This window comes from Sodalis sp. dw_96, assembly GCF_018449575.1.
Classification (GTDB): domain Bacteria; phylum Pseudomonadota; class Gammaproteobacteria; order Enterobacterales; family Enterobacteriaceae; genus Acerihabitans.
In genome coordinates this window covers 1-57,671 of sequence record NZ_JAAVUT010000015.1, presented here as the reverse complement: position 1 = coordinate 57,671, position 57,671 = coordinate 1, and the positions used below count along the sequence as shown (strand labels likewise).

Below are 57,671 nucleotides of genomic sequence, written 5' to 3'. Positions count from 1 at the left end.
TTTTCATCTGTTCAACGGTGGTGTTCTGGCTCTCATCCAGGATGATGAAAGCATCGTTAAGGGTCCGCCCGCGCATATAGGCCAGCGGAGCGACTTCAATGACGTTGCGTTCGATGAGCTTTTCCACACGTTCGAAACCGAGCATTTCAAACAGCGCGTCATACAGCGGGCGCAGGTAAGGATCCACCTTCTGGGCGAGATCGCCGGGCAGGAAACCGAGCTTTTCCCCCGCCTCCACCGCAGGGCGGGTCAGCATGATACGGCGTATCTCCTGCCGTTCCAGCGCATCCACCGCCGCCGCCACCGCCAGGTAGGTTTTACCGGTACCGGCCGGGCCGACGCCGAAGGTGATATCATGATCAAGGATATTGGCGATATATTGCGCCTGGTTGGGCGTCCGGGGTTTGATAACTCCCCGTTTGGTCTGAATGTTCACCGCTTTGCCATAGTCCGGCACGCTTTCGGCGGTCTGTTCCAACACCCGGCTTTCCTTGATGGCCAGATGTATTTTTTCAGGCTCGATATCGGCGATCAGGCCGCGCACCGGCGCGGTATCCACATAAAGCGTTCGCAGGATATTAGCCGCCGCCTCGACGCAAAGCGGCTTGCCCACGAGTTTAAAAACGTTGTCACGACGATTGATTTCAATGCCCAACCGGCGTTCAAGATGTTTGATATTGTCATCAAACGGCCCGCAGAGGCTCATTAGGCGGTTATTATCCGCCGGCTCCAGTACGATTTCTTTAGTGTCAACGTTCAAACTTTTCCTCTTGGCCGTAAAGACCATGTTAGAGAGTGTCAAGGGTATCAAAACCAACCTACCCGCAACTTGCAGTATGACGGGTATAGGACTCAATAAATGAAGTAAACACCCGCCGGCGTCAAGGGTGCAAGCTTTCAGAAGGATATTGGGGCACGAATCGCGAAAAGCAACCGGCAGGACCGCCTGGCAAAGAAGGGCGGCGGGAAACCGCACGCCCAGGGTGGATCGGGGAGGGATCACGGCTGATGGATACCTACGCCGATATCATTCTCTTTGCGGGTGCGGGCGATGACCGACGCCGGACTTTCACTGACCCTGAGGCCCATTTCGTCCTCGGTTCGCACCACGACGCCGCGCAGCGAGTTGGGATAGACATCAACAATCTCGACGTCCACGAATTTGCCGATCATATCCGGCCGGCCTTCAAAGTTCACCACACGGTTATTTTCGGTGCGGCCCGAGAGTTCCATCAGGCTTTTGCGGGAGGTGCCTTCCACCAGGATACGCTGCACCGTGTCCTTCATCCGGCGGCTGTACTGCATGGCCTGCTGGCTGATGCGTTCCTGCAGCAGATGAAGCCGCTGTTTTTTCTCGTCTTCGCCGACATCGTCTACCATATCGGCGGCCGGGGTGCCGGGACGGGCGGAGTAGATGAAACTGTAGCTCATATCGAAATTCACATCGGCGATAAGCTGCATGGTCTGTTCGAAATCGGACTGGGTTTCACCGGGGAAACCGATGATGAAATCGGAGCTTATCTGGATACCGGGGCGGGCCTTGCGCAATTTACGGATGATGGATTTGTACTCCAGCGCGGTATGGGCGCGTTTCATCATGGTCAGGATACGATCCGAACCGCTTTGCACCGGCAGATGCACAAAGCTCACCAGTTCGGGGGTATCAAGGTAGACCTCGATGATATCGTCGCTGAATTCAATGGGGTGGCTGGTGGTGAATCGGACCCGGTCGATACCGTCTATGGCCGCCACCAGGCGCAGCAGCTCGGCGAAAGTGCAGATATCACCGTCATAGCTGGCGCCGCGATAGGCGTTGACGTTCTGGCCCAGCAGGTTGACTTCCCGCACGCCCTGCGCCGCCAGTTGCGCTATTTCAAACAGAATATCGTCGCAGGGACGGCTGACTTCCTCGCCCCGTGTATAGGGCACGACGCAGAAACTGCAATATTTGTTACAACCTTCCATAATTGAGACAAAGGCGGTGGGTCCGTCGGCGCGCGGTTCCGGCAGGCGATCGAATTTTTCGATTTCCGGGAAGCTGATATCCACCACCGGACTGCGGGTGCCTCGGACGTGATTGATCATTTCCGGCAGCCGGTGCAGGGTCTGCGGCCCAAAAATAATGTCCACATAATGGGCACGTTCGCGGATATGCGCACCTTCTTGCGACGCAACGCAGCCGCCGACCCCGATAATCAAATCAGGGTTGGCTAATTTCAATTCCCGCCAGCGGCCCAGCTGATGGAATACCTTTTCCTGGGCTTTCTCGCGAATGGAGCAGGTATTGAGCAGCAATACATCCGCTTCCTCGGGGTTATCCGTCAACTGGTAGCCGTGGGTGCTGTCCAGTAAGTCGGCCATCTTGGACGAATCGTATTCGTTCATCTGACAGCCCCAGGTTTTGATATGCAGTTTTTTCGTCATCGGCTAGCCGTTTACTCAGTGCAGGTAAAAAGCATAAAGGCTTATGCTGGGCGCGTATTGTAATACGTTGGCCTGATGGTGACCAGTCCGCCGAGCCACAAGGTAACCGGGATAATGAAAAATTGCGTTATACCCTTCATCTTTAAAGTCGCCGCTGTGTTGGCTGCACTCGTTCACCCGAATCACTTACTTGAGTAAGCTCATCGGGATTCTCTCGCTTGCCGCCTTGCTGCAACTCGAAAGCTATTGGGTATACACTATGCACTATGCAAATCCTCATAAACGACCTGAGTGTAACCGACATGACAAACAATACATCCTATGATGTGGTGGTGGCGGGGGGCGGTATGGTGGGCGCCGCGGCGGCGCTGGCCTTGGCACAGGCCGGTTTCAGCGTGCTGGTGCTGGACCATGCTCTTCCCGTGGCGCCGGGGGTGGATGCCCCGCCGGATTTGCGGGTTTCCGCCATCAGTTGCGCCTCGGTTGAGCTATTGCGCAGGTTAGGGGCCTGGGAACGCATCGACGATGAATATCGGGTGCCTTACCGGCGTCTTGAAACCTGGGAGTGGGACGCGTCCCGGGTCACGTTTGACGCCGCGGCGCTGCATTTGCCGGAGCTGGGATTCATGGTGGAGAACTACAGGGTGCAACAGGGATTGTGGCAGGCGTTCGAGACCTGCGACACCCTGCGGCTGCTTTGTCCCGCCAGCCTGGCGACAATGAATTATGACGGCGGCAGGTGGCATCTGACGCTGGATAATGGCGAGACGGTCACCACCCGGCTGCTGATTGGCGCCGACGGCGCGCAATCACGGGTCCGCCGGCAAGCGGGCATCGGCGTGAGCGGCTGGCAGTACCGCCAATCCTGCCTGTTAATTACCGTGGCCTGTCCCTACGGCCAGCAGGATATCACCTGGCAGGAGTTCTCTCCCGACGGTCCCAGGGCCTTTTTACCGCTGTATAACCACTGGGCCACATTGGTGTGGTATGACAGCGCGGCCCGCATCAAACAGTTAAAGGCATTATCATTACCGGCGCTGGAACAGGAAGTGCTGCGGGTTTTCCCCAAACGTCTGGGGGCTGTCAAGGTACATGCCGCCGGCGCTTTCCCCTTGACGCGCTGCCATGCCCGCCGCTATGTCAATCCCGGACTGGCCCTTATCGGCGATGCGGCACATACCATCAATCCCTTGGCGGGTCAGGGGGTAAATTTGGGCTTTCGAGATGTGGAGGCCTTGGCCGATGTGGTTATCGGTGCCCGCGATCACGGCGAGCCCTGGGATGAGCTGCGGATCTTAAAACGCTACCAGCACCGTCGCTACGCCGATAACCTTTTGATGCAAAGCGGTATGGATCTGTTTTACACCGCCTTCAGCAATACCTTGCCGCCGGTGAGGCTGGTGCGTAATCTCGGCCTGATGCTGGCCCAGCGGGCAGGGGTACTGAAAACGCGGGCGCTGAAATACGCCCTCGGATTATAAGGTTGTTCTCTCGGGCGGCAGTAAAGGCCGCCGGATTACATTGCCAGGATGCGGGCTTTTTGCGTGCTGAACTCTTCGTCGCTCAATATGCCCCGCTCTTTCAAGGAAGCCAGCTTTTCCAACTGGATTATCATCTCCATCGGCGCCGGCTCAACGGGGTATTCCCTTGATGCCGCCAAACCGCCGTCGGCGTCGCTAAGCCTTTCACGGGCGCTGTTCACCAGGTTGGTGAAGGGAATCACCGCGCCTTTCATCACATTCTCGATGGTATAGTCTTGGCCGGCGGTGCTCAGGGTGATGCTGCCGGTCATCATCCGGGTCCTGCAGTCCACTGAAACGATATCCGCCAGATCGATGGTGACCTGCTTGAGGCCGAACACCATGCCCTTATCTAGGAATAACACCCGCCGGTCGGTCAGGGTGATGAGCCAGGTGTTGCTGCCCATCAGGCCGGAAGCAACGGCCAATGGGGTTTCGTCGTTTTCCAGGATGGCGGGCAGATGGTAAAACTCTTTGCGGGTGCCTAGCGGCATATCGCCCGCCTGCTTGGATAGGCGTTTGAATTCGATTTTTAATTCTTCAAGCGTTGCGGTTTTATAATTAATCATCGTTGATTCTCAATCAATAATTTACAATTTCAGCTTTATCCATCCTGGATGCGGTGCAGTTTGCACGATAAGCCGCGCCCAAAACCTTGATCTGGATTTACTTGCGCTGCTTTAGTGGTGAAAATGAGCCACCGGCTGCCATTGTGCCTCTCTCTTTCTTCAGAGTATAAAAACCCACCAAGAGTTCATTACGCAACGATGAATGGAAGGCGGGGTGGGAAGATTCGCCCCATAAACGCGCCCTAGGGAAAATAGGCAGAGGTTTATGGCGGGGAATAGTACTTAAGGAACGACAAACTGACGGCGGGCGCGGCCACTCCGGGTCGTCTCGCGGCGGAACAGCCGGCCGCATGGATGCGGTACTTGTGGGAACGACCGATTATTGGCGTGCGGTTCCGCAGAAGAAGCACTGGTCACGTGATGGAGACGGCATAAAAAAACGGAGCGTTGTCAATGACAATCGCTCCGTTCTCAACAACCCGCTGATTACAGCTGGCTGTTTGACTGCTTACGCAGTCTTGTATGGCTGGGGTACCAGGATTCGAACCTGGGGTGGCGGAATCAGAATCCGCTGCCTTACCGCTTGGCGATACCCCAAAAATGTGGTGGCTACGACGGGAATCGAACCTGTGACCCCAGCATTATGAGTGCTGTGCTCTAACCAGCTGAGCTACGTAGCCAAATTATACTTAAATATTCGTGGCTTACAATACTTTTTGCCAATTTATTTTGGCTGGGATACCAGGATTCGAACCTGGGGGTGGCGGGATCAAAACCCGCTGCCTTACCGCTTGGCTATATCCCAAAGCAACCGCAACCACAAAATTCTTGCCTCGCAAACTAAACGAAGCTATTGGCTGGGGTACCAGGATTCGAACCTGGGCGTGGCGGGATCAAAACCCGCTGCCTTACCGCTTGGCTATACCCCATCCGCTGCGTAACCGAAATATGGTGCGGGAGGCGAGACTTGAACTCGCACACCTTGCGGCGCCAGAACCTAAATCTGGTGCGTCTACCAATTTCGCCACTCCCGCAAAGTATGGTGGCTACGACGGGAATCGAACCTGTGACCCCAGCATTATGAGTGCTGTGCTCTAACCAGCTGAGCTACGTAGCCTTCCTTCCGCGTGACCATCATTCGGCGTTGCGGGGCGCATTATGCGTAGTTGCAGAAATTCAGTCAACACCTTTTTTTGGGAATCGGCCTTTGCGCATGCTGTTTGTCCGGCTTATGACCAACCTGATGATAAAAACCGCATAAGGGGTGATTTTAGCACTTTTTGCAGGGTAAAAACGGGCCAAAACGGCCCGGAGATGAGAGTAGCAGCGCTGGCATCGGGCTTAAGGCCGACGGGATTACCGCGCTGTGGGCGCTATCCCCTTGACACGTTCGTTGCACGTTCGGTGACAGCGGGCTTACCGCGTCGTGGGGCGCTCGGGCAGGCGGAAAAACCACGCCTGCTTCGACCCCATCGACACGGTCTCCCTTTATCACGTACGTTGCACGTTCGGTGATCGCGGGCCTACCGCGTCGTGGGGCACTCGGGCAGGCGGAAAAAACCACGCCTGCTTCGACCCCATCGACACGGTCTCCCTTTAACACGTTCGTTGCACGTTCGGTGATCGCGGGCCTACCGCGTCGTGGGGCACTCGGGCAGGCGGAAAAACCACGCCTGCTTCGACCCCATCGACACGGTCTCCCTTTAACACGTTCGTTGCACGTTCGGTGATCGCGGGCCTACCGCGTCGTGGGGCGCTCGGGCAGGCGGAAAAACCACGCCTGCTTCGACCCCATCGACACGGTCTCCCTTTAACACGCTCGTTGCACGTTCGGTGGACGCGGGGCTGGCCGCGACGTCAATACGCCGACTGATGCACGCCCACGGCGCGTCCCGACGGATCGTCCATGTTTTTGAACGACTCATCCCATTCGATGGCTTTAGCCGATGAGCAGGCCACCGACGGACCGCCGGGAACACATTCGGCGGCGCTGGGCAACGGGAACAGCTCTTCAAAGATTTCGCGGTAAAAATACGCCTCTTTGGAGGTGGGGGTGTTATAGGGAAAACGGAAATGCGCATTGGCCAATTGCTGATCGGTAATTTGCGCGGCGGCCACTTCTTTGAGGGTATCGATCCAGCTATACCCCACGCCGTCGGAGAATTGTTCTTTCTGGCGCCAGGCGATACTTTCCGGCAGGTAAGACGCGAAACATTCACGCAGCACGTGCTTCTCGATTTTACCGTGGCCGCACATCTTGTCCTGCGGGTTGAGTCGCATAGCCACATCAAGGAAGTTCTTGTCCAGGAAAGGCACGCGGGCTTCCACGCCCCAGGCGGACATGGCTTTGTTGGCCCTTGCGCAATCGTACATATGCAGCGCCTGCAGTTTGCGCACCAGTTCCTCATGGAACTCTTTGGCGTTCGGCGCCTTATGGAAATAGAGATACCCGCCGAACACTTCGTCGGCGCCTTCGCCGGACAGCACCATCTTGATGCCCATGGCCTTGATTTTGCGCGACATCAGATACATCGGCGTCGAGGCGCGGATAGTGGTCACATCATAAGTTTCGATGTGATAGATCACGTCGCGGATGGCGTCCAATCCTTCCTGAACCGTAAAGTGGATTTCATGATGCACGGTGCCCAGATGGGTAGCCACCTCTTTGGCGGCGCGCAAATCCGGTGAACCTTCCAGGCCCACGGCAAATGAGTGCAGCTGCGGCCACCAGGCTTCAGTGCGTGCCTCGTCTTCAACCCGGCGCGCGGCGTATTTTTTGGTAATGGCGGAGATAACGGAAGAATCGAGTCCGCCGGACAGCAACACACCGTAAGGCACATCGGACATCAAATGGCTTTTTACCGATTCTTCTAGGGCGTCGCGCAGGGCGGCCTTATCGGTCAGGTTGTCTTTGACATTGTCGTAAGAGAACCAATCGCGGCTATAGTATTCACGAATTTCACCATCCGGGCTCCACAGATAACTTCCGGGAGGAAACTCTTTGATACTGCGGCAAATAGGCACCAGCGCCTTCATTTCCGACGCCACGAACAGCGTGCCGTTTTCATCATAGCCCATATAAAGCGGAATGATGCCCATGTGGTCGCGGCCGATGAGGTAAGCGTCTTTCTCGGTGTCATAAAGGATAAAGGCGAACATACCGCGTAAATCGTCGAGGAATGCCGGTCCCTTTTCCTGATACAACGCCAATATCACCTCGCAATCGGAGCCGGTTTGGAACGCGTAGCGATCGCCAAGTTCCTGACGCAGGGCCTGGTGATTGTAAATTTCGCCGTTCACCGCCAGTACATGGGTATGGGCGGCATTGTACAGCGGTTGCGCGCCGGTATTGACGTCGACGATGGAGAGCCGTTCATGGGCGAGAATCGCTTTGTCGCTGGCGAACACTCCCGACCAGTCCGGGCCGCGATGGCGCATCAGGCGCGACATTTCCAGCGCTGTCTTGCGCAGTTCCGTGGGATCCGATTTCAGATCCAGGGCACCAAAGATTGAACACATAATTTTTCCTTGCTTCTTTTATGGTCGTGTATGACGTCTCAATAACATCGATTTAGCATCAAAATGCCACATCTATTCAAGATCTATCAATGAAAAAAGCCAGGCTGCTGAAGATAACTTAATTTTTACGGCTAAAAAATGAGGATTCACTATTAAAGTCGGCCATAAGGCCTTGAGATTTGTTCAACCGTTAATGGCTGATATCGCGGTAACCATTGAAAAAACGGTAATCACGCGATCTCAGCAAACATCCATTCACAGCAAGTATCTATCCACAGCAAACATCCCTTCACAGCAAGCATCTATCCACAGCAAACATCCATTCACAACAAGCCTCCATCCACGGCAATCGCCCAACCAGACACGCGACAATCAAACTACTCACTGCCCTCTCCGGAAACAGGGTATTCGTTGTTTAGGCGACGGCAGCCGTCTTGACTGTATCAAAGACCCGGATCGCCTGAATCATGTACGTTGTGTTATCCGGTTCAGCTGCTTTCCAGCAGGCGTTGCAGCAATACACCGTTGAGCATGGCCCGTTTCACCAGGGCAAAGGCGCCGATGGCCGATCCGTGGTTCAAGGCGGAAATCACCACCGGCAGGTTTTGCCGGAAACCGCTGAGGGTCTGGTTGTCAATACAGCGCTGCACCGCCGGCAGCAAAACTTTATGCGCTTCGGTAATCTCGCCGGCCAGCACCACTTTTTGCGGATTGAACAGGTTAATGGCGATGGCTATCACCTTGCCCAGATGATGACCCACCTGTTCGATCACCTCGCAGGCCAGAGGGTCGCCGCGGTTGGCGGCTTTGCAAATGGCGTCGATCTGGCAATGGTCAAGACTGAGCTTGCTCGGGTAGCCCTGGGTGAGCAAATGGCGCACCCGCTGCTCGATGGCGCCGTTGGCGGCGATGGTTTCCAGGCAGCCGAAGTTGCCGCAGTAACACCGCTCACCCAGCGGATCCACCTGGATATGGCCGATTTCACCCACATTGCCGTTACTGCCGAGGAAAATTTGTCCGTTTACCAGAATGCCCGCACCGGTACCACGGTGCAAACGAACCAAAATGGAGTCTTCGCAGTCATGGGTTGCACCAAAATAGTGCTCCGCCAGCGCCAAACTGCGGATGTCATGGCCGACGAAGGCGGTTAAGTGGAACCGCTTTTGTAAATTTTCCACCAGCGGCCACTGAGTGACGCTGATATGCGGCATGTAGCGCACCACGCCGGAGTAGGGATCCACCAGGCCGGGTAGTATTACCGAAATGGCTATCAGCTCACGGATTTTGCGCTGATTTTGTTCCAGAAAACGGGCGATAGCGGTAAACAGCGCCTCTTCCAGCGCTTGCTGGGTCCGCTCCGGCAGCGGCATATACTCTTCACTCAGGGATTTGCCGGTGAGATCATAAAGGGTAATGGTGGTGTCGTGACGGCCGAGGCGAATGCCGATGGCCTGAAAGGCACGGGTTTCGGCAACGATGGAAATTGCCCGCCGGCCGCCGGTGGAAGCCTGTTGATCCACTTCGCGGATCAGGCCTCGTTCCAGCAACTGGCGGGTAATCTTGGTGATGCTTGCGGGCGCCAGCTGGCTCTGTTCCGCTATTTGGATTCGCGATATAGGACCCGATTGGTCTATCAGGCGGTAGACCGCCGCGCCATTCAGTTGTTTAACGAGATCAACATTACCTATCGTGGCCTGTCCGCCTGGGGTCATCAGTGCTCTACTCGCTTTTTATTAAACTTCATCACCATTCACAATGGTTTTGATTATCCGGTAATCGCGGGTAAAGGCGGTAAGATTAGCCGCTTTGCCCACCTGCAAAGTGCCTAAGCGATCGCTCACACCTAAAGCCTGCGCGGGGTACAACGTCGCCATCCGCAACGCTTCATCCAATGGAATACCGACATAGTCAACGCTATTGCGTACCGCGTCAATCATCGTTAGGACCGAACCGCTCAGCGTGCCGTGTTCATCCACGCACAGGCCGTCGCGATAGTAGATTGTTTTACCGGCGAAAATAAACCGGTCAATCTGGCTGTCGGCCCCGGCCGGCGCGGTGGCGTCGGTAACCAGCACCAGTTTGTCGCCTTTAATGCGTTTGGCGTTGCGCACGTTGGCGTAATTGACATGCAGGCCGTCGGCGATAATACCGCAATAGATTTCCGGCGCATCGAAGATGGCCCCGATAAGACCCGGTTCACGTCCCACCAGCTGCGGCATGGCGTTGAACAGATGGGTGGCGGAACTGATGCCGGCGGCAAAACCCGCTTTCGCCTGAGCATAAGTGGCGTTTGAATGTCCGGCGGAAACCACGATACCCGCCTGCCGCAGCCGGCGGATAACGGCGGCATCCACTTGTTCCGGCGCCAGGGTGAGTTGGGCGATAACATCGGCATTGGCGCAGAGATGGTCAATCATCGCCGCGCTGGGGACCCGCATCAACGCCGGATCGTGGGTGCCTTTTTTAATCGGGTTCAAATAGGGCCCTTCCAGGTGCAGACCCAGCGCCTGGTTTTTGTGTTGGGCTAAAAACGCGCGCATGACTTCAATGGCGCGGTACATAAATTCGTCGGTGCTGGTGATAAGCGTCGGCAGGAAACTGGTACAGCCCGATTTCTCATTGGCGTGCTGCATAATTTCCAGCGTTTCAACGGATAAAGCCTCAAGGGAGTCGTTGAATTGCACTCCGCCGCAGCCATTGAGCTGCAAATCGATAAAACCCGGCGCCAAAACCGCCCCGGCCAGATCGCGGCGCTCAATTTCGGCCGGCAACGAAGCCGTCGGACAAACTTCATTGATCAACCCGTCGGCTATCACTAGCGCATGGTCGTCAAGTATCTGATAGCCGGTGAAAATCCGGCCATTGGTTAGTGCGTACATCGTTCGCTCCCGGTGAATTTCAAACAGTTTTCAGACTATCCGCTTCCAGTTCACGGAAATATTTCACTGTTTTGACCTTAAGTTCCAAGGTGGAAGGTTCATCGCAAACCATCACCGCTTTAGCATGAAGCTGCAGGCAGCTAATAGTCCACATATGATTTACATTCCCCTCCACGGCGGCCTGCAATGCCTGGGCTTTTTGGTGGCCAATCACCAGAATCATCACCTCTTCCGCATCCAGCAGGGTGCCGACGCCCACGGTCAAGGCGAAACGGGGAACCTTCTCCACATCGTCCTCGAAAAAGCGGGAATTTACCCGGCGGGTTTCCAGGGTCAGGGTTTTGATGCGGGTGCGGGACGCCAGCGAAGAGGCCGGTTCATTAAAGGCAATGTGACCGTCATTACCGACGCCGCCCATAAACAGATGGATCTTGCCGTAGGATTTGATTTTTTCTTCGTAACGGCGGCACTCCTCGTCGATGTCAGGCGCATTGCCGTTGAGAAGGTTGATATTTTCACTGGGGATATCGATATGATCGAAGAAATTATTATGCATGAAAGTATAATAACTTTCAGGATGGGAGGCGGGCAAGCCGACGTATTCATCCATGTTGAAGGTGACCACATGTTTAAAACTGACCTGGCCCGCTTTATGCATTTCAATAAGATGTTTGTAGGCTTCAAGGGGGGTGCTGCCGGTGGGCAGACCCAGGATAAAGGGCCGTTCCGTGGTGGGTTTAAACGCATTGATGCGGCTGACGATATAGGCGGCCGCCCATTTGCCGACTTCGGCGGCGGTTTGTAACGGAATGAGTCTCATTATTGACCTCTTGCAGATTAGGGCATCTTTCCGGCCTGGTATGAAGAGTATAGCGTTGACGCCTTCACCCTGTAACACGAGGGGGCGACTCTTCACGCCACCGGAACAGTTATATGCGGATTTTTCGCTAAGCAAAATAAGTTTGACATATTTATCAGAATAAGTCACAAATTCAACAGCAACAAGGTGACAATAATCACATATTGCGGGTATTTAATTTGCGTTGAAAATTAAACTTCCTACACTGCTGGTGATGGGGTCATTTAACGCGAGATTGGAAGCAGGCAGGGGTAACAGCCCAAAATTTGGGTTGCACAATAGGGTCTAAAGGGGAATCAAGGTGAATATACTCAGTTATCTACAGAAGATTGGCCGCGCGCTGATGGTGCCGGTGGCGACATTGCCCGCCGCCGCCATCCTGATGGGTGTCGGCTACTGGATTGACCCGGTGGGCTGGGGGAGCGACAGTTCGCTGGCCGCTTTCTTCATCACCGCCGGTTCGGCAATCATCAATAATATGTCTTTGCTGTTCGCCGTGGGCGTGGCGTATGGCATGTCCAAGGACAAGGACGGCGCGGCGGCGTTGTCCGGTCTGGTGGGTTTCATGGTGGTCACCACTTTATGCGCTCCGGCGGCGGTGGCGATGATTCAAAAAATTCCGGTGGCCAGCGTTCCCGCGGCGTTCGGCAAGATCAACAACCAGTTCGTCGGCATCCTGGTGGGCATCATTTCCGCCGAGTTGTATAACCGCTTCAGCCAGGTTGAGCTGCCCAAGGCCCTGTCATTCTTCAGCGGGCGGCGTCTGGTACCCATACTGGTTTCCTTTGTGATGATCGTCGTATCGTTCATCCTGATGTACCTCTGGCCGGTGATTTTTAATGCCCTGGTGGGTTTCGGGGTATACATCCAGCATATGGGCGCGCTCGGCGCGGGCATTTACGCCTTCTTTAACCGCCTGCTGATCCCGGTCGGCCTGCACCATGCCCTGAACTCAGTATTCTGGTTCGACGTGGCCGGCATCAACGACATTCCGAAATTCCTCGGCGGCGCGCAATCCATCGCCAACGGTACAGGTATCCCCGGCATAACCGGCCGCTATCAGGCAGGTTTCTTCCCGATCATGATGTTCGGTTTACCCGGCGCCGCACTGGCCATTTATCACTGCGCCCGTCCGGAAAACAGAAGCAAAGTGGCCGGTATCATGTTGGCCGGCGCCTTTGCCGCGTTTTTTACCGGTATCACCGAACCATTGGAATTCTCCTTCATGTTCGTGGCGCCGGTGCTGTATTTCCTCCATGCGCTGCTCACCGGTTTGTCGGTATTTATCGCCGCCAGCATGCACTGGATGGCCGGTTTCGGCTTCAGCGCCGGCCTGGTGGATATGGTGCTGTCGTCCCGCAACCCGCTGGCCGTGCACTGGTATATGCTGATTCCGCAAGGGTTGGTGTTCTTCGTCATCTATTATGTGGTATTCCGTTACACCATCAAACGCTTCAATCTGCTGACCCCGGGACGTGAACTGGCCATGGCCGGTGACGAAGCCGACGGTTACAATGTCGATGTGGATACTACACCGGTAGCCGGCGGCAAGGCCGGCGAAACCGAAGTGCTGGCGCGCCGTTTTATCAGCGCGGTAGGGGGGTCCGATAACCTCACCGGCATCGATGCCTGCATCACCCGTCTGCGTCTGAGCGTGAAAGACTCGGCGATAGTGAATGAATCCCTGGCGAAAAACCTGGGGGCGCAGGGGGTGATTCGTTTAAATAAAGAGAGCGTGCAGGTCATCGTCGGCACCCGTGCCGAAATCATTGCCGATGCCATGCGCAAAGTCCTCACCACCGGTCCGGTGGCGGCGGCCAGGTCGGTTTCCCAAGCCCCCGCGCCCGCGGCGGCGCCGGTAACGCCGGTTAATGCCTCCCAAGCGCAGCGTCCGGTGGTGGTCAGCCTGATTTCACCGCTGACAGGTGAAATCGTGCCGCTGGAACAGGTGCCCGATGAAGGTTTTGCCAGCAAAGCCGTGGGGGAAGGGGTCGCCATTCGTCCCACCGGTAATCTGGTATTGTCGCCCGCCAACGGAACGTTGGTGAAAATGTTCGGTACACACCATGCATTTTGCCTGGAAACCGACACCGGCGCCGAAGTCGTGGTGCATATCGGCATCGATACCGTTAATTTGCAGGGGCAAGGATTCACCTGTCTGGTGGACGAAGGCAGCAAAGTCACTCAGGGACAGCCGATTCTTGAGCTGGATCTGGATTACCTGAACGCCAACGCCCGCTCCCTGATCAGTCCGGTGGTGGTCACCAATATGGACCAGTTCGGTGCGATTTCCGCTACCGCTAGTGGTCTGGTCATCGCCGGCGAGAGCAAATTGCTCGATATCACCGCGAAATAAGTTCTGACCCATTCCGAAGATCGTTGACAAACGTATCGGGGGTCAATAAGGCGGGACGGAATGATAGAAAAGTAAACCGTCCGCGCCAGGGACCAATACGCCGGGAGCGTATTGGAACAACGCCGTAAGGCGTTGGCCCGAAGGGCGGCTACCAGGGAGGGTAGCCGTAATCGCGCGGATCGAGCGTACAGGGATGTATTTACAGCGTGTTTACGATCTAGTATTCCGTCCCGACCGGGCACTTTGTCAGCAAGCCTCGGAACGCTAAACCGTCCCTCCGTTTTTCCGGGCAGGCCCGCTTGCCCGTTATCCCCCGTCCTTTCTCCGCTTATGGTAGAATAACTTCATCCGGCAACGCTCCGTCATTGAACGCCGAGCGGGCATCCAGCCAAGTCCGGCTTGAGATTTTCTGCAACTATTGGTTGTGTCGAAACTTGGCTTGTTGGAACATAAGAGGAATGAATGTCGTGCTTTCGATTAGAGGAACATCAAGATGAGTGAGGCTGAAGCCCGCCCGACTAATTTTATTCGTCAAATTATTGATGAAGATCTGGCCACCGGAAAGCACAGCTCCGTGCATACCCGTTTCCCGCCGGAGCCTAACGGCTATTTGCATATCGGCCATGCCAAATCCATTTGCCTGAACTTCGGCATCGCCAACGATTATCAGGGAAAATGCAACCTGCGCTTCGACGATACCAATCCGGCCAAAGAAGATATCGAATATGTCGATTCCATCAAGCAGGATGTGAAATGGCTGGGGTTCGACTGGAGCGGTGAAATCCATTATTCCTCGGATTACTTCGACCAACTGCATGCCTATGCCATCGAATTGATCAACAAGGGGTTAGCGTATGTGGACGAATTGTCCCCCGACGCCATCCGCGAATACCGCGGCAATTTGACGACGCCCGGCAAAAACAGCCCGTTCCGAGATCGTCCGGTGGAGCAAAACCTGGCGCTGTTCGCCATCATGCGCAGCGGCGGATTTCCGGAAGGCTCCGCCTGCCTGCGGGCCAAAATCGACATGGCCTCGCCTTTTATGGTGATGCGCGACCCGGTGCTTTATCGAATCAAGTTCGCCGAGCATCACCAGACCGGATCAAAGTGGTGCATCTATCCGATGTATGACTTTACCCACTGCATATCCGACGCCCTGGAAGGCATTACCCATTCATTATGCACCCTCGAATTTCAGGATAACCGACGCCTGTATGACTGGGTACTGGATAACATCACCATTCCCTGCCATCCGCGGCAATATGAGTTTTCCCGTCTCAACCTCGAATACGCCATCATGTCCAAGCGCAAGCTGAACCAGCTGGTGGCGGATAAGATTGTCGAGGGCTGGGACGATCCGCGCATGCCCACCATCTCAGGGCTGCGCCGCCGAGGTTACACCGCTTCGTCCATTCGTGAGTTTTGTCGCCGCATCGGGGTGACCAAACAGGAAAACAACGTGGAAATGGCCGCGCTGGAAGCCTGCATCCGCGAGGACTTGAATGAATCCGCTCCCCGCGCCATGGCGGTCATCGACCCGGTAAAAGTCATTATCGAGAATCTGCCGGCGGGTTATGAGGAAGACGTGACCATGCCCAATCATCCCAATAATCCGGAGATGGGCAGCCGACAGGTGGCCTTCAGCCGCGAAATCTATATCGACCGAGCGGATTTCCGCGAAGAGGCCAATAAGCAGTACAAGCGCCTGGTGCTGGGTAAAGAGGTCCGCTTGCGCAATGCCTATGTCGTCAAGGCGGAACGTATCGATAAAGACCCGCAGGGTGACATCACTGCTATTTACTGTTCCTACGATCCCCAGACCCTGAGCAAGGACCCGGCGGATGGGCGCAAGGTGAAAGGGGTGATTCACTGGGTATCCGCCACCCGCAACATCGCGGCGGAGTTCCGTTTATACGATCGCCTGTTCAGCGATGCCAATCCGGCGGCGGCGGAGGATTTCCTCGCCACCATCAATCCGGAATCCCTGGTGATCAAGCAGGGGTTTGCCGAGTGCGGCGTCCTGGCCGCCAAGCCGGAACAACCCTATCAGTTTGAACGGGAAGGCTATTTCTGCGCCGATAGCCGTTATTTTACCCGGCAGCATCCGGTATTCAACCGTACCGTGGGGCTGCGGGATACCTGGGCTAAAAATGCCTTCTGACGGGCATGTCCAACCCCATGCGAGCGGCGCCTATGGCGCCGTTAAACGATGACGACGAGGCCTTGGCAAAGGTCAGCGCCGTAAAGGGCAGGGGTTTGCGGGTAAACACGCCGGTTTGTTCCACCAGCCGGTCATAAGGGAAATCCGCCATGTCCATCACGCCTCCCCCCAGCAATACATATTCGGGATCGAAGAGATTGATTCCGGTTGCAATGGCTTTGGCCCCCAGATCGATAAACTCCATCAGGCTTTTTTCATATCGGCCATGGGTGAATAACTCGGTTAAGGGGTAATCCCGGGGCGCTGCGGCGTACCAGCGGGCCAGAGCCGCGCCGGAGCACAGGGTTTCCAGACAGCCGGGGTTGCCGCAGCCGCAGCGGGCGGCGGGATCCCCCAAGGGGATGTGACCCAGTTCGCCGGCAACGCCGTGTGCGCCGACATAGGGGCCGCCGTTCAGCCAGACCCCGAAGCCGAAACCGGTACCGAGATAGCAGCCCAGGACCAGTTTATCCGCTATCTTTTCCTCGGTGACGTCGTAATACAATTGCATATTCACATCACGTTCAAAGGTCACCGGGCAAAAAAATTCTGCTTCCAGGCAGGGGGCAAGACCGGTGAATTCCCCGGCATCGCAAGGCAGATTGGGCACGGAAATAATGGTTTTTTTATCCCGGCCGATGGACGCGGGAAAGCCTATCATCAATGCGGCGACATCCGCCTCCAGTCCGGCCAAATGCCTTTTGATAAAGGCGGTCAGCCCCTTGGCCAGGCCCTCGGCGATTACCGGCCGGGTTCTTTCTTTATCCGTTATCAATACCTGCCCGTCGCCGGTTAACAGGCAAATTCTGATATGAGTGGCGCCCATATCCACTCCCACCACCACCTTTCGCCGTTTACGCATGGCCGTCGGCCTCGTTTTGAGCCTGCTGGATATTTGCCTGCATGATTTGCCAGGCTTGCCGAATATCGGCGGCATTATTGAATAAACCCGAGGAGCCGACGATAAACACGTCCGCTCCCGCTTTAATCAGGGAGGTAAACGTGCGCGCATTGCACGAGCCGTCAATTTCTATTTCATAACGCAGATTATGCTGCTCGCGATAGCGTTTGAGCTGACTGATTTTATCCAGCATTTCACTGATGAAAGGTTGGCCGGCAAAACCGGGATCGACGGTCAGCACGGTAATTTTATCCGCCAGGTGGATATAATATTTCATAACCTCCACCGCACTTTCCGGACTCAGAATAAAACCCACCTTGAGCCCCAGGGAGGTGATTTTCTCAACAATACGGAACGCCTGGCCAGCAAGAGTTTCGGGATGCAGGGTAATCATGCCGGCACCGCACTTTGCCAAGGTGTCGATATAATCTTCGGGATTGGTGACCATTAAATGACAGTCCAGGGGTTTAGTGGCCAGCCGTTTAACCTGCTCGACAAAAAACGGCGACAGCGTCAGGTTGGGCACAAAATGTCCGTCCATGATATCGATATGCAGGTAATCGGCGTGCTCATCGATAAACTCGATCTGCTCTTTGAAATTGCTTAAATCCATACACATCAGTGAAGGAGAAATTTTCATATCGGGCCCCTATTTACTGATCAGCCGGTCTAATGCCACGGCGGCGATAATTAATCCCCCCATGACCACTAATTGGTAATACGTTTGTACTTGCAGGATATTAAGTCCGTTATTAATCGTGCCAATAATCAAACCGCCAATCACCACCGAGAAAATTCGGCCCTTGCCGCCAAAAAAGCTGGTTCCGCCGATAATCGCGCTGGCGATGGCATAGGTTTCAAAACCGATGCCGACCAGAGGCTCCGCCGCCCCTAAACGCGCGGTTGACACCACGCCGGCCAGCCCGGCGCAAATGCCGGAAATAATAAATACGATAAGAATATGAAACTTGACGTCGATGCCTGAAAAAAAAGCGGAGTTTTTATTGCCACCCAGGGCGTAAATGTTCCGGCCCAGGCGGGTATGGGAAGTGATAAACCAAAGGATGACGGCGATGAACAGGGCAAAGATCACCGGCACCGGGATCCCCAATGGGCTGGCGGCGAAGAAATTAACGAAACCGAATGAGAAACCATAAACCGAATTGGCGTCGGAAATAACCAGCGTGACGCCACGGAAAATCGCATTGGTGCCGAGGGTAATGATAAAAGGGTGCAGGCCGGTCCAATTCACCAGACAGCCGTTGATCGCCCCCAGCAGGCCGCCCACCACGACCCCGCCAATCAGCGCCGCCGACAGGGGATCCAGGCCCGCCAGCATCAGTTTTGCCGTCACCATGCCGGACAGGGCCAATACCGCCCCTACCGACAGGTCGATACCCGCTACCAATATGGCAAAAAATTCCCCCATGCCGATAAGCACGGTGACCGAACTCTGCACCAAAATCTGGGTGATATTATTAGCCTTTAAAAAATATTCACTGGATAATGAACCAAAGATTGCAACAATAATGGCCAGAATAAAAAAGGTGCCATATTGATCCCAAAATTTCTGGAAGTTGAACCTGGACTTATCCATTTTTATTTCCTTTAATTTTGTGGTAGCGCCCATTTCATGATGTCCTCTTCGCTGATACGTTCATTATTATCAAGAATGTTGGCCAGTTTCCCTTCACAGAATATGGCGATGCGATCGCAGACCGATAAAATTTCCGGCAACTCTGAGGAAACCATCAAAATAGTCTTTCCCGTGGCGGCAAGGTTGCGCATCACTTTATACATTTCCGCTTTTGCGCCGACATCAATACCGCGGGTCGGCTCGTCAAAAATAATGACCTCCGGCTCGCAGCACAGCCATTTTGATATCAATACTTTTTGCTGGTTACCGCCGGAAAGCTCGGTAATGTTTTGATCCACCGAGCTGCATTTCAAAGACAATAATTCTTTTTGTTCTTCCGCTAATTCGCGTTCTCGGGCTGGGTTAAACAACCCCATGGCGCCTTTATAACCACCTTCTTTCAGGCTTTTGCTAATGGCAATATTTTGGGCGATGGAAAAGTTCTCAAAAAATCCATTTTCACGTCGGCTCTCCGTAATATACCCCATGCCCTTTTTTAAGGCGTCCAAGGGGGACGAGGGTGTTATATCGACATTATGCAGCTTAACCCGACCGCTGCTGGTGGGTTCCACACCAAATATACAGTTCATGAATTCTGTTCGGCCCGAGCCCACCAGACCGGCGAAACCCATGATTTCACCTCTTTTAACCGTAAAAGAGACGTTTTGCACCCGACGCTTATCTTTGCTGGTGATATTGCAAACTTCAAAAATGGTTTCCGCGTCCTCCACCCCGACGCTCTCCTTCATGGCGCGAAACCGGTTTTGCAGCTCGCGGCCCACCATCATACGAACAATATCGTCGTTGCTCACATCGGTAATCCCGCCCGTTGCCACGCTGCTGCCGTCTTTCATTACCGTGTAACGGTTACAGATTCGCCGGATTTCATTCAGCTTATGGGAGATATAGACGATGGCGGTGCCGTCTTGCCGCAGCTGATTCATTATCAGGAAAAGATAATCCACCTCGTTATAAGTCAATGAAGATGTAGGCTCATCCATAATGATAACCCGTGCATTCAACATTAATGTTTTAGCAATTTCCAGCATTTGCTTTTGGCTGATGGAAAGATTACGAACCTTTTCATCCAGCCTGATTTTTAATCCCACCCGTAATAACATGATGGCCGCTTTGGACCGCATTTCTTGCCAATCAACCCGATTCAGCCCCAGCGTTTTTTTTACCGGTAATCGACCGATAAACAGATTTTCCAATACGGTCAGTTCATCAATGACACTCAGCTCCTGATATATAATACCGATGCCGAGCCTTGCCGCTATTTTATGATCCAACCTGCTGTATTCAGTATTATCAATGGTAATTTTACCCGCCGTCGGTTCGTAAATACCGGAGAGTATTTTCATCAACGTTGATTTTCCGGCGCCATTTTCACCCAATAAGGCATGGATTTCATGGGTGTAAATTTCAAAATCAACGGATTTTAATGCCTGCACGGGACCAAAGCTTTTCGCGATCCCTTCCATTTTAATATATGGCGCGGTCATATCACTCTCCGGCATCAAGACTATGCAGATTTATTCGCTGTTTATGGGGGTTATTTAGTCACCAAAATTGAATCCACGGTGACGATTTTCGGTTGGGCGTTCAGTGCTATGAGCTTACCCGATTTAACCGAGTCCACCAGAATGACCAGGCCGTTGGCGCCGATAACCGCAGGGTTTTGCGCCACGGTAGCGGTCATCAAACCATCGGATACCATTTTACGCGCTTCCGGCACGCCGTCGGTACCCACCACCAGGATATGCCCGGTTTGTCCGGCATTTGCCACCGCCTGCGCCACTCCCATCGCCATGGTATCGTTGGCGCAATAAAACGCTTTTAGCGTGGGATTGCGCTGTAAAACGTTGGTGGCCACATCCAGCGCCTTGATGCGATCCCAATCCGCCGGCTGGCTGGCAACCAATTTGATATTACCGGCGGCCTTAAACGCCTGGGTGGCGCCGACGCGGCGCGATTCACCGGAAGCATTGCCGGCCTTGCCTTCAATAATGGCCACATCGCCGCCGTTCTTGCCCAGTTTGTCGATAATGTATTTGGCCGCGGAGGCGCCTACGGTAACGTTATCGGTGGTAATAAAGGCTTCAACGTTCCCTTTAGCCTTGGTCAGGCTGTCCATATCGATTTTTTCATCGAGATTCACCAGGTGGATGCCCTGCTGATAGGCTTTGGCCACCGGGATGACCAGGTTTACCGACGATAAAGGCGCAAAGGCGATGCCTTTATAATTTTTATTGGTTAAATCCTCGAACAGCTGTAATTGCGATTGAAAATCCCCTTCGGAGGGCGAGGCGAAAATATCGACGGTAACGCCGAGTTCCTTGGCTTTTTGTTCAACGCCTTGCTTCATTTCGACCCAATAGGGATTGGATAAGGTTTTTAATACGACGGCGTAATCGGCCGCCGCCCGGGCCGCCACGGTGGATAACATCAATCCGCAAGCCGCACTGCCGACAAGTTTGATGAATTTATTCATTTTTATCTCCAAGAGAGAATTATTTATAATCACGCTTCAGGTACTGGGTAATCGCACTGGTTTTTTCCAAATTTTTATTCGCTAAATCAATGTCCTGTCTGGCCACCGAAACAAAAAACGCATCCAGCAGCGTCAATTGCAGAATACGGGCCGAGGCGTTCCTGCCTAGCAGCGGCGTTTCCGGCGCCGGTGAACAAATAGTAAAGTCCGCCAGCCGCGCAATGGGCGAATTGCTGCTGTGGGTAATGCAAATGATTTTTGCCCCATTGTCCTTGGCAATCGCCACCACCCGTTTGAGATCGGTGGTGCGCCCTGAATGGGAGACTACCAGCGCCGCATCGCCGGGCTGCAGCAGGGATGCCGACATCATCATCAGATGGGCATCATGGTATGCGCTGCAGCGTATGCCGATTTTCAGAAACTTGTGCTGAACGTCGGTACAAATGGAATTCGAACCGCCGACGCCGTACAGTTCGCGCTGACGGGCAGTGAAAAAACAGCGTGCGGCTTGCTGGATCACCTCCGCATCCACAATGGCCTGGCCTTCGACAATGGTGCGCACCGTAAGGTTGAACACTTTATTGACCAAATCCGCCGGACTGTCATCCGGCGACAGTTCGGCGGTAATATCATGATCCGCATGGTCAAAATATTCGACAATCGCACTACGCAGCTGTCTGAAGCCGCTGAAACCCAGAATTTTAGAGACCTTGACAATCATGGCTTCCGACATGCCGAGGCTTTGCGCCACCTCTTTGATGCCGGAAACATGGCTGAGATTGCCCGGTGTTAAAAACCACTCCACAATTCTGCTTTCATTCTCGGTCATCCCTTCCTGTTTGATCCGGAGATAGGGCGCAATGCCGATTCCTCGCGGTATGGCGCCGTTCAGTTCCGATTCAATCATTTTCAGATCTCTGGTTATCTCTACTGACGGCATCATATCAACATAGGGAGCATAACAAATATGCAGCATACTTCACGTTTTATATAGTTTTATAAAGTTATGCTTTTTTGTGAACACAATGATGAGTTTCCATGATGGTTTTGCAAAAAATCATCAAGGGGTCTATTTTTTATAAATTCCTTTATATACAGCGGATAACATCAATTAATATAAAGGAATCCCTGATTTTTAGGCATTTTTACAGCGTGATCAAGCTGTGAAGGGTATATAGATTTTTTAAAAATTCATAAAATATTTTAACTTGTGAAGTTTTAGGATAAGGCGGGGATATGAAATGAAACGGCAAAAGTTGAAGTACCATCGGTACTTTGACAAATAGCTAAAACCACCCGGTTCAGCAGTGGTTTTCAACATTCAGACGATGACCTATATTAAGCGTCACTCTTTAAGAGTGTGCACTGCTTCGTCAACATCATGATCGTGCAGGGTCTCGTCTTCACGACAATTGCCCACTTCACAATGACCGTAAAGATACAAACTGTGATTAGTGAGTTTAATGTTGTGTTTTTTAGCGATATCCCGTTGACGCGCTTCGATAAACTCATCACGAAACTCAATGACCTTGCCGCAATCGAGGCAAATCAGATGATCGTGATGGTACTGCTGCGTCAGTTCAAAAACGGATTTACCGCCTTCAAAATTATGGCGGGTGACGATCCCGGCGTCATCGAACTGATTCAGTACGCGATAAACGGTGGCTAAACCGATCTCTTCTCCCATATCGATCAGTTTTTTGTAGAGATCCTCCGCACTGACGTGATGGCATTCCGGATCTTGCAGCACTTCCAGAATTTTAAGTCTGGGAAGTGTGACTTTCAGGCCGGCCTTCTTCAATGCAATATTATTGTCAGTCATGCGGGTTTAGTCCTGTTACTTTGATAATCTGATTGTAGGCTAATGTAGCCTATAACAACGGTCGGCCTGAAAAATGTGACGCCGTCTCATTATAGGACTGCCTGTGTAAAATGAAAACCGCGGCTTTTTACAATGATAGCCCGTTTAGGGCGGGGCATGTTTTTATAACATTTCTGTAAAACCGGTATAACCGCCTGGCTATTGTACTGCTTTGTGGATAAAAGTTAAAAACTTGTATCTATCGATTTGAAAGGAATTATATATCAACAGGTTCAACCGGCCGTCAATGCCATCGACGGCGCGGGTTTGATCGGGCGCAACCCAGCCGCCAGTCAATCGAGCTTCAGTTCGGCGCTGATTTGTTTGACCCAGGCGTCGACGCGTTCGTTGGTGAGTTCGGGTTGGCGATCTTCGTCTATGGCCAAACCGATGAAATGTTTGTCGTCCGCCAGACCCTTAGAGGCTTCAAAATGGTAGCCGGCGGTAGGCCAATGGCCCACGATGGCCGCGCCATGGGGTTCGATGATGTCGCGGATGGTGCCCATGGCATCACAAAAATATTCGGCGTAGTCTTCCTGATCGCCGCAACCGAACAACGCCACTTGTTTTCCGGCGAAATCAATATCTTCCAATGTGGGGAAAAAATCGTCCCAGTCACATTGCGCTTCCCCGTAGTACCAGGTGGGGATGCCCAGCAGCAGGATGGAGAACTGCTCCAGGTCTTCTTTGCTGCTTTTGGCAATGTCATGCACTTCGGCAACATCGGCGCCCAGCTGCTTTTGGATCATCTTGGCAATATTTTCGGTATTGCCGGTGTCACTGCCAAAAAAAATGCCTACGCTTGCCATGAATTTGAAAACCTCTTAAATATTAAGGATATGGTTTACCAGACGATCGACCGGCTTTTCGGGAAATAATCGTGCAATAATAGCAGACACTCAACGCGCGAGAAACTCGTTCCACCGGAGTTTTATTGCAAAAGCCGGTCTTTTACGGCCCGGAACGGCGTGCCCGGCCTCAATTTTCCTTGCCGGGGGTGCCCCTATGCCGTTCCAGCTCGGCCAGTAAAATCTGTTCAATCAGCTCGCTGCGGGAAAGGGTGTGCTGAAAGGCCAGTTCATTTAATGCATCCACCGCTTGCGCATTGATTTTTAACTCAACCCGGCGCAGGCCCCGCACCTTGTCCCGGCGTAATTGATTGCGCTTATTGATTCGCAATTGTTCATCGCGGGAAAGCGGGTTGGTTTTCGGTCGCCCCGGACGTTTTTCATCGATAAACAAATCCAGGGTAGTGCGGTCCGTTTGTTCTTTTGCCATAAGTCGTGAAGGGATTGCGCATCCGAAAGCGGGCGGGTAAGTTCTTGCCGGTAAAGCCTTTCATCTTCAGGCGCCGTGCTTGAACATGACTTTTCCGCGCGTTGATGATGCCGGTAAACATAGTGCGCCATCTTACCCCACCGCGACGATAAACGACAATGATTAACACCGGCCGATAAAGAAGGCCGATGAATAAACCGGGCCTGCGCGGTCAGCTCTCCGCCAGTGAATCCGCCAGGAATCGCACAACGGCGCGCAGTACCGCTTCAGGTTTTTGGGCATGCACCCAGTGGCCCGCGCCGGCCACCACATGGGCCCGGGCCCTGGGGAACTGCCGCCGGATGGCCTCGCCGTAGCCGTCGTTCACGTAGGGAGAAAGCCCGCCGCGGATAAATAATACCGGTCCGTTCCAGGGCGGTATCTCATGCCAGCCGATAAGCGCCGGATAGTTTTCCCATAATGCCTTGAGGTTGAAACGCCATTCGCCGCGGGAAAAGGATTTTAACAAGAACTGAACAGTATCCTTATCGTCGATATCCTGTTCCATCAGCTGCGCCGCGTCGGCGCGCTGCGTCACTCCCGCCGCCGCCACCCGCCTGAGCCCGGCGAATACCGCATCGTGATGGCGGGTGGGATAGGCCACTGGCGCGATATCGATAACCACCAGGGCGGCAATGCGATCCGGCATCAGCGCCGTCAGCGCCATGGCCACCTTACCCCCCATGGAGTGGCCGATAAGGATGCATTTTCCCAGTTGCAATTCATCGAGCAAGGCCACCACATCCCCGCTCATGGCCTCATAACCGGCATCGTCGTCATGGGGGGAAAGGCCGTGATTGCGCAGATCGATTTGCAGGGTGGTATGACGCTCTCCCAGAGGGCGCGCCAGTACGCCGAGATTATCCAGACTGCCGAACAGTCCGTGCAGCAATACCACCGGCAGGGTATTTCCCGGTTGCCGGGCCGGTTGTAAACGATAATGTAATTTCATCCCCATCCTCGTGGCGACAGCAAAGACATCTAGCGTATCATGAGATATTGCTGCCCGCGCCGCAAAAGGTGTCCGCCGTCGGGTGAAATTCCGACTTTGTGCCGAAGCCGGATACTAACGCTGTTCGCGGGGCCGGTTTAACTTGTATAATCCTGTTGATTGATTTAAGAGAAGAAAGCCCCCGGATAAAGATGAAAACAATCGAACTCGACGAAGACCTCTACCGTTTTATCGCCAGCCACACCCAGCATATCGGCGAAAGCGCCTCGGACATCCTGCGCCGAATGCTGAAATTCACCCCGTCGGCCAATGAGCCCGCCCGTTCGGCATCCGACACGCCGGTAAAAACCGACGCGCCCGCGCCGGCCCGCGATCGCGTGCGGGCGATGCGTGAATTATTGCTCTCGGACGTCTATGCTGAACAACGCAAGGCGGTAGACCGCTTCACGCTGGTGCTGTCCACCCTTTATTCCTTGTCGCCCACCGATTTCGCCGACGCGGCGGATGTGTTGCGCGGCCGTACCCGGACCTATTTTGCCGGCGATGAGCATACATTATTGCAAAACGGCAGCCATACTAAACCTAAGCAGGTGCCGGGAACGCCCTACTGGGTTATTACCAATACCAACACCGGCCGTAAACGGGGTATGGTAGAACACATTATGCTGGCTATGCAGTTCCCGGTGGAACTGACAGATAAAGTCTGCGGCACCATTTGATAAATGACAGCCAATGGAGAAGCACCGATGGCTAATAGCCCCCGTGCCGGACAACCCGCCCGGCAAAGTGATTTGATTAACGTGGCGCAGTTAACCTCGCAATATTATGTATTGCGCCCCGAGCCAGGTAATGCCGCACATGCGGTGAAATTCGGTACGTCAGGCCATCGCGGCAGCGCGGGACGCCACAGTTTTAATGAAGCCCATATCCTGGCCATCAGCCAGGCGATTGCCGAAGAACGCCGCAAGCAGGGGGTTACCGGGCCTTGTTATGTCGGTAAAGATACCCACGCCCTGTCAGAACCGGCCTTTATTTCCGTGCTGGAAGTACTGAGCGCCAATGGCGTGGACGTGATAGTCCAGCAGGATAACGGTTTTACCCCGACTCCCGCGGTGTCCAACGCCATCCTGGTCCATAATCGCCGCGGCGGTCCGCAGGCGGACGGCATCGTGATTACGCCTTCGCACAATCCGCCGGAAGACGGCGGCATCAAATATAATCCGCCCAACGGCGGTCCGGCCGACACCAATCTGACCAAAGTGATTGAAGAGCGCGCCAATGCGCTGCTGGCGGACGAATTGCGTGGCGTACGGCGTCAATCCCTCGACGCGGCCTGGAACAGCGGTCATGTCCACGGGCAGGACCTGGTGCAGGCTTATGTGGAAGGACTGGCCGAGGTGGTGGATATGGCGGCCATTCAGGGCGCCGGCCTCAAACTGGGCGTCGATCCCCTGGGGGGCTCGGGCATTGCCTACTGGCAGCGTATCGCCGAGTACTATAATCTGGATTTAACGCTGGTAAATGAAGAAATAGACCAGACGTTCCGGTTCATGTACCTGGATCATGACGGCATCATCCGCATGGACTGCTCGTCCCAGTGGGCCATGACAGGTTTACTGTCCCTGCGGGACAAGTTCGATTTGGCGCTGGCCAACGATCCCGATTATGACCGTCACGGCATTGTCACTCCCGCCGGTTTGATGAACCCGAACCATTTCCTGGCGGTATCCATTGATTACCTGTTCCAGCATCGCCCGCAGTGGGGCGCCGAGGTGGCGGTGGGTAAAACGCTGGTATCCAGCGGGATGATCGACCGGGTGGTGGAATCCCTGGGCCGCAAACTGGTGGAAGTGCCGGTGGGCTTCAAGTGGTTTGTGGACGGCCTGTTTGACGGCGGCCTGGGTTTCGGCGGCGAAGAGAGCGCCGGTGCCTCGTTCCTGCGGTTTGACGGCCGCCCGTGGTCCACCGATAAAGACGGTATCATCATGTGCCTGCTGGCGGCGGAAATCACCGCGGTAACCGGCAAGAATCCGCAGCAGCACTATGATGAACTGGCGCAGCGCTTCGGCGCGCCCAGCTACAATCGTATCCAGGCTCCGGCCACCCATGCCCAGAAGGCCATTCTGTCCAAGCTGTCGCCGGATCAAGTCAGCGCCAGCATGCTGGCGGGGGATCCCATCACCGACCGGTTAACCACCGCCCCGGGTAACGGCGCCTCCATCGGCGGCCTGAAAGTGATGACCGCCAACGGCTGGTTTGCCGCCCGTCCTTCCGGTACCGAGGAAGCCTATAAGATTTATTGCGAAAGTTTCCTAGGCCCTAAGCACCGTGAACAAATTGAAAAAGAAGCGGTGGATATCGTCAGCGACGTGCTGGCGGGGGCGAAATAACCCCTAGCCGTTGCCGTGGAGCAAGCCTTCATTGGTGGCTCACGGTGTGTTGGCGAGCGGGTTGTCCCGGCCGGGAACGTTGTCTGAGATGGTTCTGGCGCTGATAATTCAGCGCCTTTTGTGGGAAAATGGCGGGTGCCATCACTACTCTTATTCGATTGCGTCGAGCATGGCACACTCCCTGCCATCTTAAGCGTTTTTGTTCTAACGGTTTTGTGCTGGTAAGTTACTCTCCAATAGGCCAAGCCATGGAGGGAATGAGGTCGATTCATCAGCGCGTCGGAATAGCGAGATCAATTCGCCGAATCCTAGGGGTAAAGAAGTTTTCGCTTCCCAGCCTAATAACTCTTTCGCGCGATGCGGATTTCCAACAAATCTGGAAACGTCGAACGCGCGAGGCGGTGCATCATGGATGCCAATCTTGATTCCGTCGACGGCCAGGGATACCGCGAGGCGGGCCAGCTCATTTAGCGTAACGCCCTGACCCGAGACGAAATGAACGGGAGGCAAAAGCTCTTTCTTCCCCGTTGCTTGTACTAAACGAAAGAGCCCTTCCGCCACATCGGAAACATGGGTAAAGTCAAACGTGTTTTCCCCGCCGTCCACCCTAAGCACTCCGCCGAAAGCTGCGGTTCTGGCAAATGCCTCCGCAACGCGGTCAGCATGATCTGAAATGGCTCCATATACATTGGAAAACCTGCAGATATTGGCCCGGATCCTTGAGGAAACCGCGTCATGGATCAGACGTTCCCCCTGGACTTTCATATTTGCATAGGCATTTAGCGGCAGAAGCGGAGCATCCTCATGGACTGACGATTCAGTTGAATTTCCGTATACTTCTCTGCTGCTGGCAAATATGATCCACGGCTTTTTCTCTTTATCGGCGACCACCTCCAACAATGTCCTTAAGCTAGCGACATTCACCGAATAAGCTAATTCAGGGTGTTTTTCCGCCCATACAACCCGAGAGACCGCGGCTAAGTGCACAATGCCTTCTATACCGTGCAGCGCATGTCGGAGAGCATCGGCACATCTAAAATCCTCCTGTCGATTTCGTCGAATATCAAATTCATGTGTGGTAATACCGGCTTTGCGCAGGTAGCGAAGCAAGCATTGGCCAATGAGACCTTGGGATCCTGTCACGAGTATCATCGTTGTCACCTTCCTTATGGCTTTGAGAAAACATTCAGTGTAGAAAAGGCGCAAGCTATTCATATTGAAAATGGTCTAGAGTTTTTATAATTTAATCTGCATAAAATATCACTCTGTGAAACTGCTAAATGATCTTGCTAATAGCGGATCTCTTAATAGACCTGAAGTGATAAGTACTTTATCAAGTATATCTGTTTACTGCCGTCAGGCAGTATTGATTCATATCAATATTGTCATGAAGATGGTAATACAAAAAAAGATAAGATACACCACTTTTAAAAGATGGATGAGCAGGTTTTATCCTTGAGAGGATATACATAAACAGATAAATTTAATGTCATGCATCAATTATAAATATGAATTGAATCTACCTTACCCTATTTAGAAAATATGCCATTAACATCATTTGTTGACTTAGTTTTTTCTATCCAGTAGCTTTGATATCAATTTTTCGTAAAAAGGAATTAATAATGGGTCGACTAAAGGATATAATTATGCGAGCCAAAAGATCAGTTGAAAGGAGAAATCCCTGTTGGAAAATAGTGAACTTTTCTCTTTATCAATATGCTGAGCGGCGATTGCAAATTATATGTCTAATTGGTACATCTGTTTTATTAACCTGCTCGGAGCTATTAATACCGATTTTTGTCGGGCGTCTGGTTGATACTATATCCAAGGGAGCAAGCCATTTTCATGACACATATTCATTATTAGCGATGATCGTCATGTTGGGTATAATCTCGGTTTTTTACGGGATATTATCTTTCGAGTGATAATATATTTCACCTCAGGGATCATGCGATTATTGACAGTGAATGTCTTCAGCCACATACAGCGATTATCGACGGAATGGCATATCCACAACCTTGCCGGCGCCACCATACGCAAGCTGAGCCGTGGCGTACTCGCCATGGATCTTTTCAACTACCTTATCTTCATAGAGCTTATCCCCAGCGCCTTTGTATTGATTGGGGCTACGATAATTATCGGGGTGCACTGGCCAATTGTGGGAGTCATTGTGGGGACAAGCCTCCTGGCTTTCGTCTGCATCACGCTTTTACTGATTCAAAAGTATATCTATCCGGCCGCAAAAGTTGCCAATGACGCCGATGCCGTGCTGAACGGCTCAATTTCCGATGCCATTTCATGCAATATGCTGGTAAAGAGCTTTGCTTCCGAATCAAAAGAAGAGGCTCGGGTCAGGAGCGAGGCCGCGGCGTGGCGTTCGCATCTGATTTGTTTTTGGCATCGGAGCTCAACGGCGGGAAGTATCCAATACGGAATGCTGGTGGTCTTGAACGGCGTAATGATTGGAACAGGATTGTGGTTATGGCAGCGTGGTTATGCTTCCCCCGGTGATGTGACCTATATCATCACTACCTATGCCATTATCAATGGATATCTTCGCGGTATGGAACACAACATTCGCAGCCTGCAGCCTGCAGCGTTCAGTGAATGAGATGGAAGATTTGGTAACCTTCATGGAAGTGCCTGTAGAAGTCGGAAGGGATGAGGTTGTCACAGCAAAAAGCATTGATGGCGGCTCTATTGTTTTTAAAAATGTTGATTTTCGCTATCCCGGCCAGGAAAAGCTGCTTTATCATAACTTTAACTTGTCTATTGCGGCAGGTGAACGCATTGGTGTGGTAGGGTACTCCGGTGGTGGGAAAACAACGTTTATAAAGCTGCTGCAACGGCTTTACGAAATAGATCGAGGAACTATCAAGATTGACGGCATTAATATCAAAGATGTTAATATTGAATATTTAAGAAATCATATTTCCATAGTGAGTCAAGAGCCATTGCTTTTTCACCGGACCTTATTGGAAAATATCAGCTATGGGAATGAGAATGTTTGTTTAGCCGATATTCATGACGCGGCAAAGCGTGCCAGGATACACGACTTTATTACGAGTTTGCCTGATGGTTATGACACCGTTGTGGGTGAACGCGGCCTCAGATTATCCGGCGGTGAAAAACAGCGTGTGGCGATTGCGCGGATCATGCTGCGCCAAACGCCGATAATCGTCCTTGATGAAGCCACCTCCAATCTGGACAGTATTTCGGAGGCGGAAATCCAGAATGAGATTGAAACAGGCTGGTCAGATCGAACCCTGATTGTTATTGCTCACCGTCTTTCCTCAGTAAGGTATATGGATCGCATTCTGGTGTTCGCCGAGGGGCAAATTGTCGAAGAAGGGGATCACGCGAGCCTCATTCTCAAAAAGCAGGGGAACTACCGGACGCTGATGGATAAGCAGAACAGATATCGCCGCCAGGGTGAGGTTTGACATTGGCAGCCCCGTCAGCCTTGGACAGGGTACGATTTTATCGGAACGCCAGGAGGGGCTGTCCTCCCGATGGGTAAATGCGCTTTTAAAGAGTGAGGCATGAGGTCGCGTCAGGATGCTGCTCTCGGCATTTAGATATATCTTTTCTTGCGTTTCCGATTTGGGTGATCTAACTTAGATATATCTAATTAGTTATATCTAAGAAACAGGAGATACCCTATGTTTTTCCATTTACACCATCACAATACCTGCCGGGACGGCGGAGAAGGGGAGCGGGGCACCGGCAGGCGTCATCGCCATGGAGGCGAGGGTCAGTCCCGTCGGTCAACATCATTTGAGAGTCGGCGAGGCAGCGGCGATTTTTACGGCCGGGGCTTTGGCGATGAGCGCCACGGCGGCGATTTTTACGGCCGGGGCTTTGGCGATGAGCGCCACGGCGGCGATTTTTACGGCCGGGGCTTTGGTGATGAGCGCCACGGCGATGACTTTCACCGCCGGAGCTTTGTCGACGAAGGCCATGGCGGCGATTTCCTAGCTAGGGGCTTTGGCGATGAATGTCATGGCAGCGCGTTTCGCGGCCGGGGCTTTGGCGATGGACGCCGTCGCAACGATTTTGGCGGCCGGGGCTTTGGCGGCGATTTCCATGGCCGCGGCGATGGCGAAGATCGTCCCGGCGGTCATTTCGGACATGGCCGCGACCGCGGAGGGCGTCACGATGGCGGCCCCCGGGGACGTCGTCCGCTGGAGCACGGCGATTTGCGCTTGGTGCTGTTGGCCCTGGTGGCGCGCAAGCCCAGCCACGGTTATGAATTGATCAAGGCTATCGAGCAGGCGTCCTCCGGATTGTATGTGCCCAGCCCCGGCGTGGTATACCCGACCTTAAGTCTGCTGGTGGACCAGGATTTTCTCACGTCCGGCAGTCCGGACGGGCAGAGCCGGAAAAATTACCAAATCACCCCCGAGGGACAGGCGGAACTGGCCAAGCACCAGCCGCTGATAGAGGCGATATTCACCCGGCTGTCGCAAATCGGCAAACGGCGGGAAGGTAGTCTGATTCCCGGCATTAGCGAGAGCCTGGACCGGCTGAGAGTATTGCTGCGGGGTAATATGATGCGCGCCGATCTGACGCCGGAACAAGTGGAACGCATTAATGCCGCATTACTTACCTCGGTAATGAATATTGAAGCGGAATTGAACGCCTCCGCCAACGGAAAGGATGATTAATGCCTGCCGAGAATTCCCGGCCACCTCTCTCGGCAATTAAAAGGTGGTTGCTGCCGGCCGCCTTAAGATATTGGCCATCTTTATAAATGATTAAATCAAGTATTTAAAAATTCAATAATAAAACTGCTGCTGGTAAAGCTAACCCGCAGCGTTTTTTTTAAAATTTCGGTGGTGAGTCTATTCATAAAAGAAATACAAACTGTTATGCTTTTGCCTATCGACGCTTAATTTAAGTCAGATTATTGCCTATTAGATCTATTCATTGATTATAAACCCTATGAGGAAATTTTAATGCCAATAAGCCTGGAGTCGTATAGATCAGCAAATGGAAGGTATGTTCGCTTTCGTGAGAAAAGCAGCCCACAGGCTAAACATATACAGCGAAATCTTGATCATATCGCCCGAGCTCCCAATCCTATGAGGCAAAATAAGGCCGATGCTTTTTTGAATTTATTAATCCTGCTAAGTTCTGTTAATCAGGCTAGTAATGATATATTTAAGCATAATGGATCTAATATAATACTCAGGGATGAGGTGAACACAAAAATGAATTATTTTCCCGACAGATTACCTATAAAATCATTTAAAATATATGACTCGCCTTTAACAAAACGTTCGAGCCAAATCCATTCATTAAATTTTAATGATAAATATAATATATCAGCTTATTATGAAAATAATAGAATAAGCGATGGTCCGCGGACAAAACGCGCATCACTGCATTTGATTCGGCACGCCGAGGAGCAGGCCCAAATAGAGTATTATAATAAGAACTGTGTTTACAGTATCAAAACCCGCAATGGCATCACTATAGGTTATACCTTATTGGTTGCCAGCGAGTATATACGCAATCCGGTAAAAGGCATTGTTGAAAATCTGAACCAGTTTTTTTTCCCCGACCACGGCCTTGATGAAAATCTTGTCATGGTCACCGAGGGGGTCAACCTGGCCAGCGATATTGCCTTAGGATTGCTCACCGGTGGGACATATCCGTTAGCAAAATATTTGATGGCAAAAAGCCTTAAGGTAGCGGGGCATGTCGTCGAGGGCGACGGCGGCTGCGTCAAAAGAGAATTCTCTCCAGAATCACTTGCCAATTTGTTAATACAAACGGACAGTGGTATAACAACAACGAGAGTTGCGGATAAATTGTCCCGAAGGCCTGAGGGCATAATGAATGTGCGCCCTTATGATCCCTCCTCTATGGTTATTCAGGAACAGTTGCCGGCCCATGTTTTTACCGAGGTGCATTTAGAAACGGATATCGACGGTGTGACATTCAGAATAAAGGAAAAATCGCCTGGACAGTATGTTGCTTATCCCGCAAGAAGGGAACATCACCCGGATCTCGAGAGGAAAATCTATTTAGATGCTGATACCCAGCGGTGGCGCTATGAGGTGGCTGGAGCGGATGATATCGGTCTCGATTTTAATCTTATTGCTGGGGAGAAATACATTTCATTATACGGTGAAAACTATAGGGTAGAGTATGATTCCGAAAAAGCGTGTTTTGAAATAGCCGTTAAAACTCCGACACACACGACTACTTATCCGGTATATAAGACAAAAATCAGCAATGCATGGCATTTAAGCACTCAGCAGTCAACTCCGGTATTCGGAGAGTCAGAAATTAATATCATTAAAAAATGCAGAGTGGAATATTCCATCAATAATTCATACCATCCGGTAGATAATAAAAATCCAAATTATTATCTAGAAGGTAAAGTCTATGAAGTCAGGGGTGCGGGTCGAGACATCTCAAATCCATCCATTCTGTCCGTTTTAGAAATAGCCGAAGAATTAGTCGCGGTTAGAATAGTCGAGATACCGGAACATGGTCTGGCCTATGAGATTTACGATATCCATGCAATGGATAACGAAGGTTATCCGGTCAATTTTGACGGCTGGCGTTGGATTCTTGAACCCAAGACATCGATTAATGTTGCCAATGATCTGGAAAAAGCCTGTGGTTTTAATCGATTTACGCAGGCGGCACCGGGAGAAAAATTTTCCTCGCCAGATAGTAATGGCCTCCAATGGGATAAGGATAATGGCCACTATCTTAAGGTGGAGGGAAACTATATAAAAATAAAGAAAGACAATAACGACTATTACCTTATTGATAAGGATACGAAAGATATTCTATATCCAATAAAACTGCAACAGCAAAATCTTGAACCGCAAATCGGTATTAGCATTAATCGCTTAAGCGGAAAAGTTGAAATTATCGATATACCCATATGGGATATCGGTTGGAAGCGTGGCGAGTTAAACCAGCTTAATTTTTTCCAGCTTTCAGGCTTTAATAAACCGCTCTATCGTGTCGATCGTGGCCCGCAAGCCCGTATCCTGACACAAGGTTTCGCGCGTAGTGAAGACTTCACCGCCGTGCCAAAGATGATATCCGACGAGGATGTGCTTATCGTTTCGGAATCCCTGGAGGGAGCGCGACGCTACAATACCCTGATAAAACAAAATTATATCTATAAAATTGAAGGCGCTCAGATTCATGGGGTTTCTTTGAAACAGAACTTTTTATTTAACAAAGATCGACTTGCCGATTTTCTTTCAATAGACAACGAGAATGCGGACGTTTTGGAAGAGTTTAGTGACGGTACCGGTGGCGCTATTTTTTTAGACGAGGTACATATCAGGCTACGGGATATCCGCTTATCGGATATTTCTGTGGTAACGGAGCAAGAACTGGAAACGCTCGCTCCGCTTGCCCCGGGAACGTGGAAAAATTACCTGAAAAAAAAATAGGGCTGCAATGGGCAGTGCATTTTAATGGGGTTATGCGATCGGGCCGGCAACCGTTCGCGGGGTGGACCGATCCGCTCCAGCTAACCCAGCGCCACCATCAGCGCGCCGGCGGTAATCAGCGCTACGCCGGCCCCCGCCAGCAGCGAGACCTTTTCCCCAAACAACAGCACCGCCATCACCACGGCGAAAACCACGCTGAGTTTATCGATGGGGGCGACCTGCGAGACATTGCCGGATTTTATCGCCATAAAATAAAACAGCCAGGACAAGGCGCCGGCCACACCACTTAATACAATAAATGCCAGGGCTTTTTTGTCGCCCAGGATATCGTTCACCAGGCTCATCTTCCCTTGCACCAGCACCACGCCCACCAGGAAGAGCGCCATTACCACGGAGCGGACGGCGGTTGCGCTGTTGGCATCCAGATGCTGCAACCCGATTTTACCAAAAATCGCCACCAGCGAGGCGGTAAGCGCGGAAAGCAGGGCGTAAATCAGCCAGGTACTCATAGACATGTCCATAAAATTGAAAGTACTGATGATACTAGCCTCTAGATAGCGTGGCCAGATTTTGTGAGCAGGTTCACATATTGTCAGGACATAAAGCGGTAGCCAATGCCGGTTTCCGTAAGCAAGTGACGGGGACGCGCCGGATCTTCTTCGAGCTTTTGCCGCAAATGTCCCATGTATATTCGCAGATAATGACTGTGCTCCACCGCGTTGGGACCCCAGACCTCGCGCAGCAGTTGGCGCTGGGTGACCACCTTGCCCTGGTGGGACAGCAGCGTGGCCAGCAGGCGGAATTCAATGGGTGTCAAATGGAGTAATTCGCCGGCCCGCGTCACCTGGCGATTAACCAGATCCACATTGATGGCGGCAAAGGTCACAGTTGCAGGTTTGTCTTCCCCTCGCAGCGGATGCCGCAGGGAGACCCGTACCCGGGCCAGCAGTTCACCGATACCGAAGGGTTTGGTCAGATAATCGTCCGCCCCGGCGTCCAGTGCGTCAATCTTGTCCTGCTCGTCGCTTCGGGCGGACAGCACCATCACCGCAACCGAGCTCCACTGGCGCAAGTCGCGAATAAAATCAACGCCGTTGCCGTCCGGCAAACCCAGATCGAGGATCACCAGGTCCGGCTTGCGAGTGGCCGCCTCAAGCAGGCCGCGGGCCATGTTTTCGGCGTCGAAAACCCGATAGCCCTCCCGTTCGAGGGCTTGGCGGACAAAGCGCCGTATGGCATCCTCATCTTCAACGATCAGAATATTCGCTGTCATGGTGCTCATCATCCCTTCCTTATGACCTTGTCCGGTTTGCAAAACGTTGGCGGTGGAACCTCCAAAAAACCTCACCACGCCGCAACATTATCCACTTAAACAGCAACGCGGTGAATCCCCTTTTGCCCGCGCTCAGAGAATAGCGGACCGGCGGATGATGACGTTTTTCCCCGACAATCCCGGGCAGCGCCGCGGATAAACCGGCGGGACTTTTGTTAAAAGCCGTCCGCCGGGCCCGCTAAAATCGTCTACGCTTTGCTGAACAAACAATAGCCTATTGGGGCCCTGCATGAGCAATAAAATTCCTGTCGGCATCAGTGCCTGCCTGATGGGAGAAGCGGTGCGTTTTGACGGCGGCCACAAACGCCTCTCTTTCGCCATGGATGACCTTGCTCCTTATGTTCGATTTAACCCTGTTTGCCCTGAAATGGCCATTGGTCTGCCGACGCCGCGACCCTCGCTGCGGCTGGTTAAGGATCGGGACGACCGCATCAGCCTGCGTACCGGCAAAAGCGATAATGATCCCGATCTTACGGAGTCCATGAGGCGGTTCGCCCGCGAGCGCAGCCGGCAACTGACGGATTTATGCGGTTTCATTGTCTGCGCCAAATCCCCCAGCTGCGGTATGGAGCGGGTGCGGGTTTACGACCGCGCCGGCTCGAGAAAAAACGGTATAGGCCTGTTTACTGAAATACTGATGGAAGAACTGCCCTGGTTGCCGGTGGAGGAGAGCGGGCGGCTTCACGATCCGCTGCTGCGGGAAAATTTTGTCGCCCGGGTCTACACCCTGTATGAATTTAATCAATTGCTGCGGGAAGGGTTGACGCCCGGCGCGCTGATGGCCTTTCACCGGCGTTACAAGCTGTTGCTGCTGGCCCATTCCCAGCCGGAATATCGCCGCATCGGGCCTTTTGTCGCCGACATGGGCAGGTGGGCGTCACTGGAGGCGTTTGCTATTGAATACCGCCTTCGTGTGATGACGTTGCTGTCCCATAAAGCGACGCGGCCCAACCACACCAACGTGTTAATGCATGTACAAGGGTATTTTCATCGCCATTTGACGCCAAAGCAGCGGGAAGAACTGTCGCTGCTTATCGACAGTTACCGGCGGGGAGTGCAGCCGCTGCTCGCGCCTCTTGCGCTGGTAAAGCATTACATGGCCGAGTATCCCGACCCATGGCTGTCGCAGCAACGTTATTTTGAACCCTATCCCGAAGCGCTGCGGCTACGTTACGGATATTAACAGCAAGGAAGAACATGAAAACCCATATCGTCTGGCTGCGTAACGATTTACGCATCCATGATAATCCTGCTTTATCTGCCGCCTGTTCCCACCCCGACGCCCAGGTGACTGCGCTGTTTATCGCTACTCCCGCGCAGTGGCGCGCCCACGATATGTCGCCGCGCCAGGGGGATTTTCTGTTACGCAATCTCATTGAGCTACGACTTGCCCTGGCGGATCGGGGTATTCCCCTGCATTACCATCAATGTGACGATTATGATGCCGCGGTGGTCTGGCTGACGGATTTTTGCCGTCGGCAGCAAGCGGATGCGCTGTTTTATAACTATCAGTATGAATTCAACGAGCGCAGGCGCGACCGGACGGTGGAGCGGGCGCTCGACGGCCATGTAATCTGTCAGGGGTTTGACGACGGCGTGCTGTTGCCGCCGGGGAGCGTCACCACCGGCGATGGGGATATGTATAAGGTCTATACCCCTTTTCGCAACGCCTTTATCCGGCGGCTAAGGGACGAAAATTCCCAGTGCCTGCCGGCGCCCGAGCGCCGCGTCACAACCCCCTGGGCTCCGGTTGACGAAATTACCCCCTTCGATTACCCGCGCCGGGAGACGGATGACTATCCCGCCGGCGAAGAGGCCGCGTTATCCCGTTTGCATGACTTTTGCCATCATCAGCTGCAGGACTATCGGCGGGGGCGGGACCTGCCGGCGCTGGACGCCACCAGCCGGCTGTCCGCCTACCTCACCCTGGGAATAGTGTCGCCGAAACAGTGCTACAACCGGCTGCGCACCGCCTGCCCGACGGTGTTGGAGCAGGCCGACAGCGCGGCGTTTTGCTGGTTGAACGAATTGATCTGGCGGGATTTTTACCGCCATATCATGGTTTTTTATCCCGGCGTGTGCCGACACCGCCCCTTTATCACCTGGACCCGCCATGTGGCCTGGCGGCGGGATGATACCCTGCTGGACGCCTGGCGACAGGGCCGCACCGGCTTCCCCATCGTGGATGCCGCTATGCGCCAGCTGAATCAGACCGGCTGGATGCATAATCGTTTGCGCATGATCTGCGCCAGTTTTTTGGTAAAGGATTTATTGATCGATTGGCGGGAGGGGGAACGCTATTTTATGCGCCGGTTAATCGATGGCGATCTGGCGTCGAACAACGGCGGCTGGCAATGGGCCGCTTCCACCGGCACCGATGCCGCGCCCTATTTTCGTATTTTCAATCCCACCACTCAGGGACGCCGGTTTGATGAACAGGGCCGGTTTATCCGGCGCTGGCTGCCGGAGCTGGCGTCCGTGCCGGATAAATTTATCCATGAACCCTATTTTTGGCCCCAGGCCGAGCAAACCGGACTGGATTATCCGCGGCCGATCGTTGATCATGGGCAGGCACGTCAAACCGCCCTGGCGGCTTATCAATCCGCCAAAGCACAAGGGCTGGCTCCTCACTCGGGATAGCCGGCGAACGGGGACATCGGGTCATGCTTAATACGGAACTTGAACAACTTATCAATCAGCAGCTGAATGCCGGCGCTTTTGAGGATTACGGCCCCAACGGGCTACAGGTGGAAGGCCGCCCGCAAATCAACCGTATCATCACCGGTGTTACCGCTTCACAGGCGCTGCTGGATGCCGCGGTGGCGCATAATGCCGATGCGGTGCTGGTACATCACGGTTATTTCTGGAAAAATGAATCGCCGGTAGTGACGGGCATGAAACAGCGCCGCCTGAAAACCCTGCTGAACCACGACATCAATTTACTCGCCTGGCATTTGCCCCTTGATGCCCATCCGGTACTGGGGAATAACGCCCAATTGGCGGCGCTGCTGGACATTGAGGCGCAAGGCCTGCTGGAACCGCTGCTGCCCTGGGGAACTTTCACCACGCCGATCAGTCCGCAGGAGCTGCAGCGCCGGCTGGAGATGCGGTTGGAACGGGAAGTGCTGCACTGCGGTGATAACGCACCGGCGCAAATCCGCCGCCTTGCCTGGTGTACCGGCGGCGGACAGGGTTTCATTGAACAAGCCGCCCGCGCCGGGGTGGATGCCTTTATCACCGGCGAGGTCTCGGAGCAGACCATTCACATTGCCCGCGAGACGGGAATACATTTTTATGCGGCAGGCCACCATGCCACCGAACGTGGCGGCATCAAGGCGCTGGGTGAGTGGTTGGCGCGTGAACACCATTTCGACGTGACGTTTATCGATATACCGAACCCGGCCTGACCGGAAAAACTTAGCCTAAATAATTCGAGCTGCAGGAAGGCCAACGCACCTGCCGCTTGAAGTACGACGGGTATAAAACATTCCTTGCAAACGGCTCGCTAGCTGATTTGCGAGTTTTTTACCGGACCATTCTGCCGGTATGCACCAGACGGAACCGCCATGGGTTCCCAGGAGGAGAGGTTGCAACGGGCTCGATGTTACTTATTGGGTGAAAGTGCGGTGGTGCTGGAGCTGGAACCCCCCATAACCCTGGTCAGCCAGCGGCGGATATGGGGACTTGCCGAACGTCTGATGCATCACCAAGACGTGCGCGAGGTGATCCCGGGCATGAATAATCTTACCGTGCTGCTGACCAATCCCCAGCAGCTGGCGCTGGATGCCATTGAGCGCTTGCAGAGCTGGTGGGAGGATAGCGGTGCCGTCATTCCCGAGCCCCGTTGCGTTTCCATTCCGGTGATGTACGGCGGCGGCGACGGTCCCGACCTGGATCGGGTGGCTGAGCTCACCGGCATGACGCCCCGGGACGTGGTGTCTTGCCATGCAGACAGCGCCTACGACGTTTATTTTATCGGTTTTCAGCCCGGTTTTCCTTATCTCGGCGGTTTGCCGGAACGCCTTGCCGTCCCGCGCCGCGCTGAACCCCGTCTGGCGGTGCCCGCCGGTTCGGTGGGTATCGGCGGCAAACAGACAGGAATCTATCCGCTGACCAGCCCCGGCGGCTGGCAAATCATCGGCCGCACGCCGCTCCGGCTGTTCAGTCCGGACGCCAATCCGCCGACGCTGCTGTTGCCCGGCGACAGCGTCCGCTTTGTCCCGCAAAAGGAGGGCATATGCTGAACGTATTGCATGCCGGCATCATGACCTCGATACAAGACGGCGGCCGAACCGGTTACCGTGCCCTGGGCATCAGTCCGGGGGGAGCGCTGGACAAACCGGCCATGAAACTGGCCAACCTGCTGGTGGGTAACCGGCCGGATGACGCCGTGCTGGAAATCACCCTCGGTCAGTTCAGCGCGCAGGTAACCGCTCCCGGCTGGCTGGCGTTAACCGGCGCGGATTGCCATGCCCACCTGGACGGCAGCCCCCTTTGGACCGGATGGCGTTTTCCGGTACGCCCGGGCCAGGTGGTGAAGCTGTCGACGCCGAAACACGGTATGCGCAGTTATCTGGCGGTGAGCGGGGGGTTTAACATCCCGGAGGTTCTCGGCTCCCGCAGCACCGATCTTGGCGCCGGCTTCGGCGGCTGTTCCGGCCGCTTGATCCAGGATGGCGATGTGCTGCCGGCGGGGGAACCGGAAAGGGTGCCTGAACGGCAGATTGGTATCCGTCAGCTGCTGTTCGGTAATCGTGTCCGCGCGCTGCCCGGCCCCGAATACCGTGAGTTCAGCGCCGATTCCCAGGATGCCCTGTGGCGTACAAGCTGGCAGCTCAGTCCGCAAAGCAACCGCATGGGGTATCGCTTGCTGGGCCCGGCGCTCAAGCGCAATACCGAGCGTGAATTATATTCCCATGGCGTATTGCCGGGCGTGGTGCAGGTTCCACACAGCGGCCAGCCGATTGTGCTGCTGGCGGACGCACAGACCACCGGCGGCTATCCGCGCATTGCCTGCGTGATTGAGGCTGATTTGTATCATCTGGCGCAGATTCGCTTGGGGGAACCCATCCATTTCGTGCTTTGCACCCTGGAAGAAGCCCATGACGCCTGGATTGAACAAACCCACTACCTGGAACAGATAGCCTGGCAACTGAAAATTCTGGAGCCGATATGATTGATTTGAATGCCGATTTGGGCGAGGGCAGCCCCAATGATCAGGCCTTGTTGCAACTGGTGAGCTCGGCCAATATCGCTTGCGGCTTTCATGCCGGCGACGCCGACAGCATGCGGCAATCGATCAAATGGGCGTTGCGCTACGGCGTCGCCATCGGCGCGCATCCCAGCTTTCCTGATCGGGAAAATTTCGGCCGCAGCGCCATGGCGTTACCACCGGAAACCGTTTATGCCCAAATCGTTTATCAACTGGGCGCCCTGGCGGCGCTGATCCGGGCGGAAGGGGGCAGGATGGTGCACGTCAAGCCGCACGGCATGCTCTACAACCAGTCGGCGCGGGATTCGCTGCTGGCCGACGCCGTCGCCCGCGGGATAAAAGCGGTGGATCCGGCGCTGCGGCTGATAGGGCTGGCGGACAGCGAACTGACCAAAGCCGGAGAGCGCCAGGGTTTGACGGTCCGGCACGAAGTGTTCGCCGACCGGAATTACCGCCGGGACGGCACGCTGGTACCGCGCGGCGAGACGGACGCGCTGATTGAGGACGAGGAACAGTCCCTGGCTCATACCTTGACCATGGTGCAGAACGGCCAGGTGCAAACCCGTGAAGGGGAGTGGATCACCGTACGGGCGGATACCGTCTGCCTCCATGGCGACGGCGTCCATGCGCTGGCGTTCGCCCGCAGGATCCGCGCCGCCCTGGAGCAGCGGGGCATCGTGATTGCCGCAGGCTGAACGTCAGCTAAACCTTCCACGGCGGTGAGATCGCCAACGGATATCCCCGCCATCCGATTCCCATCATTCGCCAGGGTTTTCTTGTGCCCCGATCCCGATACCCTGCCATAAGTATTCCCTATCTCCCGACCGAATCATTTAGCGATACCTTAGCCCGATACGAGCTTATATAAGCCCAAAGCTGAACTTTTCAAGAGGGTACGCACATGCAACAAGCGGTAAATTTATGGCCGTTATTGGGTATCTTGGCCATCATCTGTGGTTTTTTATTACGCTTAAACGCGGTATTGGTGGTGATCATCGCCGGTGTCATTACCGGGCTGACGGCGCATATGTCCGTCGGGGATATTCTGGACAAACTCGGTTCGGGATTTTTAGCCACCCGTAACCTGGCGTTTATCTTGCTGATACCCTTGGCGACCATCGGCTTGCTGGAACGGCATGGTCTCAAGGAACATGGGCAAAGCTGGATTGCTAAAATCAAAAACGCCACCGCCGGCCGGCTGCTGATCATTTATCTCCTGGCGCGCGAATTGACGGCCGCCATGGGCCTCACCAGCCTGGGAGGGCATCCGCAAATGGTGCGTCCGCTGCTGGCGCCCATGGCCGAAGGCGCGGTTGAAAACCGTCACGGCGATTTGCCGCGGGAGGTGCGGTATCGGCTGCGTGCCATGGCGGCGGCCACCGATAACGTCGGCTTGTTTTTTGGCGAGGATATCTTCGTGGCGTTCGGCGCCATCCTGTTTATGCATAATTTCCTGCTGGAATCCGCCGGTATCCAGACCGAGCCGATGCATATTGCGTTCTACGGTATTCCCACCGCCATCTGTGCTTTCCTGATCCACGCCTATCGCCTGCACCGCCTGGATAAGCAGATGGACGAACTACTGGGCCCGGTAAAACAGGGCACGCTGTCTGCGACGAGGGCGGAAAAATGACCTTTCAACAGGATTACCTCTATTGGCTGGCGGGCGTACTGCTGCTGCTGGTCGGAGTCTTGTCCCTAAGGGACAAGACCAACCCGCGCAGGTGGTTCACCGGAGCGTTCTGGGGACTGTACGGGCTGGTATTTCTTATCGGCGATTGGAGCGTCACTCTCATGGCGCGGATCGCCGGCCCGGGTATGGATCCGCAACAGACGTTGCATAGGCTTATCGGCGGTTTAGTGGTCCTGCTGGCCCTGATTGCCGGTTTTGGCGGAGTAAGGCTGGGCAGCTATCATCAACCCAGCCGACAGCAGCGGGAACAGAGCGCCCAACGTTTGGGCAACCTGCTGTTTGTCCCGGCACTGGCCATACCGGTGGTGACCGTGGCGGGGGTGTTGATACTGAATAATATGCCCTCCTGGCAACAGGCGCTGTTTGGCGCGGGCAACCACTCCACCCTGATTACCCTGTTTTCCATTACCCTGGGCTGTATTATCGGCCTGGTGCTGGCCATAAAATTCACTCGCGACCGACCGTTGCAATCTATCCAGGAATCCCGCCGGCTGCTGGATTCCATCGGCTGGGCCTTTATTCTGCCGCAGATTCTCGCCACCCTCGGCCTGCTATTTACCAGCGCCGGCGTCGGCACGGCCGTTTCGCATCTCACCGAGACCTATCTGGCGGTGGATAATCGCCTTATCGCCGTGGTGGTCTTTTGTGTCGGTATGGCCATCCTGACCATGGTGATGGGCAATGCATTTGCCGCGTTTCCCATTGTGGCCGCCGGTATCGGTATTCCGATTCTGGTGGTGCAGCACGGGGGCAATCCGGCGGTCATGGCCGCTGTCGGCATGTTTTCCGGCTATTGCGGCTCCCTGATGACCCCCATGGCGGCGAATTTTAATTTGGTCCCGGCGGCCTTGCTGGAGCTGCCCGACCGAAACGCGGTAATCAAAGCACAGATTCCCACCGGCCTGGCGCTGCTGCTGGCGAACGTGGCGCTGATGTATTTTATGCTGTGAAATTTCGTGCGCGAGCACGAGCAGGGTCTCGGTAAAGGTGATGGATGAATTGGGTGGGAACGGTCTCGATTAAAGCAATGGGTGAATTGGGTGGTAAGGGTCTCGGTTTAGGCGATGGGTGAATTTGGTGGTTATGGTCTTGCTTCAGGCGATGAGGAACGTTCATGAATAGAGTATTACTTACCGGTTTCGAGCCTTTTGGCGGCGACGGGATAAACCCCTCCTGGGAAGTAGTGAAACAGTTCGAGGGGCGGCGGCTCGGTACGGCTGACGTGGCGGTATGCCAATTGCCCTGCGTTTTCGGCCTCTCAGCCCAGGTCTTGAATGAAGCCATCGATCGTTACCGGCCGTCGCTGGTGCTGGCGGTGGGCCTGGCGGGGGGCCGGCACCGGATCTCCGTCGAGCGGGTGGCCATCAACGTGGATGACGCGCGTATTGCCGACAATAACCACCGGCAGCCCATCGACGTTCCGGTGGTCCCCGGCGGTCCGGCGGCGTATTTCGCCACGGTGCCGATAAAAGCGATGGTAAAATCCCTGCGGGACGCCGGCGTTCCGGCCGGGGTTTCCCAAAGCGCCGGCACCTTTGTCTGCAACCATGTGATGTACGCGCTGCTCCATCGGCTGGCGCAAATGTCCGCACCGGTCAAAGGAGGATTTATTCATCTGCCTTATCTGCCGCAGCAGGCGGCGGCCGTAGCCAATGCTCCCAGCATGGCGCTGGAAACCATGCACGCGGGGCTGGAAATTGCCCTGCAAACCGCTCTCACGGTGGAAAGGGATCTGCCCATCGGCGGCGGGGCGGTTAGTTGAGGTCAAAAGTCGGCTTCTTTACCGGGCTGACAAAATGAAAACGCCGCGTTAAGCGGCGCCAGACTGCAGACAAAAGTATTCGGAGTCAATAAGTCGGGACAGGCTGCCAGAAGAGTAAACCGTCCGCGCCAAGGATGGCGCGGATCGAGCCAACAGGGACGTATTCACGGCGTGTTTACGATCTGGCAGCCTGTCCCGGCCGGACACTTTGCGAACAAGCTCACGCCGCTTTAAGCGGCGTTTGCCACAGCAATCTTATTTGATCTGCGACTTGAATTCCCGTTTATCGTAACCGGTATAAAGCTGGCGCGGACGGGCAATTTTGACGCCGTCGTCGTGCATCTCTTTCCAATGGGCAATCCAGCCCACGGTGCGCGACATGGCGAAAATCACGGTAAACATGGATGCCGGGATGCCCATGGCTTTCAGAATGATGCCGGAATAGAAATCCACATTGGGATAAAGTTTCTTTTCAATGAAGTACGGGTCGTGCAATGCGATATGTTCCAATTCCATCGCTACCGCCAGCAAATTATCGTTCAATTGCAGCTCTTTAAGCACTTCATGGCAAGTTTCACGCATCACGGTGGCGCGTGGATCGTAGTTTTTATATACCCGATGACCGAAGCCCATCAAACGGAAGGAGTCGTTTTTATCCTTGGCGCGTTTAATAAAGGAAGGGATGTTCTCGACGGTGTCGATTTCTTCGAGCATGCGTAGACAGGCTTCATTAGCGCCGCCATGGGCCGGTCCCCATAAAGATGCGATGCCCGCCGCGATACAGGCGAAGGGGTTGGCTCCCGACGAACCCGCGGTACGCACGGTGGACGTGGAGGCATTTTGCTCATGGTCCGCATGCAGGATGAGGATGCGATCCATGGCGCGTTCCAGCACCGGGTTGATTTCATAGTTTTCGCAAGGGGTAGCGAACATCATATGCAGGAAATTACCGGCATAGGAAAGGTCGTTACGGGGATAAATGAACGGCTGGCCGATGGAGTATTTGTAACACATGGCGGCCACGGTGGGCATTTTGGACAGCAGACGGAATGCGGCGATTTCACGGTGGCGCTCGACATTGACATCCAGCGAATCATGATAAAACGCCGCCAGCGCGCCGGTGACACCGCACAGAACCGCCATCGGATGCGAATCGCGGCGAAAGCCGTTAAACAAGCGGGTGATCTGTTCATGCACCATAGTATGACGGGTCACAATGGTGCGGAATTCTTCGTATTGTTCCGGAGTGGGGGTTTCACCGTTCAGCAGGATATAGCAGACTTCGAGAAACGTTGAGTTCAATGCCAGCTGATCGATGGGGTAGCCGCGATGCAGTAAGATACCTTCATCGCCGTCAATATAGGTAATTTTTGATTCACAGGATGCGGTAGAAGTGTATCCGGGATCGTAGGTGAAATAACCCTTGTTGCCCAGGCTACGAATATCGATTTCCTTTTCGCCCAGCGTGCCTTGCAGCACATCCAGTTCGATTGGCGCTTCACCGGGTAGGGTTAACGTCGCTTTATTGTCAGCCATTACATTCTCCTTAGCGCTTATTTGATAAATCTTCCATCATCGGGTACCGGCATGCCTGCGGGGCCTTGCGTTTGTTGTCAGCCCGTAGCTCTGGCTTAACGATGTGCAGGGTACAGAGCTTAAGGATGGTGCAAGTTATTCCCGTTCAGGATGAAAGAACGGCGATCCTCGGATGTTAAAGATTTATTGGTGTTAATTTTAGCTATATAAAGTCATCTTAACCCAAATGATTAGGATGCACTTTACACTGTTGCATAAACTTGGACGAGGCGGAAGTCTCATTGCATTGCATCTGTTACTTATAGCATATTGCGGGGACTATTTGTAATCAAATTGTTGCTTTTTTGTCAATGTAGTTATAGGAATTTGGGGCAAATGTAAAATACGTGATCCAGGTCACTAAATGGCCCAAATGTTACCAAACAAATTGTAGGGTAATTGTAATCATTATGTGAAAGCCCTATACTTCGCTAAGGTCTCCGGAAGTCCCTGTTGTAGGAGCACCCAGCGTTATTTAACGCGTCATTTACGCAAAAGGGATTTGGTTTTGAGCACATGACGTGGCTTTGTCTACCTTAACGCTGTCTGATCCAGCCAGGACCGGAGGAAGGAAAAATAATAATAGCTGTGTGGGCAAAACCGTGAAAAAACAAAGACCTATCAACTTGGATCTGCAAACGATCCGGTTTCCCGTTACTGCAATAGCATCCATTCTTCACCGTGTTACCGGTGTCATAATGTTCGTGGCAGTAGGCATCTTGCTATGGATACTCGGCTTGTCTCTTTCCTCCGCCGACGGGTTCAGCCAGGCGGCCGCCATGATGGATAGCTTTATCGTTAAATTCATTATTTGGGGGATTTTGACCGCGCTGGCTTATCATGCGGTGGGCGGAATCCGGCACATGCTAATGGATTTCGGCTATCTGGATGAGACATTTGCCATGGGTGCGATGACGGCAAATGTTACATTTGTGATCACTGTCGTGCTTTCAATTTTGGCTGGAGTACTCGTATGGTAAGTAATGCTTCGGCACTGGGACGCAACGGAGTCCATGAATGGTTGCTGGTTCGCGCTTCCGCCATAGTCATCTGCCTTTACATCATTTATATGCTGGGTTTTATCCTGTTCGCCAATACCCTGACTTATGATGTCTGGCGCGGTTTCTTCACTTTACCCATGACGAAAGTATTCACCCTGCTTACGCTGTTTTCGGTCTTGGTGCACACCTGGATCGGCATGTGGCAGGTATTAACGGATTACATCAAATTACTGCCGCTGCGCCTGCTGCTGCAATTGGCCATCGTCATTGTATTAATGGTGTATTTACTTTATGGAACAGTCGTGGTGTGGGGTGCGTAAATGAATTTGCCGGTGAGAGAATTTGACGCTGTGGTCGTCGGGGCAGGGGGCGCCGGAATGCGCGCTGCTTTGCAAATTTCCAAAATGGGCCTCTCTTGCGCCCTGGTATCAAAAGTATTTCCCACCCGTTCCCATACCGTCTCAGCGCAGGGGGGGATTACCGTCGCGCTGGGCAATACCCATGAGGACGATTGGCAATGGCATATGTATGACACCGTGAAAGGGTCCGATTACATCGGCGATCAGGATGCCATAGAATATATGTGCAAAACCGGCCCGGAGGCGGTGCTGGAACTTGAACATATGGGTTTACCGTTTTCAAGGCTGGACGACGGCCGCATTTATCAGCGTCCGTTTGGCGGCCAGTCCCGGAATTATGGCGGCGAACAGGCGGCGCGCACCGCCGCCGCCGCCGACCGTACCGGGCATGCGTTATTGCATACGCTGTATCAGCAGAACCTGAAAAACCACACCACCATCTTTTCCGAATGGTATGCGCTGGATCTGGTGAAAAACCAGGACGGCGCTTTTGTCGGCTGCACCGCGCTCTGTATCGAAACCGGCGAGGTGGTCTATTTCAAGGCCAAGGCCACCATATTGGCCACCGGCGGCGCCGGGCGCATTTACCAGTCCACCACCAATGCCCATATCAATACCGGCGACGGTATCGGCATGGCGCTGCGCGCCGGCGTGCCGGTGCAGGACATGGAGATGTGGCAATTCCACCCCACCGGCATCGCCGGCGCGGGGGTGCTGGTGACCGAAGGCTGTCGCGGCGAGGGCGGATACCTGCTGAACAAAGATGGTGAACGCTTCATGGAACGCTATGCGCCGAATGCCAAGGATCTGGCGGGGCGCGATGTGGTCGCCCGCTCCATCATGATCGAGATTCGCGAAGGCCGCGGCTGCGACGGACCCTTGGGCCCCCATGTGAAACTGAAGTTGGATCATCTGGGCAAAGAGGTCCTTGAATCCCGTCTGCCCGGTATCCTCGAGCTTTCCCGTACCTTTGCCCATGTGGATCCCATCAAGGAACCCATCCCGGTTATCCCTACCTGTCATTACATGATGGGAGGGATCCCCACCAAGGTCACCGGCCAGGCCGTGACGGTGGATGCCGAGGGCAAGGACGTGGTCATTCCGGGGCTGTTCGCGGTGGGTGAAATCGCCTGCGTTTCGGTGCACGGCGCCAACCGCCTGGGGGGAAATTCCCTGCTGGATCTGGTGGTGTTCGGCCGTTCGGCGGGTATGCATCTGCAAGAATCCCTCGCCGAGCAGGGGGCGTTTCGCGATGCCGGCCAAGACGACATCGAGGCCTCCCTGGCGCGTTATCACCGTTGGAACGACAATCGCACCGGCGAAGATCCGGTTACCATCCGCAAAGCGCTGCAGGCCTGCATGCAAAATAATTTCTCGGTGTTCCGTGAAGGCGACGCGATGGCCAAGGGCCTGGCGGAGCTCAAAGAGATTCGCGAACGGCTGCACCATGCCCGTCTGGACGACACCTCCACGGAATTCAACACCCAGCGGGTGGAGTGCCTGGAGCTGGATAACCTGATGGAAACCGCATACTCCACCGCGGTCGCGGCCAATTACCGCACGGAAAGCCGCGGCGCGCACAGTCGGTTCGATTTCCCGGACCGCGATGACGCCCACTGGTTGTGCCACAGCCTGTATCTGCCGGAAAGCGACACCATGACCCGGCGTGAGGTGAACATGCAACCGACACTGCGCCCGGCGTTTCCGCCGAAAGTGCGTACCTATTAAGGGCGGAGGATTTTAACTGATGAAAGTCGAATTTTCGGTTTATCGCTATAATCCTGATATGGACGACAAGCCGCGTATGCAGGAGTATCAGTTGGAGCTCGAAGAGGGCCATGACATGATGCTGCTGGACGCGTTAATCCAATTGAAAGAAAAGGATCCGACACTGGCGTTCAGACGTTCCTGCCGCGAAGGGGTTTGCGGTTCCGACGGGGTCAATATGAACGGCAAAAACGGCCTGGCCTGCATCACGCCGGTGTCTGCTTTGCGCAAGGGCAATAACAAAATCGTCATCCGTCCGCTGCCGGGGCTGCCGGTGGTGCGCGATTTGGTGGTGGACATGGGGCAATTCTATGCCCAGTATGAAAAGATAAAGCCTTACTTATTGAATAACGGTAGGAATCCGCCGGCGCGGGAGCATCTGCAAAGCCCGGATGAGCGGGCGAAGCTGGACGGGTTATATGAATGTATCTTGTGCGCCTGTTGCTCCACCGCCTGTCCCTCGTACTGGTGGAATCCGGACAAGTTCATCGGTCCGGCCGGGTTGCTGGCATCCTATCGTTTCCTGATTGACAGCCGCGACACCGAACAGGCCGCGCGGCTGGATGATTTGAACGATGCTTTCAGCGTATTCCGGTGCCACAGCATCATGAATTGTGTCAACGTATGCCCCAAGGGACTCAACCCCACCAAGGCCATCGGACATATAAAGAGCATGCTGGTGCAGTACAGCGCTTGATGGATATGGACCGGCAAAAATGCCGAACATCGGGAGAGCACGCCGTAGGGGTCGTAGCGGCAAAAGCCGCCGAAGCGCCCCTTGGCGGGCTAGGCCCGATGAACTCGGGCAAAAATGCCGAACATCGGGAGATCACGCCGAAGGGGTCGTAGCGGCGAAGGCCGCCGAAGCGCCCCTTGGCGGGCTAGGCCCGATGAACTCGGGCAAAAATGCCGAGCATCGTGAGAGCACGCCAAAGGGGTCGTAGCGGCGAAGGCCGCCGAAGTGCCCCTTGGCCGGCTAGGCCCGATGCCCTCGGGTGAACAGGCAGGAAGCCTTTGAAAACCGGCTACCGGCGTCTTACAACGTCCGCCGCTTTTCAAAGGTTCCTTCGGGTTGGTTATTTACGCCGACTGTGGGTAGGTAATTCACCGCTTGAACCGCTTAAACGTTATCCCAAACATGATAACCACGGCGAAAACTGAAGCTAAACAGCTTAAGGGATCATAATGCAGAACGGCGCAATGAAGGCCTGGCTGGATTCCTCCTACCTGGCGGGGGCGAACCAGTCCTACATAGAGCAGCTCTATGAAGATTTTTTAACGGATCCTGACTCTGTTGACGATAGCTGGAGCAAGATATTCAAACAGCTACCTACCGCGGGGGTCAGTCCTGACCAGCTCCATTCCAAAACCCGGGACTATTTCCGTCGCCTGGCGAAAGATGCCTCGCGCTATACCTCATCGGTAAACGATCCGGACATCGACTCCAAGCAGGTAAAAGTCCTGCAATTGATCAATGCTTTCCGTTTTCGCGGTCACCAGCACGCCAATCTCGATCCGCTGGGGTTGTGGAAACAGGAAACCGTACCGGACCTGAACCCGGCATTCCATAATCTGACCGAAGCCGATTTCCAGCAAACCTTCAACGTAGGTTCCTTTGCCATCGGCAAAGAGACCATGAAGCTGGCGGATCTGTATGAAGCGCTGAAACAAACCTATTGCGGTTCAATCGGCGCCGAATACATGCATATCACCAACACCGAAGAGAAACGCTGGATTCAGCAGCATATCGAATCTGTGGTGGGCCAGCCGAGTTTCACGGTGGAAGAGAAAAAACGCTTCCTCACCGAATTGACGGCGGCGGAAGGCATCGAACGCTATTTAGGGGCCAAATTCCCCGGCGCCAAGCGCTTCTCCCTGGAAGGGGGCGATGCGCTGATACCGATGCTGAAGGAAATGATTCGTTATGCCGGTATCAACGGTACCCGGGAAGTGGTGCTGGGCATGGCCCATCGCGGCCGACTGAACGTCTTGATCAATGTGCTGGGCAAGAAAACCCAGGACTTGTTCGATGAATTCGCCGGTAAGCACAAAGAGCATCTGGGCACCGGCGATGTCAAATACCACCAGGGTTTCTCCTCCGATGTGGAAACCGACGGCGGCATCGTTCATCTGGCGCTGGCGTTCAACCCGTCCCACCTGGAAATCGTCAGTCCGGTGGTGGAGGGTTCGGTACGTGCCCGTATCGACCGGCTCAATGAACAAAGCACCCGGATGGTACTGCCCATCACCCTGCACGGCGATGCGGCCATCAGTGGCCAGGGCGTGGTGCAGGAAACCCTGAACATGTCGAAAGCCCGTGGCTACGACGTCGGCGGCACCGTGCGGGTTGTGGTGAACAACCAAGTGGGCTTCACCACCTCCAATCCCCAGGATGCCCGTTCGACGCAGTACTGTACCGACATCGCCAAAATGGTGCAGGCGCCGATATTTCATGTCAACGCCGACGATCCGGAAGCGGTGGCGTTTGTCACCCGGGTTGCGCTGGATTTCCGCAATACGTTCAAGCGCGACGTCATGATCGATCTGGTCTGTTATCGCCGTCACGGTCATAATGAAGCGGACGAACCCAGCGCCACGCAGCCGATCATGTACAACAAGATTAAAAAACACCCGACACCGCGTAAAATCTATGCCGACCGGCTGGAACACGCGCATATCGCCTCCCTGGAGGACGCCACCGAAATGGTGAATCTCTATCGCGATGCGCTCGATCGCGGCGAGTGCGTGGTGCAGGAGTGGCGGCCGATGAACATGCATTCGTTCACCTGGTCTCCCTACCTGAACCATGAATGGGACGAAGCCTATACCAGCCAGGTGGATGTTAAACGCCTGGGGGAATTGGCCCGGCGCATCAGTGAAGTGCCTGACGGGGTGGAAATGCAGCCCCGGGTGGCGAAGATCTACGGCGATCGCGCCTTGATGGCGGCCGGCAGCAAACCTTTTGACTGGGGCGGCGCCGAAACCCTGGCTTACGCCACGCTGGTGGATGAAGGCGTACCCATTCGGCTATCCGGCGAGGATACCGCCCGCGGGACGTTTTTCCACCGTCAGGCGGTGGTGCATAACCAGAAAAACGGATCCACCTATACGCCCCTGGCGCATGTCCATAACGGCCAGGGTAAATTCCGTGTGTGGGATTCAGTGTTATCGGAAGAAGCGGTGTTGGCGTTTGAATACGGTTATGCCACCGCCGAACCCCGCACTCTGGTCATCTGGGAAGCGCAGTTCGGTGATTTCGCCAACGGCGCCCAGGTGGTTATCGATCAGTTCATCAGCTCCGGGGAACAAAAGTGGGGCCGGATGTGCGGGCTGGTCATGCTGTTGCCCCACGGTTATGAAGGGCAGGGGCCGGAACACTCCTCCGCCAGGCTGGAACGCTATCTGCAGCTCTGCGCCGAGCAGAATATGCAGGTCTGCGTCCCCTCCACCCCGGCTCAGGTTTACCATATGCTGCGGCGTCAGGCGCTGCGCAATATGCGCCGCCCGCTGATTGTCATGTCACCGAAGTCGCTGTTACGCCATCCGATGGCCATTTCTTCCCTGGAAGAGCTGGCGCACGGGAGCTTCCAGCCGGCCATCGGTGAAATCGACCCGCTGGATCCGCAAGGCGTAAAACGCGTCGTGCTGTGCTCCGGTAAAGTTTATTATGATTTGTTGGACCAGCGCCGGAAAAACGGTCAGGAAGACGTGGCTATCGTGCGCATAGAGCAGCTTTATCCGTTCCCGCACCAGGCGGTGCAGGCTGCCCTGAAACCTTTTTCCCATGTGCAGGATTTTGTCTGGTGTCAGGAAGAGCCCCTGAATCAGGGTGCCTGGTACTGTAGCCAGCATCATTTCCGGGAAGTTATTTCTTTTGGCGCATCGCTACGTTACGCGGGACGCCCGGCTTCCGCCTCGCCGGCGGTTGGGTATTTGTCCGTGCACCAGACACAACAAAAAAATCTGGTTAATGACGCGCTGAACGTTAATTAAATATAAGGATTGATAATGAGTAGCGTAGATATTCTGGTTCCTGATCTTCCTGAGTCGGTTGCCGATGCGACCGTTGCCACCTGGCATAAAAAGCCCGGCGACAGCGTCCAGCGTGACGAGGTGCTGGTGGAAATAGAGACCGACAAAGTGGTACTGGAAGTGCCGGCGCCCGAGGCGGGCGTGCTGGATACCCTACTGGAGGACGAAGGCTCCACCGTCACCTCCCGTCAGGTGCTGGGACGTTTACGCCCAGGGGACAGTACCGGCCAGGAAACCTCCGAAAAGGCCCAGAGCAAAGAGTCCACCCCGGCGCAGCGGTACACCGCCGGACTGCAAGATGAAAGCAATGAAGCCATCAGCCCGGCCATCCGGCGCCTGATTGCCGAGCACGACCTGAAAGCCGACCAGATTAAAGGCAGCGGCGTCGGCGGCCGAATTACCCGTGAGGATGTTGAAAAACACCTGGCGCGTAAACCGGAAACCGCCCCGGCCGCTCCGGCACCCGCGCCGGCGGTAACCACCACCGCGACTCCCGCCGCCCTGCCTGCCCTCGGCAGCCGCAGTGAAAAACGCGTGCCGATGACCCGTTTGCGCAAACGGGTGGCCGAACGGTTGCTGGAAGCCAAGAACAGCACGGCCATGTTGACGACGTTTAATGAAGTCAATATGCAACCCATCATGGATCTGCGTAAGCAGTACGGCGACGCCTTTGAAAAACGCCACGGTATCCGCCTTGGGTTTATGTCTTTTTATATCAAAGCGGTGGTGGAAGGGCTCAAGCGTTTCCCGGAAGTGAACGCCTCCATTGACGGCGAGGATGTGGTTTACCATAACTATTTCGATATCAGCATTGCGGTTTCCACCCCTCGCGGCCTGGTGACGCCGGTGTTGCGCGATGTGGATGCCTTAGGCATGGGCGATGTGGAAAAAAGCATCAAGGAACTGGCGGTAAAAGGCCGCGACGGCAAACTGAAGGTGGAAGAGCTTACCGGCGGTAACTTTACCATTACCAATGGCGGCGTATTCGGTTCACTGATGTCCACGCCTATCATCAATCCGCCGCAAAGCGCTATCCTGGGCATGCATGCCATCAAGGATCGCCCGATGGCGGTGAACGGCCAGGTGGTTATCCTTCCCATGATGTATCTCGCCCTGTCTTATGATCACCGGTTGATCGACGGTAAGGAATCCGTCAGCTTCCTGGTGACCATCAAGGAGATGCTGGAGGATCCCACCCGTTTGCTGCTGGACGTATAGTCGATAACGGATACGGCGCCGCCGTATCCGGGTTTCGCCCCGGACAGTACTCTTATCATGGCGCGGTACACTTTAATGGTGGCAGGTTGCACTCCGCCGCCTACATTCCCAGACGAAGATGGATAAACATCATGAATTTACATGAATATCAGGCAAAACAGCTTTTTGCTCGGTATGGTCTGCCTGCCCCCACGGGTTTTGCGTGCACCACGCCACGGGAAGCGGAAGAATCCGCCTCGAAAATCGGTGCCGGTCCCTGGGTGGTAAAATGCCAGGTGCATGCGGGCGGGCGCGGCAAATCCGGCGGCGTAAAAGTCGTCAATAGCAAAGAAGAAATTCGCGCCTTTGCCGAAAACTGGCTGGGTAAACGCCTGGTGACCTATCAAACGGACGCCTTGGGCCAGCCGGTTCATCAGATTCTGGTGGAAGCCGCAACCGATATCGCTAAAGAGCTTTATCTCGGGGCGGTAGTGGATCGCGGCTCCCGTCGCGTGGTGTTCATGGCCTCCACCGAAGGCGGCGTGGAAATTGAAAAGGTCGCCGACGAAACGCCGCATCTGATTCATAAGGTGGCGCTGGACCCTCTTACCGGTCCGCAGCCCTTCCAGGGACGTGAGCTGGCGTTCAAGCTGGGATTGTCCGGCAAGCAGGTCGGGCAGTTCACTAAAATCTTCATGGGTCTCGCCGCGCTGTTTTTGGAGCGGGATCTGGCACTGGTGGAAATCAATCCGCTGGTTATCACCACCGAAGGCAATCTGGTCTGCCTGGACGGTAAGCTGAGCGCCGACGGCAACGCCCTGTTCCGCCAGCCTGAACTGCGCGAAATGCGCGATAAGAGCCAGGAAGACGCCCGCGAGGCGCAGGCGGCGCAGTGGGAGCTGAATTACGTGGCCCTGGACGGCAATATCGGTTGCATGGTTAACGGCGCCGGCCTGGCCATGGGCACCATGGATATCGTCAAGCTGCACGGCGGCTCGCCGGCCAACTTTCTTGACGTCGGCGGCGGCGCCACCAAGGAGCGCGTGACCGAGGCGTTCAAGATCATCCTGTCCGATGAAAACGTCAAAGCGGTGCTGGTGAATATTTTCGGCGGCATCGTGCGCTGTGATCTGATTGCCGAAGGCATCATCGGCGCGGTGGCGGACGTGGGGGTTAACGTGCCGGTGGTGGTGCGCCTTGAGGGCAATAATGCCGAGCTGGGCGCCAAAATTCTGGCGGACAGCGGTCTGAATATCATTGCCGCCACCAGTCTGACCGACGCGGCGCAGCAAGCCGTTGCCGCGGTGGAGGGGAAATAATGTCCATTTTAATCGATAAAAATACCAAAGTGATTTGCCAGGGTTTTACCGGCAGCCAGGGAACGTTTCATTCTGAGCAGGCGTTGGCCTACGGCACCAAGATGGTTGGCGGCGTCACGCCGGGCAAAGGCGGCACTCAGCATCTCGGCCTGCCGGTATTTAATACCGTGCGTGAAGCCGTGGAGAAAACCGGCGCCACCGCCTCGGTTATCTATGTTCCCGCGCCGTTTTGCAAGGATTCCATTCTGGAAGCCGTGGATGCCGGCATTGAGCTGATTATCTGTATCACCGAGGGTATTCCCACTCTGGATATGCTGGTGGTAAAAGCTAAGCTGGAGCAGAGCGGTTCCCGTATGATCGGGCCGAACTGTCCGGGTGTGATCACCCCCGGTGAATGCAAGATCGGCATCATGCCGGGTCATATCCATAAACCTGGCCGGGTGGGAATTGTTTCACGCTCCGGCACGCTGACCTATGAAGCGGTCAAGCAGACCACGGATACCGGGCTGGGCCAATCCAGCTGCGTCGGTATCGGCGGCGACCCGATACCCGGCTCGAGCTTTATCGATATTTTGAAGCTGTTCCAGCAGGATCCGCAGACCGAAGCCATCGTCATGATTGGTGAAATCGGCGGCAGCGCGGAAGAAGAAGCCGCCGCTTATATCAAGGAGCATGTTACCAAACCGGTGGTGGGTTATATCGCCGGGGTTACCGCGCCGAAAGGTAAGCGCATGGGCCATGCCGGCGCGATTATCGCCGGCGGCAAGGGTACCGCGGATGAGAAATTCGCCGCCCTGGAAGCCGCGGGGGTGAAAACCGTCCGCAGCCTGGCGGATATCGGCGGTGCGCTGAAAACCCTGCTGAGCTGAGTTTTGGCCCGTGTGCGGCGGGCCGGCCGCGTTAAGACGTTCGTTGCAGGCTCGGTGATTGCGTGCCTTCACGCTTCAGTGATCGCGGGCCTTCAGGCTTCAGTGATAGCGGGCCTAGCGTGCCATGAGGCACTCCGGCGGGCGGAAAAACCACGCCCGCTTCGACCTCATCGGCGCGCTCTCCCTTTAACAGGTTTGTTGCAGGCTCGGTGATCGCGGGCCTTCAGGCTTCAGTGATAGCGGGC

At 54.5% G+C, this 57,671-nt stretch carries 46 protein-coding genes, 6 tRNA genes and 1 pseudogene (1 of these 53 running past the window's edge); 26 read left to right on the top strand and 27 right to left on the bottom strand.

Annotation, left to right across the window (positions count from 1 at the left end; translation table 11 throughout):
* Together HB631_RS19330 and miaB are read right to left on the bottom strand one after the other, a co-directional pair.
* On the bottom strand, window positions 1–760 hold the 5' portion of the coding sequence (locus HB631_RS19330) for a PhoH family protein (RefSeq protein ID WP_213992816.1). It extends 323 nt beyond the left edge of the window; 760 of the gene's 1,083 nt are visible here — the first part of the coding sequence; its start codon is at window positions 758–760; the stop codon falls past the left edge of the window.
* 239 nt (window positions 761–999) lie between these two features.
* On the bottom strand, window positions 1,000–2,424 hold the full coding sequence (miaB, locus tag HB631_RS19325) for a tRNA (N6-isopentenyl adenosine(37)-C2)-methylthiotransferase MiaB (RefSeq protein ID WP_213992815.1): 1,425 nt from the start codon (window positions 2,422–2,424) through the stop codon (window positions 1,000–1,002).
* Between the two features lie 302 nt (window positions 2,425–2,726).
* On the opposite strand from miaB, the gene ubiF reads away from it, so the two are divergent.
* Window positions 2,727–3,905 (top strand): 3-demethoxyubiquinol 3-hydroxylase, encoded by a 1,179-nt coding sequence (ubiF, locus tag HB631_RS19320; protein ID WP_213992814.1) that lies wholly within the window; start codon window positions 2,727–2,729, stop codon window positions 3,903–3,905.
* 35 nt (window positions 3,906–3,940) lie between these two features.
* Here the strand turns inward: ubiF and HB631_RS19315 are convergent, their stop codons facing one another.
* The 11 genes from HB631_RS19315 to nagB form a co-directional block, all read right to left on the bottom strand.
* Window positions 3,941–4,513 (bottom strand): PH domain-containing protein, encoded by a 573-nt coding sequence (locus tag HB631_RS19315; protein ID WP_213992813.1) that lies wholly within the window; start codon window positions 4,511–4,513, stop codon window positions 3,941–3,943.
* Window positions 4,514–5,036: 523 nt separating this feature from the next.
* Window positions 5,037–5,110 (bottom strand) — tRNA-Gln (locus tag HB631_RS19310).
* A 6-nt stretch (window positions 5,111–5,116) separates the two neighbouring features.
* Window positions 5,117–5,193, bottom strand: a tRNA-Met gene (locus HB631_RS19305).
* 50 nt (window positions 5,194–5,243) lie between these two features.
* A tRNA-Gln gene (locus HB631_RS19300) sits at window positions 5,244–5,318 on the bottom strand.
* Window positions 5,319–5,367: 49 nt separating this feature from the next.
* Window positions 5,368–5,442: transfer RNA gene (locus HB631_RS19295), tRNA-Gln, on the bottom strand.
* A gap of 20 nt (window positions 5,443–5,462) precedes the next feature.
* A tRNA-Leu gene (locus HB631_RS19290) sits at window positions 5,463–5,547 on the bottom strand.
* Between the two features lie 6 nt (window positions 5,548–5,553).
* A tRNA-Met gene (locus tag HB631_RS19285) sits at window positions 5,554–5,630 on the bottom strand.
* Between the two features lie 740 nt (window positions 5,631–6,370).
* Window positions 6,371–8,032: an asparagine synthase B gene (asnB, locus tag HB631_RS19280; RefSeq protein ID WP_213992812.1), complete on the bottom strand. Its 1,662-nt coding sequence runs from the start codon at window positions 8,030–8,032 to the stop codon at window positions 6,371–6,373.
* A 488-nt stretch (window positions 8,033–8,520) separates the two neighbouring features.
* Window positions 8,521–9,744 (bottom strand): ROK family protein, encoded by a 1,224-nt coding sequence (locus HB631_RS19275; RefSeq protein WP_213992811.1) that lies wholly within the window; start codon window positions 9,742–9,744, stop codon window positions 8,521–8,523.
* Between the two features lie 21 nt (window positions 9,745–9,765).
* Window positions 9,766–10,911: an N-acetylglucosamine-6-phosphate deacetylase gene (gene nagA / locus HB631_RS19270; RefSeq protein ID WP_213992810.1), complete on the bottom strand. Its 1,146-nt coding sequence runs from the start codon at window positions 10,909–10,911 to the stop codon at window positions 9,766–9,768.
* Window positions 10,912–10,930: 19 nt separating this feature from the next.
* A complete protein-coding gene (gene nagB, locus HB631_RS19265) occupies window positions 10,931–11,731 on the bottom strand; it encodes a glucosamine-6-phosphate deaminase (protein WP_213992809.1) in 801 nt (266 codons plus the stop codon).
* A gap of 340 nt (window positions 11,732–12,071) precedes the next feature.
* On the opposite strand from nagB, the gene nagE reads away from it, so the two are divergent.
* Window positions 12,072–14,126 carry an N-acetylglucosamine-specific PTS transporter subunit IIBC gene (gene nagE / locus HB631_RS19260; RefSeq protein WP_213992808.1) on the top strand — a complete coding sequence of 685 codons (2,055 nt, stop codon included), beginning with the start codon at window positions 12,072–12,074 and terminating at the stop codon, window positions 14,124–14,126.
* 493 nt (window positions 14,127–14,619) lie between these two features.
* Complete coding sequence (gene glnS, locus HB631_RS19255; RefSeq protein ID WP_213992807.1) at window positions 14,620–16,287, top strand: glutamine--tRNA ligase; 1,668 nt, start codon at window positions 14,620–14,622, stop codon at window positions 16,285–16,287.
* Here the strand turns inward: glnS and alsK are convergent.
* From alsK to HB631_RS19205, 10 genes are all read right to left on the bottom strand, one after another.
* Window positions 16,271–17,188 (bottom strand): allose kinase, encoded by a 918-nt coding sequence (gene alsK / locus HB631_RS19250; RefSeq protein WP_213992806.1) that lies wholly within the window; start codon window positions 17,186–17,188, stop codon window positions 16,271–16,273. The two genes, glnS and alsK, sit on opposite strands and share 17 nt — an antisense overlap.
* Window positions 17,181–17,867 carry a D-allulose 6-phosphate 3-epimerase gene (alsE, locus tag HB631_RS19245; protein WP_213992805.1) on the bottom strand — a complete coding sequence of 229 codons (687 nt, stop codon included), beginning with the start codon at window positions 17,865–17,867 and terminating at the stop codon, window positions 17,181–17,183. The genes alsK and alsE overlap by 8 nt, the downstream gene beginning before the upstream one ends.
* Before the next feature lie 9 nt (window positions 17,868–17,876).
* Complete coding sequence (alsC, locus tag HB631_RS19240; protein WP_213992804.1) at window positions 17,877–18,857, bottom strand: D-allose ABC transporter permease; 981 nt, start codon at window positions 18,855–18,857, stop codon at window positions 17,877–17,879.
* Window positions 18,836–20,368 carry a D-allose ABC transporter ATP-binding protein AlsA gene (alsA, locus tag HB631_RS19235; RefSeq protein WP_213992803.1) on the bottom strand — a complete coding sequence of 511 codons (1,533 nt, stop codon included), beginning with the start codon at window positions 20,366–20,368 and terminating at the stop codon, window positions 18,836–18,838. Before alsA ends, alsC begins: the two co-directional genes overlap by 22 nt.
* A gap of 50 nt (window positions 20,369–20,418) precedes the next feature.
* Window positions 20,419–21,357: a D-allose transporter substrate-binding protein gene (gene alsB / locus HB631_RS19230; RefSeq protein ID WP_213992802.1), complete on the bottom strand. Its 939-nt coding sequence runs from the start codon at window positions 21,355–21,357 to the stop codon at window positions 20,419–20,421.
* A gap of 19 nt (window positions 21,358–21,376) precedes the next feature.
* Window positions 21,377–22,264 carry a transcriptional repressor AlsR gene (locus tag HB631_RS19225; RefSeq protein ID WP_213992801.1) on the bottom strand — a complete coding sequence of 296 codons (888 nt, stop codon included), beginning with the start codon at window positions 22,262–22,264 and terminating at the stop codon, window positions 21,377–21,379.
* A gap of 438 nt (window positions 22,265–22,702) precedes the next feature.
* Complete coding sequence (gene fur / locus HB631_RS19220; protein ID WP_213992800.1) at window positions 22,703–23,179, bottom strand: ferric iron uptake transcriptional regulator; 477 nt, start codon at window positions 23,177–23,179, stop codon at window positions 22,703–22,705.
* 332 nt (window positions 23,180–23,511) lie between these two features.
* Window positions 23,512–24,027, bottom strand: a complete 516-nt coding sequence (gene fldA / locus HB631_RS19215; protein WP_213992799.1) for a flavodoxin FldA — start codon at window positions 24,025–24,027, stop codon at window positions 23,512–23,514.
* Between the two features lie 169 nt (window positions 24,028–24,196).
* Window positions 24,197–24,496 (bottom strand): LexA regulated protein, encoded by a 300-nt coding sequence (ybfE, locus tag HB631_RS19210; protein WP_213992798.1) that lies wholly within the window; start codon window positions 24,494–24,496, stop codon window positions 24,197–24,199.
* Window positions 24,497–24,707: 211 nt separating this feature from the next.
* A complete protein-coding gene (locus HB631_RS19205) occupies window positions 24,708–25,487 on the bottom strand; it encodes an alpha/beta fold hydrolase (RefSeq protein WP_213992797.1) in 780 nt (259 codons plus the stop codon).
* 191 nt (window positions 25,488–25,678) lie between these two features.
* On the opposite strand from HB631_RS19205, the gene seqA reads away from it, so the two are divergent.
* Both seqA and pgm read left to right on the top strand, forming a co-directional pair.
* A complete protein-coding gene (gene seqA / locus HB631_RS19200) occupies window positions 25,679–26,206 on the top strand; it encodes a replication initiation negative regulator SeqA (RefSeq protein WP_213992796.1) in 528 nt (175 codons plus the stop codon).
* A 27-nt stretch (window positions 26,207–26,233) separates the two neighbouring features.
* Window positions 26,234–27,877 carry a phosphoglucomutase (alpha-D-glucose-1,6-bisphosphate-dependent) gene (pgm, locus tag HB631_RS19195; protein ID WP_213992795.1) on the top strand — a complete coding sequence of 548 codons (1,644 nt, stop codon included), beginning with the start codon at window positions 26,234–26,236 and terminating at the stop codon, window positions 27,875–27,877.
* Window positions 27,878–28,081: 204 nt separating this feature from the next.
* Here the strand turns inward: pgm and HB631_RS19190 are convergent, their stop codons facing one another.
* Window positions 28,082–29,029 carry an NAD-dependent epimerase/dehydratase family protein gene (locus HB631_RS19190; RefSeq protein WP_213992794.1) on the bottom strand — a complete coding sequence of 316 codons (948 nt, stop codon included), beginning with the start codon at window positions 29,027–29,029 and terminating at the stop codon, window positions 28,082–28,084.
* A gap of 700 nt (window positions 29,030–29,729) precedes the next feature.
* On the opposite strand from HB631_RS19190, the gene HB631_RS19185 reads away from it, so the two are divergent.
* The 4 genes and pseudogenes from HB631_RS19185 (at window position 29,730) to HB631_RS19170 (ending at window position 35,307) form a co-directional block, all read left to right on the top strand.
* A complete protein-coding gene (locus HB631_RS19185) occupies window positions 29,730–30,488 on the top strand; it encodes an ABC transporter transmembrane domain-containing protein (protein WP_345945725.1) in 759 nt (252 codons plus the stop codon).
* A gap of 1 nt (window position 30,489) precedes the next feature.
* Window positions 30,490–31,320 (top strand): ATP-binding cassette domain-containing protein, encoded by an 831-nt coding sequence (locus tag HB631_RS19180; protein ID WP_213992792.1) that lies wholly within the window; start codon window positions 30,490–30,492, stop codon window positions 31,318–31,320.
* A gap of 744 nt (window positions 31,321–32,064) precedes the next feature.
* Window positions 32,065–32,544, top strand: a pseudogene (locus HB631_RS27110) (PadR family transcriptional regulator); the annotation flags it as partial.
* A 291-nt stretch (window positions 32,545–32,835) separates the two neighbouring features.
* A complete protein-coding gene (locus tag HB631_RS19170; RefSeq protein WP_213992790.1) occupies window positions 32,836–35,307 on the top strand; it encodes a hypothetical protein in 2,472 nt (823 codons plus the stop codon).
* 80 nt (window positions 35,308–35,387) lie between these two features.
* On the opposite strand, the gene HB631_RS19165 is transcribed toward HB631_RS19170, so the two are convergent.
* Both HB631_RS19165 and kdpE read right to left on the bottom strand, forming a co-directional pair.
* Window positions 35,388–35,816: an EamA family transporter gene (locus HB631_RS19165; protein WP_213992789.1), complete on the bottom strand. Its 429-nt coding sequence runs from the start codon at window positions 35,814–35,816 to the stop codon at window positions 35,388–35,390.
* A gap of 83 nt (window positions 35,817–35,899) precedes the next feature.
* Complete coding sequence (gene kdpE / locus HB631_RS19160; RefSeq protein ID WP_213992788.1) at window positions 35,900–36,580, bottom strand: two-component system response regulator KdpE; 681 nt, start codon at window positions 36,578–36,580, stop codon at window positions 35,900–35,902.
* A gap of 289 nt (window positions 36,581–36,869) precedes the next feature.
* On the opposite strand from kdpE, the gene HB631_RS19155 reads away from it, so the two are divergent.
* From HB631_RS19155 to pcp, 9 genes are all read left to right on the top strand, one after another.
* A complete protein-coding gene (locus HB631_RS19155) occupies window positions 36,870–37,823 on the top strand; it encodes a 2-thiouracil desulfurase family protein (RefSeq protein ID WP_213992787.1) in 954 nt (317 codons plus the stop codon).
* A 14-nt stretch (window positions 37,824–37,837) separates the two neighbouring features.
* Complete coding sequence (phrB, locus tag HB631_RS19150) at window positions 37,838–39,280, top strand: deoxyribodipyrimidine photo-lyase (protein ID WP_213992786.1); 1,443 nt, start codon at window positions 37,838–37,840, stop codon at window positions 39,278–39,280.
* Window positions 39,281–39,303: 23 nt separating this feature from the next.
* Window positions 39,304–40,047, top strand: coding sequence for a type 2 GTP cyclohydrolase I (locus tag HB631_RS19145; RefSeq protein WP_213992785.1), 744 nt, complete (start codon window positions 39,304–39,306; stop codon window positions 40,045–40,047).
* Between the two features lie 180 nt (window positions 40,048–40,227).
* A complete protein-coding gene (pxpB, locus tag HB631_RS19140) occupies window positions 40,228–40,884 on the top strand; it encodes a 5-oxoprolinase subunit PxpB (protein WP_213992784.1) in 657 nt (218 codons plus the stop codon).
* Window positions 40,878–41,816: a 5-oxoprolinase subunit PxpC gene (gene pxpC / locus HB631_RS19135; protein ID WP_213992783.1), complete on the top strand. Its 939-nt coding sequence runs from the start codon at window positions 40,878–40,880 to the stop codon at window positions 41,814–41,816. The genes pxpB and pxpC overlap by 7 nt, the downstream gene beginning before the upstream one ends.
* Window positions 41,813–42,547 (top strand): 5-oxoprolinase subunit PxpA, encoded by a 735-nt coding sequence (pxpA, locus tag HB631_RS19130; RefSeq protein WP_213992782.1) that lies wholly within the window; start codon window positions 41,813–41,815, stop codon window positions 42,545–42,547. The genes pxpC and pxpA overlap by 4 nt, the downstream gene beginning before the upstream one ends.
* Window positions 42,548–42,753: 206 nt before the next feature.
* A complete protein-coding gene (locus HB631_RS19125) occupies window positions 42,754–43,485 on the top strand; it encodes a DUF969 domain-containing protein (protein WP_213992781.1) in 732 nt (243 codons plus the stop codon).
* Window positions 43,482–44,495 (top strand): DUF979 domain-containing protein, encoded by a 1,014-nt coding sequence (locus tag HB631_RS19120; protein ID WP_213992780.1) that lies wholly within the window; start codon window positions 43,482–43,484, stop codon window positions 44,493–44,495. The genes HB631_RS19125 and HB631_RS19120 overlap by 4 nt, the downstream gene beginning before the upstream one ends.
* A gap of 164 nt (window positions 44,496–44,659) precedes the next feature.
* The gene (pcp, locus tag HB631_RS19115) at window positions 44,660–45,307 is read left to right on the top strand and encodes a pyroglutamyl-peptidase I (RefSeq protein ID WP_213992779.1); all 648 of its coding nucleotides are present in this window, start codon (window positions 44,660–44,662) and stop codon (window positions 45,305–45,307) included.
* A 255-nt stretch (window positions 45,308–45,562) separates the two neighbouring features.
* On the opposite strand, the gene HB631_RS19110 is transcribed toward pcp, so the two are convergent.
* Entirely contained in the window at window positions 45,563–46,843 is a 1,281-nt protein-coding gene (locus tag HB631_RS19110; protein ID WP_213992778.1) for a citrate synthase, read from the bottom strand.
* Between the two features lie 629 nt (window positions 46,844–47,472).
* Here HB631_RS19110 and sdhC point away from each other — a divergent pair.
* The 8 genes from sdhC (at window position 47,473) to sucD (ending at window position 57,426) form a co-directional block, all read left to right on the top strand.
* Window positions 47,473–47,862, top strand: a complete 390-nt coding sequence (gene sdhC, locus HB631_RS19105; RefSeq protein ID WP_213992875.1) for a succinate dehydrogenase cytochrome b556 subunit — start codon at window positions 47,473–47,475, stop codon at window positions 47,860–47,862.
* A complete protein-coding gene (gene sdhD, locus HB631_RS19100; RefSeq protein ID WP_213992777.1) occupies window positions 47,856–48,203 on the top strand; it encodes a succinate dehydrogenase membrane anchor subunit in 348 nt (115 codons plus the stop codon). The genes sdhC and sdhD overlap by 7 nt, the downstream gene beginning before the upstream one ends.
* Window positions 48,204–49,970, top strand: coding sequence for a succinate dehydrogenase flavoprotein subunit (gene sdhA / locus HB631_RS19095; RefSeq protein ID WP_213992776.1), 1,767 nt, complete (start codon window positions 48,204–48,206; stop codon window positions 49,968–49,970).
* A gap of 19 nt (window positions 49,971–49,989) precedes the next feature.
* Window positions 49,990–50,706 (top strand): succinate dehydrogenase iron-sulfur subunit, encoded by a 717-nt coding sequence (locus HB631_RS19090; RefSeq protein WP_213992775.1) that lies wholly within the window; start codon window positions 49,990–49,992, stop codon window positions 50,704–50,706.
* Window positions 50,707–51,194: 488 nt separating this feature from the next.
* Entirely contained in the window at window positions 51,195–54,002 is a 2,808-nt protein-coding gene (gene sucA, locus HB631_RS19085; protein WP_213992774.1) for a 2-oxoglutarate dehydrogenase E1 component, read from the top strand.
* A 15-nt stretch (window positions 54,003–54,017) separates the two neighbouring features.
* Window positions 54,018–55,259, top strand: coding sequence for a 2-oxoglutarate dehydrogenase complex dihydrolipoyllysine-residue succinyltransferase (gene odhB / locus HB631_RS19080; protein ID WP_213992773.1), 1,242 nt, complete (start codon window positions 54,018–54,020; stop codon window positions 55,257–55,259).
* Between the two features lie 131 nt (window positions 55,260–55,390).
* Window positions 55,391–56,557 (top strand): ADP-forming succinate--CoA ligase subunit beta, encoded by a 1,167-nt coding sequence (gene sucC / locus HB631_RS19075; RefSeq protein ID WP_213992772.1) that lies wholly within the window; start codon window positions 55,391–55,393, stop codon window positions 56,555–56,557.
* Entirely contained in the window at window positions 56,557–57,426 is an 870-nt protein-coding gene (sucD, locus tag HB631_RS19070) for a succinate--CoA ligase subunit alpha (protein ID WP_213992771.1), read from the top strand. The genes sucC and sucD overlap by 1 nt, the downstream gene beginning before the upstream one ends.
* Window positions 57,427–57,671: the final 245 nt, after the last annotated feature.

What these genes read in the sequence shown, in the direction of transcription:
- miaB (WP_213992815.1), bottom strand. Translation starts at nt 2,424, where the DNA reads ATGACGAAAAAACTGCATATCAAAACCTGGGGCTGTCAGATGAACGAA.
- sucC (WP_213992772.1), top strand. Translation starts at nt 55,391, where the DNA reads ATGAATTTACATGAATATCAGGCAAAACAGCTTTTTGCTCGGTATGGT.
- sucA (WP_213992774.1), top strand. Translation starts at nt 51,195, where the DNA reads ATGCAGAACGGCGCAATGAAGGCCTGGCTGGATTCCTCCTACCTGGCG.
- fur (WP_213992800.1), bottom strand. Translation starts at nt 23,179, where the DNA reads ATGACTGACAATAATATTGCATTGAAGAAGGCCGGCCTGAAAGTCACA.
- HB631_RS19165 (WP_213992789.1), bottom strand. Translation starts at nt 35,816, where the DNA reads ATGAGTACCTGGCTGATTTACGCCCTGCTTTCCGCGCTTACCGCCTCG.
- kdpE (WP_213992788.1), bottom strand. Translation starts at nt 36,580, where the DNA reads ATGACAGCGAATATTCTGATCGTTGAAGATGAGGATGCCATACGGCGC.
- sdhD (WP_213992777.1), top strand. Translation starts at nt 47,856, where the DNA reads ATGGTAAGTAATGCTTCGGCACTGGGACGCAACGGAGTCCATGAATGG.
- HB631_RS19090 (WP_213992775.1), top strand. Translation starts at nt 49,990, where the DNA reads ATGAAAGTCGAATTTTCGGTTTATCGCTATAATCCTGATATGGACGAC.
- HB631_RS19155 (WP_213992787.1), top strand. Translation starts at nt 36,870, where the DNA reads ATGAGCAATAAAATTCCTGTCGGCATCAGTGCCTGCCTGATGGGAGAA.
- alsA (WP_213992803.1), bottom strand. Translation starts at nt 20,368, where the DNA reads ATGACCGCGCCATATATTAAAATGGAAGGGATCGCGAAAAGCTTTGGT.
- HB631_RS19205 (WP_213992797.1), bottom strand. Translation starts at nt 25,487, where the DNA reads ATGAAATTACATTATCGTTTACAACCGGCCCGGCAACCGGGAAATACC.
- pxpA (WP_213992782.1), top strand. Translation starts at nt 41,813, where the DNA reads ATGATTGATTTGAATGCCGATTTGGGCGAGGGCAGCCCCAATGATCAG.
- fldA (WP_213992799.1), bottom strand. Translation starts at nt 24,027, where the DNA reads ATGGCAAGCGTAGGCATTTTTTTTGGCAGTGACACCGGCAATACCGAA.
- HB631_RS19275 (WP_213992811.1), bottom strand. Translation starts at nt 9,744, where the DNA reads ATGACCCCAGGCGGACAGGCCACGATAGGTAATGTTGATCTCGTTAAA.
- odhB (WP_213992773.1), top strand. Translation starts at nt 54,018, where the DNA reads ATGAGTAGCGTAGATATTCTGGTTCCTGATCTTCCTGAGTCGGTTGCC.
- HB631_RS19170 (WP_213992790.1), top strand. Translation starts at nt 32,836, where the DNA reads ATGCCAATAAGCCTGGAGTCGTATAGATCAGCAAATGGAAGGTATGTT.
- ybfE (WP_213992798.1), bottom strand. Translation starts at nt 24,496, where the DNA reads ATGGCAAAAGAACAAACGGACCGCACTACCCTGGATTTGTTTATCGAT.
- sdhA (WP_213992776.1), top strand. Translation starts at nt 48,204, where the DNA reads ATGAATTTGCCGGTGAGAGAATTTGACGCTGTGGTCGTCGGGGCAGGG.
- nagB (WP_213992809.1), bottom strand. Translation starts at nt 11,731, where the DNA reads ATGAGACTCATTCCGTTACAAACCGCCGCCGAAGTCGGCAAATGGGCG.
- nagA (WP_213992810.1), bottom strand. Translation starts at nt 10,911, where the DNA reads ATGTACGCACTAACCAATGGCCGGATTTTCACCGGCTATCAGATACTT.
- ubiF (WP_213992814.1), top strand. Translation starts at nt 2,727, where the DNA reads ATGACAAACAATACATCCTATGATGTGGTGGTGGCGGGGGGCGGTATG.
- HB631_RS19225 (WP_213992801.1), bottom strand. Translation starts at nt 22,264, where the DNA reads ATGATTGAATCGGAACTGAACGGCGCCATACCGCGAGGAATCGGCATT.
- HB631_RS19110 (WP_213992778.1), bottom strand. Translation starts at nt 46,843, where the DNA reads ATGGCTGACAATAAAGCGACGTTAACCCTACCCGGTGAAGCGCCAATC.
- sucD (WP_213992771.1), top strand. Translation starts at nt 56,557, where the DNA reads ATGTCCATTTTAATCGATAAAAATACCAAAGTGATTTGCCAGGGTTTT.
- glnS (WP_213992807.1), top strand. Translation starts at nt 14,620, where the DNA reads ATGAGTGAGGCTGAAGCCCGCCCGACTAATTTTATTCGTCAAATTATT.
- alsK (WP_213992806.1), bottom strand. Translation starts at nt 17,188, where the DNA reads ATGCGTAAACGGCGAAAGGTGGTGGTGGGAGTGGATATGGGCGCCACT.
- seqA (WP_213992796.1), top strand. Translation starts at nt 25,679, where the DNA reads ATGAAAACAATCGAACTCGACGAAGACCTCTACCGTTTTATCGCCAGC.
- pxpC (WP_213992783.1), top strand. Translation starts at nt 40,878, where the DNA reads ATGCTGAACGTATTGCATGCCGGCATCATGACCTCGATACAAGACGGC.
- pcp (WP_213992779.1), top strand. Translation starts at nt 44,660, where the DNA reads ATGAATAGAGTATTACTTACCGGTTTCGAGCCTTTTGGCGGCGACGGG.
- HB631_RS19315 (WP_213992813.1), bottom strand. Translation starts at nt 4,513, where the DNA reads ATGATTAATTATAAAACCGCAACGCTTGAAGAATTAAAAATCGAATTC.
- HB631_RS19180 (WP_213992792.1), top strand. Translation starts at nt 30,490, where the DNA reads ATGGAAGATTTGGTAACCTTCATGGAAGTGCCTGTAGAAGTCGGAAGG.
- phrB (WP_213992786.1), top strand. Translation starts at nt 37,838, where the DNA reads ATGAAAACCCATATCGTCTGGCTGCGTAACGATTTACGCATCCATGAT.
- HB631_RS19145 (WP_213992785.1), top strand. Translation starts at nt 39,304, where the DNA reads ATGCTTAATACGGAACTTGAACAACTTATCAATCAGCAGCTGAATGCC.
- alsB (WP_213992802.1), bottom strand. Translation starts at nt 21,357, where the DNA reads ATGAATAAATTCATCAAACTTGTCGGCAGTGCGGCTTGCGGATTGATG.
- asnB (WP_213992812.1), bottom strand. Translation starts at nt 8,032, where the DNA reads ATGTGTTCAATCTTTGGTGCCCTGGATCTGAAATCGGATCCCACGGAA.
- pgm (WP_213992795.1), top strand. Translation starts at nt 26,234, where the DNA reads ATGGCTAATAGCCCCCGTGCCGGACAACCCGCCCGGCAAAGTGATTTG.
- HB631_RS19125 (WP_213992781.1), top strand. Translation starts at nt 42,754, where the DNA reads ATGCAACAAGCGGTAAATTTATGGCCGTTATTGGGTATCTTGGCCATC.
- HB631_RS19120 (WP_213992780.1), top strand. Translation starts at nt 43,482, where the DNA reads ATGACCTTTCAACAGGATTACCTCTATTGGCTGGCGGGCGTACTGCTG.
- alsE (WP_213992805.1), bottom strand. Translation starts at nt 17,867, where the DNA reads ATGAAAATTTCTCCTTCACTGATGTGTATGGATTTAAGCAATTTCAAA.
- HB631_RS19190 (WP_213992794.1), bottom strand. Translation starts at nt 29,029, where the DNA reads ATGATACTCGTGACAGGATCCCAAGGTCTCATTGGCCAATGCTTGCTT.
- alsC (WP_213992804.1), bottom strand. Translation starts at nt 18,857, where the DNA reads ATGGGCGCTACCACAAAATTAAAGGAAATAAAAATGGATAAGTCCAGG.